Below are 57671 nucleotides of genomic sequence, written 5' to 3'. Positions count from 1 at the left end.
GCTGTCGATCGGCCGGAGCGACGGCGCCGGCAACATCTACCTGGAGGCCGCCGCCGGAGTCACCGCCTTCATCCTCGCCGGGCGCTGGTTCGAGGCCCGCTCCAAGCGGAAGGCGGGCGCAGCCCTGCGCACGCTGCTGGAGCTGGGCGCCAAGGAGGTCACCGTCCTGCGGAACGGGCGCGAGGTCCGCGTCCGCACAGAGGACCTCGCCGTCGGCGACCGGTTCGTCGTCCGGCCCGGCGAGAAGATCGCCACCGACGGCACCGTGGCAGAGGGCAGCTCCGCCGTGGACACCTCCATGCTCACCGGCGAGTCCGTACCCGTGGAGGTCGGTGCGGGCGACACCGTCACCGGTGCCACCCTCAACGCGGGCGGCCGGCTGGTGGTGGAGGCCACCCGCGTCGGCGGGGACACCCAGCTGGCCCGGATGGCGAAGCTGGTCGAGGACGCCCAGAACGGGAAGGCCGCGGCCCAGCGGCTCGCCGACCGCATCTCCGCCGTCTTCGTGCCCGTCGTCATCGTCCTCGCGCTGGCCACCCTCGGCCTCTGGCTGGCCGTCGGCGCCGGACTGACCGCGGCCTTCACCGCGGCCGTCGCCGTACTGATCATCGCCTGCCCCTGCGCGCTGGGGCTCGCCACCCCGACCGCGCTGATGGTGGGGACGGGACGCGGCGCGCAGCTCGGCATCCTGATCAAGGGCCCGGAGGTGCTGGAGACCACCCGCCGCGCCGACACCGTCGTCCTGGACAAGACCGGCACGGTCACCACGGGTGAGATGACTCTGCTGGCGGTGCACGTGGCCGAGGGGACGGACGAGAAGGAGACCCTGCGCCTGGCGGGCGCCCTGGAGAACGCCTCCGAGCACCCCCTCGCCCAGGCCGTCGCCAGGGGCGCGGAGCGCGAGACGGGCACGCTGCCGGTGCCCGAGGACTTCGCCAACGTCCCCGGGCTCGGTGTCCAGGGCGTCGTCGAGGGGCACGCGATGCTCGTCGGGCGGGCGCGGCTGCTCGCCGACTGGGCGATGGAGCTGCCCGCCGAGCTGGCGGCGGCCCGGGAGGAGGCCGAGCGGGCGGGACGCACCGCCATCGCGGTGGCCTGGGACGGCGAGGCGCGCGCCGTGCTGGAGGTGGCCGACGCGGTCAAGCCCACCAGCGCCGAGGCCATCGGGCGGCTGCGCGGCCTGGGGCTGCGGCCTGTGCTGCTGACGGGCGACAACCGGGCCGTCGCCGAGTCGGTGGCCGCCGAGATGGGCATCGCAGCCGAGGACGTGATCGCCGAGGTGATGCCCGAGGACAAGGTGGGCGTCGTCAAGCGGCTACAGGACGAGGGCCGTTCCGTCGCCATGGTCGGCGACGGTGTCAACGACGCGGCGGCGCTCGCCCAGGCGGACCTGGGACTGGCGATGGGCACCGGCACCGACGCAGCGATCGAGGCGGGCGACCTCACGCTGGTACGGGGCGACCTGCGGTCGGCGGCCGACGCCATCCGGCTCTCGCGCCGCACACTGGGCACCATCAAGTCCAACCTCTTCTGGGCCTTCGCCTACAACGTGGCGGCGCTGCCGCTGGCCGCGGCGGGCCTGCTCAACCCGATGATCGCCGGTGCGGCGATGGCCTTCTCCTCGGTCTTCGTGGTCGGCAACAGCCTGCGCCTGCGCCGCTTCCGCCCGACCGACCGGTGAAGACCCCCGCGCCCCGAAAGGGGCGCGGGGAACGGCGCGAACCACCACAACGCACCCGCTGACCGCCCACCACGAGCAGGGGCACCCCCGTACCGGAACAAGCGCCGCACGTACCGGAACAAGCGCCGCAGCAAAGCCACTAGGCGGCACGCGGCGGAGCCGAACCCGCCGGACGGGCCGCGGCCATGCCGAACCGGCGGCGGGCGCGATCGCCCGCCGCCTCCGCACGGCGGGCCTTCTCGTCGCGTACGTCGAAGGAGAGCTGCCGCGAGGCGAGTTCGGCGGCGGTCAGCTCCTCGGCGCGCAGGGCGATTCCGCGTACGCGGGCGCGTTGCAGGCCGAGCGCGTCGTGCAGGGCGTAGGCCGCCGCGGCGAGGGCCGGGGTGTGCGCGGTGGGTTCGGCCAGGGCGCGGGTGCGGGTGGTGGCGGAGCGGTCGGCGTAGCGGACGGTCAGGGACAGCGCCCGCGCCACCTGCTCCTCGGCACGCAGTCTGAACCCCAGGTCGTCGGCGAGGGTGAGCAGGGCGCTCCGGCGCCGTACCGGATCCAGCTCGTCCCGCTCGAAGCGGTGTTCCGCGCCGGCCGAGCGCGCGGGTGCGGTGGGGGTGACGGGGGTGGGGTCGACGCCCCGCGCCCGCTCGTGCAGCCGTCTCCCCTGGGCCGCGCCGAGGATGCGCTGGAGGGTGGCGGGGGGTGCGGCCGCCACCCGTCCGACGCTGTCGAGCCCGTACGCGCACAGCGTGCGGGCCGTCGCGGGGCCCACCCCGTGCAGGGCCGCGACCGGCCTGCGGTCGAGGAAGCCGGCGGTCTCCTCGGGGCGCACCTGGCGGATCCGTCCCGGCTCGCCCGCCTGCGCCGCCATCCGGGCCAGCAGCGGGCTCGCGGCGACGCCGACGGTGCAGTCGGTCCCGTGCAGGGCGAGCGCCCGCAGCCGCACGAGCTGCGCCAGTTCGGCCGCGCTCCGCCCGAAGTAGCGCAGCGCGCCCCGTACGTCGGCGAGCGCGGCGTCGGGCGGGAGTGCCTGGACGAGCGGGGTGATGTCGGTGAGCAGCGCCAGAAGTTCCTCGTAGCGGCCTTCGTGAGGTGCCGAGTGCGCGGGTCCCGGGTGGGGCGCCGCACCGAAGTGGACGTAGAGGACGTGGGGTTCGCCGGCCGTCTCCGCGGCCCGGACGGCGTCGGTCATCCCGCGCTCCCCGGGCTGGAGTGCCACAGCTTGCGCAGCGCCTTGGGCGAGTCGGCCGTCTCTCCGGCGGGGCGGAGGTCGGCCCAGGGGTGCATCCGGTAGCCGGGGGCGACCTCGAGGGTGCGGCCTGGGCCGCGGGTCTCTTCGGCCTCGGGGGCTTCTTCCGGGGCCGAGGAGGTGGTGCGGGGAGGCTCGGCGAGCCGTGCGGTGACGGCCTCCAGGCCGCCCTCGCGGCGCAGTTCGACCAGTTCGACCAGGTCCCAGGCGGCGGAGCCGACGACGCTGAGGCTGCGCGGGCCGCGCCGCTGGACCGTGCCGCGCACCAGCAGCAGCCAGGAGTGGAAGACGGTGTGCGCGCAGGCGGCGTGCGAGTCCTCGAAGAAGGCGAGGTCGGACAGGCCCGTGCCGTCGTCGAGGGTGGTGAAGATGACGCGTTTGCCGGAGGAGAGCGGCGGGGTCTGGGTCGCGGCCTTGGCGCCGGCGATCAGCACGGTCTCGCCGTGCCGTGCCGCGCGCAGGGTGCGGGCCGAGTGGGCGCCGAGTTCGCGGAGGAAGGCGAGGTGGTCGGCCATCAGGTGGCGGGAGGTGTCCATGCCGAGGACGTCGAGTTCGGCACCGAGGCGTTCCCCGCTGTCCAGGTCGGGCAGGTGGACGGGTTCCGCCTGGCGCGTCGTGTCGCCGGTGGCGCCGGGTTCCGGGGTCTCGCCCAGGGCGAGCTGGCCCTCGCGCGCTCCCCTGGCGCGCTGGGCGCGGTGCAGTTCGGCGAGGTGCAGCAGCAGGTCGCGGCGGTTGCCGCCGGGCGCGAAGGCGTCCAGCGCGCCGATCTGTGCGAGGCGTTCGGCGACCGGGCGGGAGGGGCGGGCGCGGCGCCAGAAGTCGCTGAGCGAGGCGTAGGGCGCGCCGGCCTCGATGCGGGCGGCGTCGGCCTCGCTGATGCCCTGCACCTCGGCGAGGGCGAGGCGCAGCCCCCACAGCCCGGATTCGGACTCCAGTTCGACTCGATAGGACACGGAGGACCGGTTCACGTCCAGCGGCAGCACCGGCACCCCGCGCCGCCTCGCGTCCGCCAGCAGCAGCCGCTTGGGGTACATGCCCGGGTCGTGCTCCAGGATCCCGGCGTAGAAGGCCGCGGGCCGGTGCGCCTTGAGCCACGCCGACTGGTACGTCGGCACGGCGAACGCCACCGCGTGCGCCTTGCAGAAACCGTACGAACCGAAGGACTCCACCAGCTTCCAGGCGTGCGCGATCACCTCGGGCGTGAACCCCTGCCCCGCGGCCGCGTGCGCGAACCAGGCCCGCGCGCCCTGCCGCTGCTCGTCGTCCTTGAGCACCCGCCTGACCTCGTCCGCACGCCCACGGTCGCAGCCCGTCAGCCGGGCCAGGATGCGGATGACCTGCTCGTGGAAGATCGCCACCCCGTACGTCTCGGCCAGCGGCTCGGCCAGCGCGGGGTCCGGATGGTCGATGCGGCGCCGCCCGTGCCTGGCCTCGATGAAGGGGTGGACCATGTCGGCGCCGACAGGACCTGGACGGAAGAGGGAGATGTCCACGACCAGGTCGTGGAAGTTCTCCGGCTGGAGCCGCCCGATCAGATCGCGCTGGCCCGGCGACTCGATCTGGAAGCAGCCCAGCGTCTCGGAGGCCCGGATCAGCTCGTACGTCGGCTGGTCGCCCTCCCCGAGCGCGTCCAGGTCGATCCGCTCCCCCGCCGCGCGCTCGACCTCGGCGACCGCGTGCGCCATCGCCGACTGGAGGCGCACCCCCAGCACGTCCAGCTTGAGCAGCCCCAGGTCCTCCACGTCGTCCTTGTCGAACTGCGCCATCGCGAAGCCCTCCCCGCTGGTGGGCACCACAGGCGTGCGGGAGCGCAGTGACGAGTCCGAGAGCAGCACCCCGCACGGGTGCATGGCCACGCCGCGCGGCAGCCCGTCCAGCGCCTCCACCAGGTCCCAGAAGTGCGCGCCGTGGTCCTCCCTCGCCACCTGGCCCAGCTCCGGCAGCTCGGCCAGCGCGGAGCGCGCGTCCCGCGCCCTGATGTGCGGGAACGCCTTGGCGAGCCGGTCGACCTCGGCCGGATCCATGGCCAGGGCCGCGCCCACGTCGCGGATGGCGTGCCGCACCCGGTAGGTCTCGGGCATGGCGACGGTGGCCACCCGCTCCTCGCCGAAGCGTTCGAAGATGGCGCGGTAGACCTCCAGCCTGCGGGCGGACTCGACGTCGATGTCGATGTCGGGCAGCTCGGCCCGGCGCGTCGAGAGGAATCGCTCCATCAGCAGCCCGTGCGCGACGGGATCGGCGTGCGCGATCCCCAGCAGGTGGTTGACGAACGACCCCGCGCCCGAGCCCCGCGCGGCGACCCGCACGCCCAGCTCGCGGACGTCCTCGACGATGCGCGCGACCGTCAGGAAGTACGAGGAGTAGCCCAGGGACTCGATGACGGCCAGCTCCTGCTCCAGCCGCCGCCAGCGCTCCGGCTCCCGGTCGTAGCGGCGGGTGACCATCGCGGCGGCGCAGCGGGAGCGCAGCGCGCGGGCCGCGGTGTGCCCTCCGGTGCCGGCCAGGTGGGGCTCGGGAAAGTGCACCCGGCCGATGCCCAGGTCCTCCTCGGGGTCGACCCGGCAGGCCGCCGCGGTCTCGGCGGTGAGTTCGAGGAGGCGGTGCGCGGTGGCGGCCCCGTATCCGGCGGCCTCGGCGATCCGCCCGGCCGCCTCGGCCATCAGGTCGGGCCCCTTCAGCCAGCGCTCACCGCCGTCGAGCCCGCGGCGCGGGTCGACGGGGACGAGGCGGCGGGCGGCGTCGAGGACGTCGGCGACGTTCACCTCGGTGCCCGGCGCCGGGTCGGCGTAGCGCACGGCGTTGGTCAGCACGGGCTTGACCCCTTCCCGCGCCGCCAGGTCCAGCGTCCTGGCGGCCTGGCGGAGGGGGCCCGAGGCGGTGACGGCCAGGCGGAGCGCGTCGCCGTGGACCTCGCGCCAACGGGCGAGGAGGGCGGCAGCCAGGTCGGGACGCCCGGCACCGAGCGCGTGGCCGACGTCCGAGTCGGCGCCCAGCAGCACGGTGACCGCCTCGCCCCCGAGAGCCGTGCGGGGCAGCAGGGGCTGCTCGTGGCCTGCTGCGTGCGCCTCGGTGACCAGCCGGCACAGCTCGGCCCAGCCGTGGGCGCCGTCCCGGGCGAGGAAGACCGCTCGCCGTGCCGACTCGTCGACGAAGCTGCCGCCTCTGACCGGTGTGCGGCGGGCGCTGCGGCCTTCCGGCGTGCCGTCCCCGCGGCCCCTTCCGTGCGCGGCCGCGCCCGCGTCACCGTCCGCGACCGCCAGGTCGACGCCGTACACGGGCCGCACCCCGGCGCGTGCGCACGCCCGTGCGAAGCGGACGGCGCCCGCGAGGGTGTCCCGGTCGGTCAGGGCGACTGCTTCCATGCCTCGCTCGGCGGCGCGCTCGGCGAGGGTCTCGGGGTGGGAGGCGCCGTAGCGCATGGAGAAGCCGGAGGCCGCATGGAGATGCGTGAAGGCCGGCATCGCGCGCACCTCCTTGCTTCAGCACCCCCTCGGTTCCGGTCACCACAATAAACCAGCCATCGAACCTTTATTCGAATACCGCCCCGCACCTCTCCCCTTCCGGAGGGACCGCAGGGACGGAACCCTCGCGCAGGGAGCTCCAGGGGCGGCTCACAACCGCTTGCGGAAGGTCACCCGGTCCAGCGACGGCCCGTCGTAGTCGGGCCGGGGCTCCGAGACCTCGAACCCCAGCGCCGCATGGAAGGCGATCGACCGTTCGTTCACCGGCGAGGTGATGGCCTTGACCACGCTGCGCCCGTCCTCCCGGGCCCGGGCGAAGAAGCGCTCGTACAGCTCACGGGCGAGCCCGGAGCGCCGCAGGTGCGGAGCGACACCCGCGAAGTGGACGTAGGCCTGGCTGGATTCCGACGGCGAGAGGAACCCGATCAGGAACCCGGCGAGCGCACCGCCGGGCTCTTCGGCGATCAGGCTCGTCCCGTAGAAGTGGTCCACGAACACGCGAGTGAGGTCGCGCGAGGCGGGGCGGCCCCACCAGTCGTCGACGACGGCGATGACGGCGTCGTAGTCCTCGGGGCGTGCGGTACGGACGGTGTACTCGGGGAGGCCGGCATTCATACCGGCCTCCCTACCCGCCCGTCGGCGGCAGGTCACATGTGGGTGCCGCCGTCGATGCGCAGTTCGGTGCCGGTGATGAAGGCGCCGTCGTCGCAGGCCAGCATGGCGATGGCGCCGGCGACGGTCTCCGGGCCCGCGAAGCCCTCACCGAGCGCGGGGGACAGCTTGGCCAGCAGGCTGTAGTCGGTGTCCTCGGGCAGCCCGGGGTTGTGGGTCATGCCGGAGGCGATGGATCCCGGCGCGACGCAGACGGCACGCAGCCCCCGCTTGCTGTACTCGGAGGCGATGGCGTGCGTGAAGGACTGGATGCCGCCCTTGGTCGCGGCGTAGGCCGCCATGTAGGGGTGCGCGAAGCTCGCCGAGGTGGAGCTGAAGTTGACGACGACGCCCTTGCCGCCGGCCAGCAGCGCGGGCAGCGCCTGCCGGGTCATCAGGAAGGTGCCGGTGAGGTTGACGCCGATGATCCGGTTCCAGAACTTCAGCGTCATCGTCTCGGTGTGCCGGGAGTCCAGGATGCCGGCGGCGTTGACCAGCACGTCCAGTCCGCCCAGGCCCTCGATGGCGCCGCCGATCCGCTGCCGCACGGACTCCTCGTCGGAGATGTCGGCGGTGACGAGGGCCAGGCGGGCGTCCGTGCCGTCCTCCGCGGCCAGGGCGCGGGTCTTCTCCAGCCCCTTCTCGGAGATGTCGGCGGCGACGACGTCGCCGCCCTCCCGCAGCAGGCGCACCACGGTGGCCTGGCCGATGCCGGAGCCCGCGCCGGTGATGAGGATCTTGCGCCCGTCGAAGCGGTTCATGGCTGCTCCTTCTTCCGCTGCTCTTCTGTTGTGAGTGGGTTCTCCGCCCCTCGCCTGCCACGGTACGCCTGGATGACACAACGTGCCATCCAGGCGCATCGTGTACCCGTTCTGCGCGCTGCCGTACGCTGCGAGCCATGACCACCCGCCCCGGGGCCGCCGCCCGCCCCTCCCTTACCGAGCGCCGCAAAGCCGAGACGGAGCGCGAGATCGCCCGGCACGCCGCCGAGCTGTTCTCCGCGCACGGCGCGGCGGGGGTCACGGCGGAGGGCATCGCCCAGGCGGCGGGGGTCTCGCTGCGCACCTTCTACCGCTACTTCCGCACCAAGGAGGAAGCGGTCACTCCCCTGCTGACCGGCGGGGTGCGCCAGTGGCTGGCAGAGCTGGCGGCCGCCCCCGCCGAGCTGTCCGTGGCCGAGGCGCTGGAGCGGGCCGTGCGCGGCGCCCTCACCCCGCAGGGACCGCACGCGGACCTCCAGGCCGAGGCGCTGGAGAGCACCCGCGGCCTGCTGCGCGCCGCCGGAGGCGACCCCGCGCTGCACTCGGTGTGGCTGCGGGTGCACGCGGAGACGGAGGAGGCGCTGGTGCCCGTGCTCGGGCAGCTCTCCCGCCAGGACACCGACCCGCTGGAGCTGCGGCTGGCGGCGGCCGCCGCCAATGCCGCCATGCGGATCGCCATGGAGACGTGGGCGGCCGGCGAGGCCGGGCCCGACGACCCCGCGCGAGGTCCGGCCTCACTCGCCGTACGCTGTCTGCGGGGGCTGACCGCAGGAGTGCGGACACCCCGCGCGTAGCCGTACCTGCTCACGCGCGCTGCGGGACGGCGCCGTGCTGTGACCGAGATCAAAGCACCGGCACCCCTACCCGGCGCCGTGCGGGGTAGGGGCACGCGGGATACGGACGTAAGCCAGCGCGGACACGCAGGGCCCCACCCGGGCCCACGGCCGCGCGATCAGCCGAAGGAGCCCCATGAAGGTCGGGATTGTCGGAGCCACCGGTCAGGTCGGCACAGTGATGCGCGAGATTCTGGCCGAGCGCAAAGTCCCGGTCGACGAACTGCGCCTGTTCGCCTCCGCCCGCTCCGCGGGCCGGACACTGCCCTGGAAGGGCGGCGAGGTGACCGTCGAGGACGCGTCGACGGCCGACTACGCGGGACTGGACATCGTCCTGTTCTCGGCAGGCGGCGCCACCTCCAGGGCGATCGCCGAGAAGGTCGCCTCCCAGGGCCCGGTCGTCATCGACAACTCCTCGGCCTGGCGGCTGGACCCCGAGGTGCCGCTGGTCGTTTCGGAGGTGAACCCGGACGCGGCCAAGCAGCGCCCCAAGGGCATCATCGCCAACCCGAACTGCACCACGATGGCCGCGATGCCGGTGCTGCGCCCGCTGCACGACGAGGCGGAGCTGACCGCGCTGGTCGTCTCGACCTACCAGGCGGTCTCCGGCAGCGGACTCGCGGGCGTCGCCGAACTGGAGGGGCAGGCCCGCAAGGCGGTGGAGAGCGACGCCGCGAAGCTGACCTTCGACGGCGAGGCGGTGGACTTCCCCGAGCCGGACAAGTTCAAGCGGCCGATCGCCTTCAACGTGCTGCCGCTGGCGGGCTCGATCGTCGACGACGGCCTGGCCGAGACGGACGAGGAGCACAAGCTCCGCAACGAGAGCCGCAAGATCCTCGACGTCCCCGGCCTGAAGGTCTCGGGCACCTGCGTGCGCGTCCCGGTCTTCACCGGCCACTCGCTCCAGGTCAACGCCCGCTTCGCGCGCCCGCTCAGCCCCGAGCGCGCCGCCGAACTGCTGGCCGCGGCACCGGGCGTGGAGCTGTCCGACATCCCCACCCCGCTCCAGGCGGCCGGCAAGGACGCCAGCTACGTGGGACGCATCCGCGCGGACGAGACGGCCGAGAACGGCCTGTCGCTGTTCCTCTCGAACGACAACCTGCGCAAGGGCGCCGCGCTCAACGCGGTGCAGATCGCGGAGTTGGTCGCGGCCGAGCTGAGCTGACGCCGCCGCGTGCACGTACGGAACCCCCCGGACCGTGTCCGGGGGGTTCCGCCGTGGGGGGAATGACCGAATCAGCCGATCTTGGCACCCAGCGCGTCGAGCGCGGCGGGCACCGGCTGGAAGTAGGTCTCGCCGCCGGCGGAGCAGTCACCGCTGCCGCCGGAGGTCAGACCCACCGCCTTGTCGCCCGCGAAGAGCGAACCGCCGCTGTCACCGGGCTCGGCGCAGACGTCGGTCTGGATCAGACCGTCGACGGTGCCCTCCGGGTAGGTGACGGAGGCGTCCACGGCCTTGACGGTGCCGTCGTGGACCTGGGTGGTGCTGCCGCTGCGGGTGACCTTCTGGCCGACCTCGGCCTCACCGGCGCCGGAGATGGCCTGCGTACCACCGTCGTAGAGGTTGACCTCGCTCGGGTGGTCGGTGTCGCCGGTGTAGGTGGCGATGCCGTAGTCGTTGCCCGGGAACTTGCCGTCACCGCTCTCGGCGATGGGCTGGCCGCCCTCGCTGTCGGACCAGGAGGAGATCGCGGTGGTGCAGTGGCCCGCGGTCAGGAAGCCGGGCTTGCCGTCGGCCGTGGTGACGTTGAAGCCGAGCGAGCAGCGGCCGCCGTCGCCCCAGATGGCGTCGCCACCGGCGATCTTGGTGGTGAACTTGCCCTCCGAGCGCTTGAGTTCGGCCTTGCCGTCCTGGGCCTTGACGGCCTTCTTCAGCTTGGCGAGATCGGCGCCCTTGACCGTCTTGTCCGCCGTGACGACGACCTTGTTGGTCTTCACGTCGACCGAACGGGCCGTGCCGGGGATGTTCTTCCCGGTCAGGGCGTCCTTGGCGGAGTCGAGCTGGGCCAGGGTGTGCGTGACGACCTTGGCCTGCGCCCCGGCCGCCTCGACCTTCTCCTTGGCCGCCTTGTCGGTGACGTTGACGACGAGCTTGTTCGCCTTGGCGTCGTAGTAGGAGCCGGCGTCACCCTTGATGTCCGAGGTCAGCTGGTCGGCCAGCTGGGCCGCCGACGTCGAGGAGAGGGACTTGAGCGTGGGGGCGTCCTGGGAGGCGTTGGCCGTGGTGGCCGTGAGCGTCCCGACGGCGAGGGCGGCGACCGCCGACCCGGCGAGGACTATGCGGCGCTTGGATACGCGTCGGTGCTGTGACAACGTGGAACCTCCAGTGGGGGGTTGGACCGCCCGGGGTGTGGGCGGGCCAGGAGGATGTATGGAGCGCGGACCTCCGACTCACAGGAAGTCGCGTCCATGCCAACTTGTGGGCCGAGTATTGCGAGCCCCGTCGCCCCCGCACAAGGTTCAGATCACGTCAGCCGACCGGAAGTTCGGTTTCCCTGTCAAGGTGCCGAACGTCCCTTCGTGTCCGCGACGTCCCGCCCGACAACAACCCGGGGCGATGCCATGTGTCCGCACGGTAAGGCGTAGACCTGACTGGATATCGACCCTGACCGCCGCCACACGCACGTGCCCGTGCACGCCTGAGGTGGCGCACACGGGCACACCAGCCACCCGCGCTCTCAGCGGGACGGGCGTCAGTACACGCTCACGCCGTACGCGTTGAGGGCCTCACGCACGGGCTGGAAGAAGGTGGTACCACCGCTGCCGCAGTCACCGCTGCCGCCGGAGGTGAGACCGAGCGCCGTACCTCCCGCGTAGAGAGGGCCGCCGCTGTCCCCCGGTTCCGCGCACACGGTGGTGCGGATCAGCCCCGAGACGATGTCGCCGCCCCCGTAGTTGACCGTGGCGTTGAGACCGGTGACCTGCCCGCTGTGGGTACCCGTGGTGCTCCCGCGCCGGGTCACGCTCTGGCCGACGCGCGCGTCTCCCGCACCGGTGATGTCGACGCTGCCGACGGTCCCCGGGTGGGAGAGAGCGGAGTTGCTGTACCGCACCAGCCCGTAGTCGTTACCGGGGAAGCTCGAACCCGCCGTGGGGCCGATGAGGGTGGAGTGGCCGGAGTCGGTGTACCAGTTGCCACCGCCCTCCGTGCAGTGCCCGGCGGTCAGGAAGTAGTACGTGCTGCCCTTGCGGACGTTGAACCCGAGCGAGCAGCGGTACTGGCCCGCGTAGACGGCGTCTCCGCCCGAAAGGTACCGCCGGTAGGTGCCGTCGACCCGCTCGATCTCGACAGCACCCGCGACCTCGCCCGCGGCCCGCCGGATCCGCGCCAGCTCGGCGCCCGAGACCCGGCTGTCGGCGGAGACGACGAGCTTGCCGCTCTCCTTGTCGACGTACCACGCCGTGCCGGCCACGTCGGCCGAACGCACGGCGTCGCTCGCCGTGTCCAGCGCGGAGGCCGACCAGGTGTGGGGGGCGGGAGCTTCGGCGGAGGCCGTGGCCGGCGCGACGAGCGCCCCGGCGGCCGCCATGCCCGACGCGACGGCGATCAGCCGGTTGCGTCTGCGGCGTGTCACACTGTCGCCCGATGTGGTGCGCTTGATCTTCACTTTTCCTCCCGATCACGGAAATCAAAGCGTGCTCCTGACAAACGCTGCATGGAGTATTCGCCGTGATTTTCCGGACCGGCAAGACCCTCTTTCGGACTCCCTCGGCGTTTGGGACGACGAAGAGCGGGGAGAAGCCAGACCTGGTCAACACCAGGTCAACCCGGGACGATGCGGAAGGTGTCGCTCACTCGGATGTCCTTGGCGGCCACCCATCCGGCGGGAACGGGACAATGCGGACCCTCTCGCGCTCCTTCACCTGCCTCTTAACACGAGATCCCTGATCGAGTGCCAGAAGTTCTGCACCAGAACCGTCACGAAACCCCGCCAGGATGGGTATCCGCTTGGCGCATCATCAGCATCATGGACGACCATAGGGGTTGCGGACCCGCGGCGGAGCGCTGAGAACAGTGGGACACCGCGCGAAGGAAAGGAGGCGTCCATGGGATCGGTGCGCAAGGCGAGTGCCTGGCTGGGCCTCGTCGACGACAGCGAGATGCGTTACTACGACTATGCCGACGGGACGGACGACGGCCCGGCCGGGGGGCCGGTACCCGCGGACGCCGCACGGGAGCCGTGGGTCACCGACCCCAGAGTCCGCGTCACGGCCGAGACCGCCCAGGACCAGGGCACCAAGATCGCTACCGTCAGCCCGGACTGCTTCCGCGACGCACGCGGCATCGGCGAGCTCTTCCGGGACGGGGTCCCGGTGATCGTGAACCTCACCGCCATGGACTCGGCCGACGCGAAGCGGGTGGTGGACTTCGCCGCGGGCCTGACCTTCGGCCTGCGGGGCTCCATCGAACGCGTCGCCAACCGCGTCTTCCTGCTGACCCCACCCGACTACAGCGTCGTCACCAACGAAGACCACCACGACCCCGGCGGCTTCTACAACCAGAGCTGACCCCTGGCCCCTCACAGGGCCAGGGGCCCAGCCCCATGCCGGGGGTCCAGGGGGCGGAGCCCCCGTAGCGGGGGGCAGTTGGGGGCAGCGCCGCCCCGAAGCCTCCCCGGCGAGGGGCCGGGGGCCTGGGGGCGGAGCCCCCAGCCAGAGGGCAACACCCTCGGAGGTGGGCGGCCTCCGTGAAAAGGGGAAGGCGTGGGGGTCCGCCCCACAAGAGGTCAGCCCCGGAGGCGACGTCAACCCCGAAACGCGTCGACCCCCGTAAGCGCCTTCCCCAACACAAGCTGATGCATCTCCACAGTCCCCTCATACGTCAGCACCGACTCCAAGTTGGTGCTGTGCCGCATGACCGGATACTCCATGGAGATCCCGTTCGCCCCCAGCAGCGTCCGTGCGACCCGGCAGATCTCGAGCGCTTCCCTGGTGTTGTTCAGCTTCCCGAAGCTGATCTGTTCGGGCCGCAGCCGCCCGGCGTCCATCCGCCGCCCCAGGTGGTGGGCGAGCAGCACGCCCTTGTGGAGTTCGACGGCCATGTCGGCGAGCTTGGCCTGGGTGAGCTGGAATCCCGCGAGCGGCTTTCCGAACTGCTCCCGCTCCCGCGTGTACGCGAGCGCCGCGTCGAAGCAGGCGCGGGCGGCGCCCATGGAGCCCCACACGATGCCGTACCGTGCGTGGCTCAGGCAGCTCAGCGGACCGCGCAGCCCGTGCGCCTCGGGCAACACGGCGTCGGCCGGCAGCCGCACGTCGTCCAGCACGAGCTCGCTGGTGACCGAGGCCCGCAGGGAGAGCTTGTGCTTGATCTCGGGCGCGGAGAAGCCGGGGGTGTCGGTCGGGACGACGAACCCGCGGATGCCCTCGTCGGTGCGGGCCCACACGACGGCGACCCCGGCGACCGAGCCGTTGGTGATCCACATCTTGCGCCCGTTCAGCACCCAGTCGGAGCCGTCGCGTTCGGCGCGGGTCCGCATGCCGGAGGGGTCGGAGCCGTGGTCGGGTTCGGTCAGCCCGAAGCAGCCGATCACCTCGCCCGAGGCCATGGACGGCAGCCAGTGCTGTTTCTGCTCCTCGCTGCCGAACCGGTGGAGGGCGTACATGGCGAGGGAGCCCTGGACGGAGACCAGGGAGCGGATGCCGGAGTCGGCGGCTTCCAGTTCCAGGCAGGCCAGCCCGTACTGCACGGCGCCGGCCCCCGCGCAGCCGTACCCGGTCAGTGACATGCCGAGGGCTCCGAGTGAGCCGAGTTCGCGCGCCAAGTCGCGGATGCCGGGGAGTTCGCCGCGCTCGTACCAGTCGGCGACGTACGGGGTGACGCGGTCGGCGGCCCAGGAGCGCACGGTGTCGCGCACGGCGCGGTCCTCGTCGCTGAGCAGGTCGTCGATTCCCAGCGGATCGTGCGCGTCGAACGCTGTCATGGGCGGGGCCTCCGGGGCGGAACGATCACGGATACCCGGCTGACGCTACGACCGGGTAACGCCTCGCGACAAGGGCCGCCCCGAACCGTCGCCCTCCCGGACACCCGACGCGCCGTTGTGCGCGGTATCCGACGCACCACCCTGCTCTGCGCCGTCCCGCCCGGCGGACGGCGCACCGTCCTTACCAGTACCCGAGGCATCGCCCTGCCCGGTACCGGGCGCACCGTTCCGCCCGGCACCCGACGCACCGTTCTCCCCCACCCCCGCCGCGCCCTCCATATGGCGCGGCAACCGCAGCGCTGCCAACGCCCCGAGGAGCAGCAGCGCCGCGCTGACCAGCAGCGTCACGTGCAATCCCGCCACGAACGAGGCGCGCGCCGCCTCCTTGAGCGCCGCTCCGGTGCCGCCGCCGATACGGTCGGCGACCCCGTACGCCTCGCCCAGGGAGTGGCTGGCGTCGGCTCCGTCGCCGCCGGAGATGCCGAAGCGGCCGGCCGCGTCGCGGACGCCCGGCCCGTAGGCGGCGTTCATGACGCTTCCGAGGAGGGCGATGCCGATGCCCGCGCCGAGTTGGTAGGCGGTCTCGCCGACGGCCGCCGCGCCGCCCGACTGCTCGGCGGGGGCCTCGCTGAGCATCGACTCGTAGCAGCCGAAGAGCGTCGTCTCCAGCCCGAAGCCGAGCAGTACGAAGCCGCCGACGAGGAGTCCTGGCCGGTCGTGCTGGCCCACTCCCAGCAGGCAGAGTACGGCGACGGCCGTGGCCACGAAGCCGAGCGCGACCATCGTGCGCGGTCCCAGCAGTGCGAGCAGCCGCGAGCCGAGGAGCCCGGCGGCGATGGCGGCGACGGACAGCGGCAGCAGCCGCAGGCCGGTCTCCAGCGGGGAGAGGCCGAGGACGAGCTGGAGGTACTGGGCGGCTATCAGGGCGAGGCCGACGAGCGCCAGCACGGTCAGCACGATGCAGCCGACGGAGGTGCCGAAGGCGGCGCGGGTGAGGGTGCCGAAGTCGATGAGCGGCTGGGTGCGCCGGCGCTGGCGGCGGACGAACAGGGCCATCAGCGCGGCTCCGACGGCGAGGGGCAGCCAGCACAGGGGGGAGAGCGGTTCGCCGCCGCCGGCTTGTTTGACGCCGAGTATCACGCCGAAGAGCCCCGCGGCCGCCATCAGGGCGCCGAGGACGTCCCACGGCCCCTCGCTGCCGGTGACGGACTCGGGCAGCAGCCAGCGTCCCAGCGGCAGGCCCGCCGCCATCAGGGGAAGGTTGATCAGGAAGACCGAGCCCCACCAGAAGTGTTCCAGGAGCGCGCCGCCCACCAGGGGGCCGACGGCGGCGCCGACGGCGGCGACGGCGCTCCAGATGCCGACGGCCAGGGCGCGCTCACGGCGGTCGGGGAAGACCTGGCGGAGTATCGAGAGGGTGGCGGGCATGATCATGGCGCCGCCGACGCCGAGGAGGGCGCGGGCGCCGATCAGGACGCCGGCGGTGTGCGCGTACGCGGCCAGGGCCGAGGCGACGGCGAAGAACGTGTAGCCGAACAGCAGCACTCTGCGGGTGCCGATCTTGTCACCGAGCGTGCCGAAGAGGATCAGCAGCGACGCGCAGACCAGGGGGTAGGCGTCGACGATCCACAGCAGCTCGATGGAGCCGGGGCGCAGGTCCTCGGAGACGGCGGGGACGGCGACGTGCAGCACGGTGGCGTCGACGGCCACCACGAGCAGGCTCGCGCACAGGACGACGAGCACGACCCATCGGTTGGCCTGTCCGACGGGCCCGCGGCTGTCCGCTCCGCCTTCGGGGACGTCCGCCGCCTGCCGCGCTGTGGCCGTGGTCGTCCCGGACATGTACAGCACCTCCTGTTGCTCTCGCACCCGTGGGCCGGCCGTCTGGGGGGGTGGGACGGTTGCCGGGGGCGGCGTGCTGCCTGCGTGGCCCGCTCGGCGTCGGTCCCGGCCCGGTGTGGAGGGGCGAGTGCCGGTCAGCGTACGCGAGTCGTAGCGGGCGTCCACCGCTCCCCCATTCAACGGGTGTATCGGCGACAGTGCATCTGCCCGGGATACGGGCGTGCATGACGGCCGTTTTCCAGCGATTCTTGCGGTCCGCCCGGTCCGCCCGGTGAGCGGGGGCGTCGCTCCCGCCGCCCGGGGCCCGCGAGCGGTGACCAATAATCGTCCGGATGACTGAACTCGCCGATGCCGGCCACCCCAGCAGCCGTACGGACGTTCCCCGGGATGTCCGTACGACGGGGCGTCGCCGGGTCGTCACCGCCGTGCTGGCGTACGCGGGTGTGCGCGCACTGGGGCTGGCCGTGCTGGCGGTGTGGAGCGCGACGCGGGGCACCAGCCCGCACACGCTGCTCGCGGCCCGCTGGGACTCGCTCTGGTACACCCGGGTCGCCGAGGGCTGGTACGGCTACCAGGTGCGGCTGCCCGAGGGCGGCGTCCACTCGGACCTGGCGTTCTTTCCGCTGCTTCCGGCGCTCGAGCGCGGCTTGGCGCAGCTCTCACCGCTCTCGGCCCCCGACGCGGGCCTGCTGGTGAGCGCGGTCGCCTCGCCGGCCACGGCGTGGGCGCTCTACCTGATCGGCGAGCGGCTGCACGGCCCTCGTGCCGGGGTCTGCCTGGCGGTGCTGTGGGGAGCGGTACCGGTCGGCGTGGTGCAGTCGATGGCCTACAGCGAGTCACTGTTCACCGCGCTGGCGGCCTGGGCGCTGTGGGCGGCGCTGACGGGCCGCTGGGTGTGGGCCGGGACGCTGGCCGCGCTGTCGGGGCTGACCCGCCCGGTGGGCGCCGCGGTCGTGGCGGCGTTGTGGTGCGCGGCCCTCCGCGAGCTGTGGCGCCGGCGGCGGGGGCCCGGGGCGCGCATGGCGCTGGGGCTGCTGCTCGCTCCGGCGGGCTGGTTCGGGTTCGTGGCCTGGGTGGGTGTCCGCACCGGAAGCGTCACCGGATACCTGGACGTCCAGGGCCAGTGGGGCAACGGGTTCGACGGCGGCTGGGCGTTCGCCTGCTTCGTCTGGGAGAACCTGACGGGCACGTTCGTCGGCGGCCTGGCGCTGCTGGCGGGCGTCGCCCTGGTCCTGTGGCTGTACGCGCTGTGCGTGCGGCAGCGGCAGCCTGACGCCCTGCTGGTGTACGCGGGGATCGTGGTGGCGCTCGCCCTGTGCGCCAAGGGCTACTTCGGGTCCAAGCCGCGGCTGCTGCTGCCCGCCTTCCCCCTGCTGCTGCCGCTCGCTGCGGCGCTGTCCCGTTGCAGGACCGGCCGCGCGGCGCTCGCCCTCGGCGCGCTCGCGGCGGCCTCGGCCGTCTACGGCGCCTGGTGGCTGAACGGCTCGGGACCACCCTGAGCCCGGGCACCTCCGACACCATGGAGCACGCCCGGCGCACCGCCGGGGGCCGCCGCGTCGAAGGCCACACGCCCGGCGGCCCGCCTCCTGGCACCCGGCCGCGACGGAAAGCCGTACCGGGTCAGGGGAATGGCGGGAATTGCTGTCAACCGGCCTGTGACTCACGTCGCTTCACGGCTGCCTCAGCACAATCAATCGGCCCGGGAATCGACCGAGATAAACAGAACCTAAGCCTGCGCGGGGCGCTTTTGCACATCACATCGGCATCACGAAGGGCCCGCCCTCGCCGAAGGCACTCTTCACGCGCGGTAATCTCGATTAGGTGCGTACCGACCGAATCTTCTCCCGGCTGGAGCAGGAGCCTCACCGCCCCTGCGGCCCGTCCCCGCGGATGAGCCGCGTCCGGCTGGGTCTGTTCAGCGTCACGGTCGCCTTCTACCTGGCGATCGTGGTCGCCGTCCTGGGCACGACATGGCTCGTCCAGCTCGACTGGCAGGTCATGCTCTTCCGCCCGTACAAGCAGTGGCCCGGCATCCACAGCTTCCTGGACGCCTTCGTGGTGCTGGGGCAGCGCGGACCGACGGCGGTTCTGGTGGCCGCCTGGCTGGGCTGGCGCTCCTGGCGGCAGCGCACACTGCGGCCGCTGCTGGCGCTGGCCTTCGCGCTGTTGCTGCTCAACGTCTCGGTCGGCGCCGTCAAGATCGGCCTGGGCCGGCTGGGACCGCACTACGCCACGGAGATCGGCTCGGCCGAGCTGCTCAAGGGCGGCGATATATTTCCTTCGGGCCACACCGCCAACGCCGTCGTGACCTGGGGCATTCTCGCCTACCTCGCCACCACGCCGCTCGCGAGGCGCTGGCTGTCCGTCGTCGCGGCGGTCTTCGCCCTCGGCGTGGGCGCCACCACCGTCTACCTCGGTACGCACTGGGTGAGCGACGTGTTGCTGGGCTGGGCCGCGGGGCTGGTGATCCTGCTGGGGCTGCCCTGGTGCGAGCCGGCGATCCTGCGGGCCGAGGCGTTCGTCTACGCGCTGCGTGAACGGTTCACCACGGCAGGGTCACGGCTGGCGCCCGCGCCCGCCTCCTCCCCCACGGGGCAGCCGGTCTCCGCGCGCGGGAAGCTGGTCGGCCCCCGGGTGCCCGCGCAGGACTCCGGCTCCGGCAACCGCAGCGCCGCGATGCCCCGCGCGACCGACGAGGCCCACGCGCCCGCGTCGCGCTACTGAGCCCGGCACGGGTCCTTCCGCCGCTGGTCAGCCCTGCCAGCAGCGCACCACCTGGCCGTCCTTGACCGCCTGGTTGAGCCGTCCGGCGACGTACTCCATGGTGATGATCGCGTCGGGTTCCAGCTGCCGCACGCTGGTCCAGCCGCGTTCGCGGGCGCGGCGCTCCGCCTCCTGCGCGGCCAGGCCCACGTAGGTCTCCGGGTCGTCGTCGGGGCGTTGCGGGTTCACGGGTTCCGGTGCCATGGGGTCACCGTATGCGCAGGGTGCGCACACCCGGCAAGTACGGGCCGCATCCCGGCGCCGTCACGCTTGTGTCACAACGCACCGTGCACGGTCGGCGGTTGCCGGTGTCACTCGTACGTGCCTTCCGCGCGGCCTCAATTCGACGGGTTCCGCATTCCGTTCAGGCGTGCGGAAATAGCGGCGCCGGAGCCATTCTCATGAATTCCGGAACGGCAGGCGAAGGGTTCCTTGAGACAGTCTGAAGAGATACGGAAGTCGACCGGTCCTGTTATATACGCGGTGTCGTCCGGCCTTCCGGAGAGCGGGACGGCCGGTCGCGCGACGTGCCGATGTACGCTCTCGGCTCCCGCGGCTCGCGCACCCGCACTCGAAGCCGGGCATCAGGATGTGCACGACTGCCACCCTCCGGCGCGGGGCGCGGTGCGGGCCGGTGTCTTCGCTGAGCGCCCGCACTCCGCGGCGGAGCGCAGCCGGCGGGCGTGCGGACCTCTGCGGCATGGGCGCGGCCTCGCACCGCTCGCGGACAGGTGGTGCCCGCGAGCGGCCTCGAAGCGGCTTCGCACCCGGTCCGGCCGGGAACCGGTCGTTTCACAGGGCGGTGCGGTCGATGCGCACGGCCAGGTCGTTGTTGAGCGTGTAGTAAGGCTTCGCGGTGAGCGCCGGTTCTCCGCCGGCAGCGGCCGTGACCTCCACGGCCTGCGCCGGGTAGGTGAAGATCCGCTTCTTGTCGGCGACGTCGTCGAGGATGCGGGCGACACGCACCGCCTCGGCGCCGTCGTCGGGACGCAGCCACAGGTCCCACAGCCGGTGTTCGGCCAGCGCCGGGTACGCCAGTGTGGCGGTGAACTCCTGCGGGTCGGCGGCCGAAGGGGCCACCTCGAACAGCACCGGAGCGGTGGCCTCCCCCCGGCGGGGCCGGGCCTCCAGGCGGGCGGTCGGCTTCACCTCGGCGCCGTAGAGCCGCCCCGCCAGTTCCAGTCCGCCGTCGTGGACGCACAGCGCCCCGGCTTCCGCGTGCGGCCAGCGCATCCACGAACGGACGCTGAGGTTGCCGTGCTTGGTGGCGTACGGGATGCGCACGCCCAGCCAGGTGCGGCTCTCGTGGGGGGCGCGGTCCACCAGGGAGCGCAGGTCGTTGATGCCGGGTGCCAGCCGGCGCGGCTGCTGCCCCGCCGGCAGGAGGAAGACGTTCCAGCGGCCCTCGCTGAGCCGGACGGTGCTGGGCAGCGCCGCGCGCAGCGTGCCGTCCGCGGCCTCCTGCACGGGCGCCAGCGGGAGCCTGACTTCCTCGGTCTCACCTGAGGGTCCCGGGCGGCGGCGCAGCAGCAGCCCGGCGTCCGCGCCGTGCGAGGCGCCCGCCGGGAGCCGTACGTCGAAGGTGAGGCCGCCTGCGCTGTCGGCGGTGCAGTCGGCCGTCGGGCCGCGCTCGGCGGGCTGTGCGCGCACGGGTTCTCCAGCGTTCTGATGGTGCTGCTCCCCCGCGGCGGTGGGGAGGGGCGCAGGGGGCGAGGCCGGGGTGGTGGTCTCCGCCGCGTTCGTCGGTGTCTCGGTGGTGGTGCCGCTCATGCTGTGCGTCCCGTCTGGAGCGCGGTGTACGCCGTCCCCCGAAGGGCGTCCTTGACCGCGTAGGCCCCGCCCAGCAGCGAGGCGCGGGTGCGGTGCAGCCCGCGGCTGCCCTTGCCGGCGAGGTCCCGCATGAGCGACTCGTAGCGGGCCCCGATCCGGGCGGGGTCGAAGCGCGCGGAGTCGGCGAGTGCGGCCTGGCCCATGCGGCGGCGCAGTTCGTCGTCGTTGATGAGGCCGAGCAGCGCTGAGGCGACGGCGCTCTCGTCTCCCATCGGGACGAGTCGGCCGTCGACGCCGGGCCGGATGATCTCGGCGGGGCCGTGCGGGCAGTCCGTGGCGACGACGGGGAGGCCGCAGCGCATGGCCTCGACGATGGTCATACCGAACGACTCCAGAGAAGAGGTCACGGCGGCGATCGACCCCTTGGCCCACTCGGGTTCGATGGGGTGGATGGCGCCCATGAGGTAGACGTGGTTGTAGAGGTCGAGTTCGTCTATCAGGGCTCGCAGCCCAGGTCTCTCGCGCCCACCGCCGTATATCCGCAGGCGCCAGTCGGGGCGCTCGGCCACGACCTTGGCGAACGCCCTGATCAGCAGGTCGTACCGCTTGGCGGGAGCGAGCCGGCCCGCGGCGACGACCCACTTGCTGCTGCCGTCGGCCGGGGTGACCCCCGGCGCCGGCACGCTGTTGGGCACGGCCTCTATCCGGACGCCGGGCAGGCGCAGTGTGCGGCGGTAGTCGGCGGCGTCGGCCTCGGTGACGGTGGTCAGCGCGTCGAGCCGGGGGTAGACGCTGCGCAGCACGAGCTTCAGGTTGCGCGAGTGGGTCGCGAGGGTGAGGTGTTCCTGGCCGAGGCGCACCGGGCCTCGCCTGGTCTGGCGCGCGAGGTGGGTGTTGAGGCCCGGCCTGGTGCCGATGACGACATCGGCTTCGGTGCCGGCCAGGTGTTCCCCGATGAGGCGGTCGGTCAGGCCGCTGTACATCGGGTACTTGCCGTCGGCCCGCGGAAAGACCTGGGCGGGCCGCGCGTGTTCGGCACCCAGGTCGGCGGGCGTGCGCATCCCGCGGGTGTCGACGAGGTGCCGGAGTCTGACCCCGGGGCCGGGGTCGAATACCGGCCGATCGCGCGTGCGGAAGACCGACACGACCTCCACATCGTGCTGTTCGGCGAGGCAGCGGGCCAGGTTGTAGGTGGTACGGACGGTTCCCCCGATGGCGTACCCGTTGTGGAGCAAAAAGGAGATGTGCATTTTACCCGAGTCCATCGCGTCCTTGCGGTCAGTCCCCCTCTGTCCGCACTGTCACCAAGCTAGACCGTTAAGTACCTGGGAGGGTTGGGTGCGCTGAGCAGGTTGTTTCAGAAGAGTTCTGAACGGTTTCACTTTTGTGACCTTGCGAGGGGAACTTCACCTGCCCTCCGAGCGTTCCTCCGCGACGCCGGGGCGAACACGAGCGCGGCCCCGCCGGGTACCTGACCCGGCGGGGCCGCTCCCCTCGGTGAGGGGTCAGCCGATGAGCGGCTCCACGCCTCAGACGTCGAGCTTCTGGCCGATGACGATGACGTCGGGATCGGAGCCGATGACGTCCTTGTTGGCGGCGTAGAGGTCCTTCCAGCCCTTCCCGTGCGCTGCCGCGATGGAGCCGAGGGTGTCACCGGACTTCACGGTGTAGTCACCCGGACCACCGCGCACCGCACTGCGGTCGGGGTGCGTGGAGGGCCGCTCCTGCGACGGCTGCCCGCTCCGGTCCTGGCCCTGGTTCTGGTCCGGCGCCGGGGCCGACTGCGGCGGCGTGCCGGAGGCCCCCGCCTGCTGGGAGCAGTTGGGCCAGGCTCCCCAGCCCTGGGCCTGCTGCACCTTGGTGGCAACGGCGATCTGCTGCGACCTGCCGGCCTTGTCGGCGGTGGAGGCGTAGGAGCCGCCACCGTAGGCCCGCCATGTGCTGTTCGAGAACTGAAGACCGCCGTAGTACCCGTTGCCGGTGTTGGTCTGCCAGTTCCCACCGCTCTCGCACTGGGCGATGCGGTCCCACACTCCGTCGTTCGACGCCGCCGAGGCCGTCGGAGCCATCGCGGCGAGCAGGGCGAGCGGGGCGGCGATACCGGCACCCGTGAGCACCGCTGCTGTACGACGCTTGAACAAATCAAACCCTCTCCACGAACCCGGGGTCCCCCTCGTTCCCCCCGAACGGACGAGCGGCGGGGCGCACCTGACGCCCGCTCTCGTTCCGCCTGTCCCGGGTGGTGCGCGTTGCACCGTCGTGAAATGTATGGGGTACCTCGCCCGAATTGAAACCAGATCCTCATCTGACCAGGTCAGATGCTGGTTACTCGGTATAACAACGATTTTCGGACACCCCCAAAAGCCCGCAATCCGGGCAGTAGTTGACAGGGCGGGGTGCGCGCTGTGAGTCACTTCACGAGTCGAACTCCCGTTCCGCGCCGATCTGTTGACGGTGCGTGAGCCCGTGCCCCGCGTACGTGACCGGATACCGGCGGGTGCGGACGGCCGTCACGCGCCCGCGCGTGACCGTTACCACAGGCCGCCCGTTGTCCAGGCGAACGCCGAACCGAAAGCCAGGAGCCCCCGTGTCCCCCATGCTCGATGTCAGCGACGCCGTACGCGCCGAGATCGGCGAAGCAGAAGCCGACAGGCTGCTCGCCGGAGAGAACACCCCGGCGGAGTACGACTGCACCTCGTGCCGCACCCGTGGCAACCCCCGCCACGAGCGCACCAGTACCGTGCTGTTCGTCGGTGAGGAGACGGCCGTCCTCGCCTTCGCCCACGCCGCGTGCATCCCCTCCCAGGTGGTCACCGTCTCCGAGGACCAGCTCCAGGGCGCCGTACGCACACTGGCCGCCGGCCAGACCGGAGCCGAACCGGCCAGCGGTCCGGGCCGGGAAGCGCCGGCGGCGGCCCCCGCCGCGCCGCCCGCCGGTGCGGGCCCCCAGCCGAACGCCAGGCAGGCCGTGCTCGGCGTGACGTGCGGGCAGGTCCTCCTCGACGACACGCTGCATCCGGCCATCGTCGTCGAGCCGACAGGACCCATCGCACGCCCCGGCTCCGAGGGACCGGGCGACGACTTCCTGCCGCTGCTGATCGAACACGGCTTCCTGCCCGTCCACGACGTGGCCCGGCAGCCCGCGCCCGTCGCCGGATGGTCGGTGCTGCTGGCCATGGGCCAGCTGCACGCCATCCTGCAACCCCCCACCTCGCCCGGCACCCAGCCGGTCGCCTGGTGGCAGGCGCACCAGCCGCTCGCCGTCACCGACGGCTGGCGCACGGCGGCCGCCAAGAACCACACCGTGCTGGTCTACGCGGCACCCGCCGGATCCATCGGCCAGCAGCCCCGCGAAGACCTGCTGCGGGAGGCGCTGGAGAAGGCGGCCGCCGGCGGCCTGCTGGTCGCCGGAACGATGCCGCTGGCGGGCACATGAGCCGCCGCACCGCACCGGGGGCCGCGGCGTGAACGGCGCGCGGCCGCCCCTGCGATCAGGTCATTCGCGGCCCCGGCCCGCATCCGGCACGCCGCACGGTCGTTGGGCAGACGTGCAGCCATACGAGCCTCTCCGAGCCCACCCCGCCCACCACGGCAGCAGCCGGGTGCCCGCCCCTTCGGGGACCTTCGTCGTCCCGAGGATGCGGTCGCCGCACAGCACGTCACCGGAAGGGTCGACACCCATCTACGACTCGCTGTACGCGGAGTACCGCAGACTCTTCCGCGCGCTGCCGGGCGACCGCACGGGCGAGGAGGAGCTGCGGTTCGTGGGGTTCGGCACGGTACACGGCACGGGCACAGGGTCCTGGCGCGACGAGGACGGGCCGACCGCCTCCTGGCACACGCCCGCCTGGCATCTGCCCGCGCTGCCCCCGGCGCCCCGCCACGGTCACCACCACTGAGGTGGCCGGGCGGGGCCCACCCCGCGCACCGTCACTTCTTGCGGCCGCGCTTCTCCCGCACCCGCACCGAGATCTGCAACGGCGTCCCCTCGAAACCGAACTCCTCGCGCAGCCGCCGCTCCACGAAACGGCGGTAGCCCGCCTCCAGGAAACCGGAGGCGAACAGCACGAAGCGCGGCGGCTTGGTGCCCGCCTGGGTGCCGAAGAGGACGCGGGGCTGCTTGCCGCCCCGCACCGGGTGCGGGTGCGAGGCCACGATCTCGCCGAGGAACGCGTTCAGCTTCCCGGTCGGCACCCGCGTCTCCCAGCCGGCCAGCGCCGTCTCGATCGCGGGCACCAGCTTCTCCACGTGCCGCCCGGTACGCGCCGAGACGTTGACGCGCGGCGCCCACTGCACCTGCACCAGGTCCCGCTCGATCTCCCGCTCCAGGTAGAAGCGGCGCTCCTCGTCCAGCGTGTCCCACTTGTTGTAGGCCAGCACGACGGCGCGGCCCGACTCGACGGCCATGGTGATGATGCGCAGGTCCTGCACGCTGATCGACTCGCTGACATCGATCAGGACGACCGCGACCTCGGCCTTCTCCAAAGCCGCCGCGGTGCGCAGCGACGCGTAGTAGTCGGCGCCCTCGGTCAGATGGACCCGGCGCCTGATGCCTGCGGTGTCCACCAGCTTCCACGTCTTGCCGCCGAGTTCGATCAGCTCGTCCACCGGGTCGCGAGTGGTGCCGGCCAACTCGTTGACGACGACGCGCTCCTCGCCGGCCACCTTGTTCAGCAGGGAGGACTTGCCGACGTTGGGGCGGCCGATCAGAGCCACCCGGCGCGGCCCGCCCAGCGCCACCCCGCCGAACGTCTCGCGGGGCGCCTCAGGCAGCGCCTTGAGCACCTCGTCCAGCATGTCGCCCGTGCCGCGCCCGTGCAGCGCCGAGACGGGGTGCGGCTCGCCCAGACCCAGCGACCACAGGTAGGCGGCGTCCGCCTCGCCCGAGGGCCCGTCGACCTTGTTGGCACACAGCACCACCGGCTTGCCCGCGCGGCGCAGCAGCTTGACGACGGCCTCGTCGGTGTCGGTGGCGCCCACCACGGCGTCCACCACGAACACCACAGCGTCGGCGGCCTCCACCGCGAACTCGGCCTGCGCGGCGACGGAGGCGTCGATGCCCAGGACGTCCTGCTCCCAGCCGCCGGTGTCGACCACCTTGAACCGGCGGCCCGCCCACTCGGCCTCGTAGGTCACCCGGTCACGGGTGACGCCGGGGCGGTCCTCGACGACCGCCTCGCGACGGCCGATGATCCGGTTCACCAGCGTCGACTTCCCGACGTTGGGGCGGCCGACGACCGCCAGCACCGGCAGCGGCCCGTGCCCGGCCTCACCGAGCGCGCCCTCGACCTCCTCCTGGTCGAAACCCTCCTCGGCGGCCAGCTCAAGGAACTCGGCGAACTCGGCGTCACCCAGCTCACCGTGCCCCTGCTCGGTGCCGTCGTCGGCGGGCTGCATCTGGTCGTTCATGACGTCTCGTCCTCGTCGTTCAGCGATCCCGTCCAGGGACCGGGGGCCGGGCTCACCGGCGGCGGCCGCGGGTCGGCGGCCGGCTCGTCGGTACAAATCAGCGGCCGGTCAGCCGCCTGGCGTCTTTCAGATGTGCGGTCAGCCGCTCCTGGAGCTGAACGGTGGCCAGATCCAGCGCCTTGCGCGTCCGGCGCCCCGAGCCGTCGCCCACGGTGAAAGGATCACCGAAGACCACGTCCACCCGGCTGCGCAGCGGCGGAAGCGCCCGTATCAGCCGCCCGGGGCGGTCGGCGCTGCCGAGCACCACGACCGGGACGACCTGCGCGCCGGAGCGCAGCGCGAAGTAGGCGAGCCCTGAGCGCAGCGAGGCGAAGTCGCCCTCGCCGCGGGTGCCCTCGGGGAAGATCCCCAGCACCCCGCCGCGCTCCAGTACGCCCAGTGCGCTGGTGACGGCGTTCCGGTCGGCGGACCTGCGGTCCACCTTCAGCTGGCCGATACCGCGCAGGAACGCGTCGAGCGGGCCGACGAACGCTTCCTTCTTGATCAGGAAGTGCACGGGGCGCGGCGCCGTCCCCATCAGCATCGGGCCGTCGACGTTGTGCGCGTGGTTGACCGCCATGATCACCGGGCCTCCCGGCGGCACCCGCCAGGCGCCCAGCACCCGGGGCCGCCACAGCGAGTACATCAGCCCCAGGCCGATCCGGCGGCCGACGGCGGCGCCCCGCTCGCCGGGGACGCCGGGGAAGGAGTCCGTCCCGGCCGGGACGGCGCGAGCGGAATCCGTCTTGCCGGGGACGCCGCGAGCGGAGTCCTTCGGCGTCACCGCGCCGCCTCCTCCACCGGCTCCGCCTCCGCCTTCCGCGCCGCGGCCTTCTCCACCAGGGTGACCACGCACTCGATGACCTGCTCCAAGGTCAACTCGGTGGTGTCCACCTCGACGGCGTCGTCCGCCTTCTTCAGCGGAGAGGTCTTGCGGCTGGAGTCCGCCTTGTCACGGGCGGTCAGCGCCTGCTGGGTGGCGGCCAGATCCGTCACCGGCCTGCCTGCGGTGGTCTTCAGCTCGCCGCTGCGGCGAGCCGCCCTGGCCTCGGGCGAAGCCGTGAGGAAGACCTTCAGGTCGGCCCCCGGCAGCACCGTGGTGCCGATGTCCCGGCCCTCGACGACGATGCCGCCGCCCGCCTCGGCGGCGATCATCCGCTGCAACTCGGTGATCCGGGCACGCACCTCGGGCACGGCGCTGACCGCGCTGACCGCGGCCGTCACCTCCTGCGTCCGGATCGGGCCCGAGGCGTCGAGCCCGTCGGCCGAGATGGCCGGCTGCCGGGGGTCGGTGCCCGAGACGATGCTCGGCTTGTCCGCCGCGGCCGCGATCGCCTCCTGGTCCGCGACGTCCACACCATTGCTGAGCATCCACCAGGTGATCGCCCGGTACTGCGCGCCGGTGTCCAGGTAGCTCAGCCCCAGCTGGGCCGCGACGGCCTTGGAGGTGCTCGACTTGCCCGTGCCGGAGGGGCCGTCGATGGCGACAATCACTGCTGCGGGGGTCGCGGACACGGTGGTGGGCACCTTTCGTGGGTCTACGGGCTCTCGGCGCGCGCGGCGCGTGGGGCGGCGGGTGGGCGCCTGATTCCCCCGCACAAGGCTACCGGCTGTCGTGGGTGGGCCATGCCGCGCGTCCCGGACCGTCTCGGGACGGTCCGGGTGACGGGGCGCGCCCCCTCCCGGGGCGGCCGCCGGCGGCCCGGTGACGGTGGTCCGCCGGCCCCTGGGCACGCGGGCCCCCGCCCAGGGTGGACCCCGCTCCGGGGGGCCCGCTCTGGGGTGGTGGGCCCCGCTCTGGGTGGTCCCGGAACCCGGGACGACCCCGGGTGGAACCAGGACCGGGATGAGCCCCCCCGGGTGGTCCCGGATCCGGCATGGGCCCCGCCCCAGTCCGGTCCCAAGGCCGGGGCGGTCCCAAGGCCGCCGGGGCAGTCCCGGGAGCCGGGGCGGCCCCGGCCCCCGGTCGCTTCGGGGCTACTGGCGTAGGGACCAGCCTCGGTCTCGTAGTTCCTGTTCCAGTACCGGCACCGCGCCCGGCTCGACCATCAGCTGCATGTAGCCGGCCTGCTGCCCCGTCGCGTGCTCGATGCGGACGTCCTCGATGTTGACCCCCACCGAGTCGGCGTCCGCGAAGATCCTCGCCAGCTGTCCGGGGCGGTCGCTGATGAGCACGGTCACCGTCTCGTAGGCGGCCGGCGCCTGCCCGTGCTTGCCCGGAACCCTGGCCCGGCCCGCGTTGCCGCTGCGCAGCAGCATCTCGACGCCCTCGGCGCCGCTGGCCCGCTCCTTCTCGTCCGCCGAGCCCAGCTCCCGCAGGGATCTGACCACCGCCTGTAGGTCGCCGGCGACCTCGGCGAGGACGTCGGCGACCGGGCCGGGGTTGGCCGACAGGATGTCCACCCACATCCCCGGATCGGAGCCCGCGATCCGGGTCACGTCACGAATGCCCTGGCCGCACAGGCGCACATCCGTCTCTGCCGCCTCCACCAGCCGCGCCGCCACCAGGCTGGACAGCAGCTGGGGGGTGTGCGAGACGAGAGCGACGGCCCGGTCGTGCGCGTCCGCCTCCATCACCACCGGCACCGCCCCGCACAGCGCGATCAGCTCCAGTGCGAGGTTCAGCACCTCCGTGTCCGTGCCGGGCGTCGGCGTCAGCACCCAGGGCCGCCCCTCGAACAGGTCGGCCGTCGCCGCCAGCGGGCCCGACTGCTCCCGGCCCGACATCGGATGGCTGCCCAGGTACGTCGTCAGATCGCCGCCCAGTTCGGTCAGCTCCCGGCGCGGCCCGCCCTTGACGCTGCCCACGTCGATCACACCGCGCGCCAGCCCGCGGCGCTGCACGTGGGCGACGGTCTCCGCGATGTGCGCGGGCGGCACCGCGACGACGGCCAGGTCGACAGGGGAGCCCGGCTCCGGCTCCCCCTCCGTGCCCGCGCCCAGCGCGGCGGCCGTGCGGGCCCGCTCCGGATCACGGTCGCTGAGATGCACCCGCACCCCGCGCGCGGCGAGGGCGAGTGCGGCCGAGGTACCGATGAGGCCCGTGCCGAGCACGAGAGCTGTACGCATGACTCTGCGGTGTCCTTGCGGGGTGGGGTGTTCCGGGGCTCAGGGTGTTGCCGGCCAGGATACGGACCGGCGGTACGGGGCCACCCGCGGGCCGAGTGGGGAGTACTGCGCACGCGTGCATGTGCGAGCCGCTCGGCCGGTGAGGCGGTACAAGTGAAGGCATGATCTTCCACGTGGTCCCGCTGGACGACTGGCTGCTGGCCCCGGACCGTCCCTACTCCCCGCGCGTGCTCGCCGAGGACGGCTTCATCCCCTGCACCGCCGACGAGCAGCACGCGCTGGCCGTCGCCGACACGCGGTTCCGCGCGGCGGTCGGGCCCGTCATGGCGCTCATGATCGACGAACAGCGGCTGGACGCGCGAGTGCGGTGGGAGCCCGCTCCGCTGATCTACGGGCGGGTCAATCGGTCGGCGGTGGCGGGGATGCTGGAGGTTCGGCGCGATGCGGAGGGGAGAGCTCTCGCTCTGGCCCTCTGGTCTTGATCGGGGCTCCGCCCCGTTGGCCCCTCCTGTGGGGCGGGCCCCCATGTCCTTCTCGTTCCATGGAGGCCGCCCACCCCCGGGTGTGCTGATCTCTGTCTGGGGCCCCGCCCCCCCTGGGAATCCCCGAAGGCATGTGCGGGTTCTCTCTGGGGTGAGAGGGCTCGGACCGGGCTTTTAGAGGTCTACCTCGTTCATGAGCATGCCTACTTCCGTGTTGGTCATGCGGCGGAGCCACCCGGACTTCTGATCGCCCAGGGCGATGGGGCCGAAGCGGGTGCGGACGAGTTTTTCGACGGGGAAGCCGGCTTCGGCGAGCATGCGCCGCACGATGTGCTTGCGGCCCTCGTGGAGGGCGACCTCCACGAGGTAGTTCTTGCCGTGGTTCTCGACCACGCGGAAGTGGTCGGCGCGCGCGAAGCCGTCGTCCAGCCGGATGCCGTCCTTGAGCTGCTTGCCCAGTTCCCGCGGCAGCGGACCCTGGATGGCGGCCAGGTAGGTCTTCGTCACGCCGTAGCGCGGGTGGGTGAGGCGGTGGGCCAGCTCACCGTGGTTGGTGAGCAGGATCAGCCCCTCGGTCTCGGTGTCGAGCCTGCCGACGTGGAAGAGCCGGGTTTCGCGGTTTTGGACGTAGTCGCCCAGGCACTGGCGGCCCTCGGGGTCCTCCATCGAGGCGACGACGCCGGCCGGCTTGTTGAGGGCGAAGAAGACGTAGGACTGGGTGGCGATGGTCAGCCCGTCGACCTTGATCTCGTCCTTCTCCGGATCGACCCGCAGCCCCTGCTCGCGGATGATCTCGCCGTTGACCTCGACCCTGGCCTGTTCGACCAGCTCCTCGCAGGCCCGCCGGGAGCCCATACCGGCCCGGGCCAGCACCTTTTGCAGACGCTCGCCTTCCTGCTCGCCGAAGGTCTTGGGCAGCTTGGCTGCGGGCTTGCTGTGCCGGGCGCGGTTGCGCTCCTCGATCTGGGCCTCGTACTCGCGGGGACGCGCGGGGGCCGAGGCCCTGCGGTCGCGTGCCTTGGGTGCGCCGCTCTTGGTGACGTTCTTGCGGGTGTTGCCACCGCCTTGGCCGCCTCGGCCGCCCTGGCCGCCCTGGCCGCCTCGGCCGCCCTGGCCGCCTCGGCCGCCCTGGCCGCTTTGGGGTTTCCGGGCGCCGCCCTGGGGCTTCTGACCGCTTCGGCCGCCCTTGTCGCCCGGTCGGCCGTCGCCACCCGGTCGGCCGTCGCCGTCGGGCCGGCCGCCGGCCTGGGTGTAGCGGCGCTCCTCGGGCCGGGGCTGGCGGGGGGTGCGGGACTGCTGGTCCCGGCTCCGCTGCCCGCCGCCCTGGCCACGTGGGGTGCCGCCGCGGGGGGCGCTCTGGCCGCCGCGGCCCGCGCCGCCCTGTTTGCCGCCTCGGTTACCGCCGGTGTTCCTGCCGCTGCTTCGCATCAATGTTCCGTCTGGGACTCGGGGGAAGGATCGTCTACGTCGAACGACGGCATGCCTTCTGGGGTCTCCCCCTCCACGGCCTCCGCCTCCGGAAGGAAGGGCGCCAGTTCCGGAAGCTCGTCCAGGCCGCGCAGGCCCATCCGCTCCAGAAAGTAATGCGTCGTCCTGTAAAGGATCGCACCTGTCTCGGGTTCCGTGCCCGCCTCCTCCACGAGACCGCGCTGGAGCAGCGTACGCATGACGCCGTCGCAGTTCACACCGCGTACGGCCGAGACGCGGGAGCGGCTGACCGGCTGCCGGTAGGCGACGACGGCGAGGGTTTCGAGCGCGGCCTGGGTCAGCCGCGCCTGCTGGCCGTCGAGCACGAAGCGCTCGACCGCGTCCGCGTAGTCACCGCGCGTGGAGAAGCGCCAGCCGCCGGCGACCAGCCGCAGCTCGAAGCCGCGCCCCTGCACGGTGTACTCGTCGGCCAGCTCGCGCAGGGCGTCGGAGACCTCGCGGGGCCGCCGCTGGAGCACCTTGGCCAGGTGCTCGGCTGTGGCGGGTTCGTCCACGACCATGAGGACCGCCTCCAGGGCGGGCTTCAGCTCCAGCTGAGCGACCTCGAAGCCGCCGGCGGGCGGTTCGGTGCCCTCGCCGACGGCCTCCTGGACCTCGTAGGTCTCCTCGGCCGTGCCGGCCGCTGTGTCACTCATCCCTGTGCTCCCCTGGCTCCTGCTTGCCCGCTCCCGGCTCCTGGTCGAACTCGTCGGTCACCACGGGTGCGGTCTCGGCCGTGCCACTCCACCGTACGAGCAGCGCGCCCAGCGCCTCGTCCTGGTGCAGCTCGACGGCCCGCTCACGGTAGAGCTCCAGCAGCGCGAGGAAGCGGGCGACGACGGTGAGGGTGTCGGTGGTGTCCTCGGTCAGCTCCTGGAAGCTGGCCTCGCCCCGCTCCCGCAGCCGCGCGACGACCACCTCGGCCTGCTCGCGGACGCTGACGAGGGGCGCGTGGATGTGCTCGACGTACACCTGCGGTTTCGGCTTGGGCCGCATCGCCTTGACCGCCAGCCTGGCGAAGCCCTCGGGGCCGACGCTGAGCGCCACTTCGGGCAGCAGCTCGGCGTGGTGCGGCTCCAGCCCCACGGTGCGGGGGAAGCGCCGGGCCTCCGTCTCCAGGCGGCCCGCGAAGATCGCGGCGATCTCCTTGTAGGCGCGGTACTGGAGCAGCCGCGCAAAGAGCAGGTCGCGGGCCTCCAGCAGGGCGAGGTCCGCCTCGTCCTCCACTTCAGCCTGTGGCAGCAGCCGTGCGGCCTTCAGGTCGAGCAGGGTGGCGGCGACGACGAGGAACTCGGTGGTCTGGTCGAGGTCCCACGCGGGGCCCATGGCGCGGATGTGCGCCATGAACTCGTCGGTGACCTTGGAGAGGGCGACTTCGGTGACGTCCAGCTTGTGCTTGGAGATGAGTTGGAGGAGGAGGTCGAAGGGGCCCTCGAAGTTGTCCAGGACGACGCGGAATCGTCCGTCGTCGGCCTCCCCCTCGGATTCCGGCTCCGCTTCGGCCTCCGGGTCCCCGTTGGCCTCCGGTTCCTCGGCGGGCTCCGGCTCCGCGTCCGTCGGCGGGTTGCCGGCGGTGTCCGGTTCGTCTGCGGGGCCGATCTGCCGCGCGCCCCGGGTCTGTTCGGGCGGGCGGGGCTCGACCGGGGGCCGCGGAGCGGGCGGTTCGGCGGGCTGCGGCTCCGGCGGCTCGTGCGCCACCGCGGGCCCCCGCCCCAGCGGTCGGCGGGAGCCCCGGTGGTGGAGCGCGTCGTCTGGAGTCGGTGGGGGCATCGCAGGCAGCGTACTGGCAAGCAGGTCAGCGCCCGCGCAACCGCCGTACGAGAATGCTCGCGTCTCCGCGGGATTCGAGGTCGGCGAGGACCACGGCGACCGCTTCGCGGACGATACGGCCGCGGTCGACGGCGAGCCCGTGTTCGCCGCGCAGCACCAAGCGCGCGTGTTCGAGGTCCATCAGCTCTTCGGCCGAGACGTAGACGGTGATCTTCTCGTCGTGGCGCTCACGCCCGCTGGGCCTGCGGGCCGCGCGTCCGCGTCGTGGGGCCGCCGAAGACGCCTGGGCCTGGCGGTTCTTGGTGCCGCCGCCCCGCCGTGCGGGACGCTCGCCCTGTGCGGGGGCCGCCTGTTGGGGCGGGGTGGTGGCGCGCTGGGCCTCCGGCTTGCCGGTGCCGCGGCCCTGGCGGCCCGCGTGCTCGGCCGGACCGGGGGCGGTGTGGCTGCCGGACTCGTCGGCCGCGGTGTCCTCGCCGCCGCCGGACTCGGCCGCGGGTTCGGGGGACGGCGCGGGTACCTTCGGCGCGGTGGACGACGAGGCGCCGCCTGTGGCCCCCTGCGGGGGCGGCGCCGTCTCGCCGTTCACCTGGCCGACCTGTGCGGGCGGCCCCTGTTGCGGCGCCGACGACTGGACCGCGGCGCCACCGGTCGTACGGAACAATTCGTCGGCTGCCGGGAGACTCACTCGGCGTGGCACCGGGCGAGCACCTCCCTGGCGAGCTGGCGGTAGGCGGCGGCGCCGACGGAGTTGGAGGCGTACGTCGTGATCGGCTCGCCCGCGACGGTCGTCTCGGGGAACCGGACGGTGCGCCCGATGACCGTGTGGTAGACGTTGTTGTCGAACGCCTCGACGACGCGGGCGAGCACCTCACGGCTGTGCACGGTGCGCGAGTCGTACATCGTCGCCAGGATCCCGTCGAGCTCCAGCTCCGGGTTGAGCCTCTCCTGGACCTTCTCGATCGTCTCGGTCAGCAGCGCGACACCGCGGAGCGCGAAGAACTCGCACTCCAGGGGGACGATCACCTTGTGCGCCGCGGTCAGCGCGTTGACGGTGAGCAGGCCGAGCGAGGGCTGGCAGTCGATGACGATGAAGTCGTAGTCGCTCATCAGCGGGCCGAGGGCGCGCTGGAGGGTGGACTCGCGGGCCACCTCGCTGACGAGCTGGACCTCGGCCGCCGACAGGTCGATGTTGCTGGGCAGCAGGTCCATGCCCGCGACCGCGGTCTTCAGCAGCACCTCGTCGGGGGCCAGGCCGCGTTCCATCAGGAGGTTGTAGACCGTCAGGTCCAGCTCCATCGGGTTGACGCCGAGGCCGACGGAGAGGGCGCCCTGCGGGTCGAAGTCGACCAGCAGCACGCGCCGCCCGTACTCCGCGAGTGCGGCGCCCAGGTTGATGGTGGAGGTCGTCTTGCCGACCCCGCCCTTCTGGTTGCACATCGCGATGATCTTGGCCGGACCGTGCTCGTTGACCGGTCCGGGGATCGGGAAGTACGGCAGCGGGCGCCCGGTCGGGCCGATGCGTTCACGCCGCTGGCGCGCCGCGTCGGGGGCGAGCGTGGCCGCGTACTCCGGATCGGGCTCGTACTCCGCGTCCGGGTCGTAGAAGTGCCCCTCGGGCAGTTCGCCGTAGTTGGGGTCGTAGTGCGGATCGGTGTAGTCGGCGAAACGCCCGGCGGACTGACCGTTCGTAGCGTCGCCGGCCGTGGCGTTCACGTGTTGGCCGTCCGTGCTCTGGTTGGCTGTCATGGTGTGCGTCGGGTTGTGGTGGGCTGCGAAGGTGCGGACAGCGACGGAGCCGACACCCTCGGGCCCTGTGGGGCCCGAGGGCCCCTGGCCGAGTGCAGGCGCTCCTGGTTGACCACCCCCGGGAGAAAATGTCGACTCGTTCACAAGTCGTCTTACCTCCTAAGGTGACCAGGAAATTTCTCGACTAGTCAGCGTGACACCATGCCGACGGTTGGCGACTCTATGGCGTGTCGGCGGTCCGCAGCAACACAATCCGCCGGAGACGGCACGATGTGTCGGTATGCGAGCCCCCTTGTGTCAAGAGGCCCCCGGGTGACACCCGGGCCGATTCACCGGTGGGCAAATCGGTGAGACAGTTACTTTTGCCGCGAATTGGCGTTGCCGTACGGGCTCATGACGACGTCACCGTCCGGACCCTGGCGGCAAGGTGCGGACGGTGACGTGATGTTGCCGACGTTGACTTGAGGGGTTGACCGGGCGGCGTCGCGGCCCGGCATCCCACCCGGGGGCCTCCTCCCCGGGCCCCCTGACCTCGACGGGCGCGCGCCTCAGCCGAGCAGCGAGGCGGTGTCCCGCACCGGCAGGCCGTGCGCCTCGCCGACGGAGCCGTAAGTGACCTCGCCGCCGTGGGTGTTGAGACCCTTGGCGAGCGCCGGGTCGCGGCGCAGCGCCTCGCGCCAGCCGCGGCCCGCGACCTCCACGATGTAGGGCAGCGTCGCGTTGGTCAGCGCGTACGTGGAGGTGTTCGGCACCGCGCCCGGCATGTTGGCGACGCAGTAGAAGACCGAGTCGTGCACCGGGAAGGTCGGCTCGGCGTGCGTGGTCGGCGTCGAGTCCTCGAAGCAGCCGCCCTGGTCGATCGCGATGTCGACAAGAACACTTCCGGGCTTCATCCGGGACACCAGGTCGTTGGTGACCAGCTTCGGGGCCTTGGCCCCCGGAATGAGCACGGCGCCGACGACCAGGTCGGCCTCCAGCACGGCACGCTCCAGCTCGAAGGCGTTGGAGGCGATGGTGCGCACCCGGGTGCCGAAGATCCTGTCCGCCTCGCGGAGCTTGTTGACGTCCTTGTCGAGCAGCGTGACGTGGAAGCCGAGGCCGACGGCGATCTGGGTGGCGTTCCAGCCGGAGACACCGCCGCCGATGACGACCGCACGTCCCGGCTCGACGCCGGGCACCCCGCCGGGCAGCACGCCGCGGCCGCCCGCCGAGGCCATCAGGTGATAGGCGCCGACCTGCGGGGCGATGCGCCCGGCGACCTCGGACATCGGGGCGAGCAGCGGCAGCGTGCGGTTCGGCAGCTCGACCGTCTCGTAGGCGATGGCCGTGGTGCCGGCCTTGAGCAGCGCGTCCGTGCACTGACGGGAGGCGGCCAGGTGCAGGTAGGTGAAGAGCGTCTGGTCCTCGCGGAGCCTGTGGTACTCCTCGGCGACCGGCTCCTTGACCTTGAGCAGCAGGTCCCCGGTGGCCCACACCTCGTCGGCGGTCTCCAGGACGGCGGCGCCTGCCGCGGCGTACTCGCCGTCGGGGATGGAGGAGCCCGCTCCGGCGTTCTTCTCGACGAACACCTGGTGGCCGTTCCGGACCAGTTCCATCACCCCGGCAGGGGTGATGGCGACGCGGAACTCGTTGTTCTTGACCTCGCGGGGGATACCGACCTTCACGTCGATCACGGTCCTTCACTCAAGGGTGCAGAAGGCAGTAGAGACGCCGGGTCGCGCATGCTCGGAGACACCCGGGGGGACCGCGGCTCGACCAGTCTAATTAAGGAGGCTGAGCTGTCTAGCCTTACAAACGGTCGATCTTTTTCGTTATCGCTATACGTTTCGCAGGTTGCGGGGTGTCCGGCCCGAGCCCACGCGCACCCGAAGCGCGCTCAGTGAGCCCCCTCACGGCCCTACGCGCCCCCTGCACCCGGTTCCGCCGGTCCCCGCTCGCCCTCCGCCGCGGCCGTCTGGGCCCCACCACCGTCCCGGCCGGCCCCGCCGGCCGCCGCGCCCTCGGAGCGGGGCGGCGGCAACGTGCTGAGCAGCCGCTCCGCCGCCGCGCGGTGCCGCCGGGCCGCACCCGGGTGGCCGGCCCGCTCACACACTCCGGCCGCGCGCAGCTCAAGCGCCGCCTCGAGCCGCCCGTCGGCCGCGCCGCGCGCCGCCGCCAGCGCCTGGTCGCCCGAGCGCAGCGCCTCGTGCGGGCGCCCCGCGCACTCCTGGACGCGGGCGACCTCCGCCAGCGCACGCGCCTGCGCCGCCGGCTCACGGAGCCTGCGGAACGCCGCGGCCGAGGCGCGCCAGGCACGCAGTGCCTCGTCCCAGCGCTCGGCGTAGGTGTGGACCGCGCCGATCCGGCCGTGGAGCCGTGCCGCGGCCTCACGGTCGGCGCGCTCCCCCCGGGTCAGCCGCAGCGCGAGCGCCCTGCCGTACCAGTCGGCGGCCCGCTCCCAGTCCTCCAGTTCGGCGTAGCAGCCGGCCAGCGACTCCATGGCGCGGCCCGCCGCCCACTCGTCCCCGCACTTACGCGCGGCGTCCAGGGCCGCGCGGTAGCGCACCAGCGCGTCCTCGAAACGGCCCGTGTCCGCGTCGAGATCCCCCAGGTTGAACAGCGCCGCCGCCCGCTCCCGGTGCCTGCGGCCCCGCTCGGCCACCCGGAGCACCAACTCGTGCAGCCGGTAGAGCTCGGGCGCGGCCTCCTCCGGGTCCCGGTGCGCGTCGAAGGCGCGGGCCAGCGCGGAGACCAGCCGCCGGGCCAGCGTGTCCAGCTCGCCACCGCCCTCCGCGACGGCCATCCGCGCCGCCGCGAGCAGCGCGGGACGCCGCGCCTGGAGCCAGGAGCGGGCCTCGGCACGGTGGGCGAAGCGCAGCCCGCGCTCCATCCCGGCCATCCGTTCACGCCCCGGCGAACCGGCGGGCTCGCACACCGCGCGGCAGGCCTGGAGCTGACGTACCAGCCGCTCCAGCATCCGGGCCCGCGCCAGCATCGTCTCGGCGGGGCGCTCGTGCGCCGCGAGCTCGGCGCGCAGCAGCGGATCCAGACAGCCCGGCACCTGGTAGCGGTCCCCGCCCAGCGCGCGCAGCAGTCCGAGCCGTACGAACTCATCCAGTGCCAGGCACGCCCAGCTCACCGAGCAGCCGCCGAGCGACGACGCCGTCTGCGGGTCCAGGCATCCGGCCGGCGCGAGCGCCAGCAGCCGCAACAGCCGCGCGGAGGAGCGTGGCAGTGAGCCGTGCACCAGTTGGAAAGCCCGCACGAGCGGCTCGGGGGTTCCCTGCGCCGTCGTCCGTTCGGCGCCGGCCGTCTCCCCGGCCGCGGACGGGCCGCGGGGCTCGGCGTCCTCCTCCGGCTCCGCGCCGGGGCCGGCCCGGGGCCCGGCGGCGGCACCCGCCCCGTCCGCCTCCTGGCCTTCACAGCCGCCGCCGTCCTCCGGCTCGGCTTCCCCGGGCCCGGCGGCCGCCTCGGAGAGGGCCCGGGCGCCTTGCAGGACGGAGAGCATGGGGCGGGAGGCCAGCCAGCCCCCCATCAGCGTCAGCGCCGCGGGCAGGTCGCCGCACCGCTCGGCGAGCGTCTCCGCGCTGCGCGGGTCCACCGTGAAGCGGGGTGAGGAGCCCGCGTGCCGGGCCAGCAGCGCCACGGAAGCGGCTCGCTCCAGGCCCCCCAGGGTGCAGGGCCGTACGTCGGGTACGTCGGTCAGCGGGCCGGTGGCGACGGCGACGACGAGACAGTCGCGGCTTGCCGGGACCAGGTCGAGAAGTTGCTCGGAGTCCGCCACGTCGTCCAGCAGCAGCACGGTGCGGCCCCGGCGGGTGAGGGCGGAGCGGAAGGCCTCGGCGACGGTCGCCTCGTCGGCACCGGGAGCGGGAGCGGGCGCCGCGTCCTGGCGCGGCCGGGAAGCGGCCTGCCCGGACGTGCCGGTCCCGGCCAGCGCGGCCAGCAGGTCGCGCGCGGTGCGTTCGGTCGGCACGGGGACGCCGCCCGGATCGGTGAGGCGGGCCCGCAGCACTCCGCCCGGGTAGCGGTCGGCGACCCGCCGCACGAACTCCTCCGCCAGGGCGGTACGGCCGGATCCCGGCGCACCGGCGATCAGCAGGATGCGGCAGTGCGGCGGGGGCCGCCCGGACAGTGTGTGCAGCCCGACGCGCTCGATGTCCTGGCGCAGTGCGCTCAGTTCGCGGCCGCGGCCCGTGAACGGGTGGGGGCTCGGCCCCTTCGCTGCGGGCTCCACCGCCTGGTCTGTCACGGGCTACGCTCCCGTTCGCTGTTCACCTGGTGTGCGCGAGACGCATCACTGGCGAGCGTAGTTCACCGCGTACCGCGGGCAGGGGCCGACAACCGCCCCCACCGCCTCGAAAATCACCACACCGGCTCACGGCCGCCCGCCTCCGGGCGGGAGAGCACGCGGTGCCCCTGCGCCCGCCGACGCGCGAGGGGGCGGGCACGCGGCCCCCGAGGGGGCCACCGCCGGGGCGGAGCCCCCGCGTGGGGGACGACGCGTGGGGTTACCGCGCCTCGAACGGCCGGGCCGGCCACGGCGCCTGCGCCGCTCGCAGCGCTCCGGGACCGCCCCCGCTCGCCAGCGCGGCGCTCAACGCGAGGCACCCCACCACGAGACAGTTGTTGTGCAGCTCACCGGCGAGAGCGCCGCGCACCAGCTCTTCCAGCGGAACGCGCGCGACCTCCATGTCGGCCTCCTCCTCGGAGACCTCGAAGCGCTCGCCCTCGACCTCGGACAGCTGCCGGGCGAGGAAGATCCGCACGGCCTCGTCGCTGCCGCCGGGGGTGGTGTAGACGTCCACGAGGACCCGCCAGTCCTCGGCCTTCGTGTGCGCCTCCTCGTACAGCTCGCGCTCCGCCGCGGCGAGCGGGTTCTCGCCGGGTACGTCGAGGAGCCCGGCGGGGATCTCCCACAGCTTCTCGCGCACGGGGTGCCGGTACTGGTTGACGACCAGGACGCGGTCCTGCTCGTCGAGGGCGAGGATGGCCACGGACCCGGGGTGGGTCTGGTAGTCGCGGCCGACGACGGAGCCGTCGGGCATGACGACCTGATCGGTGCGCACGCCGGTCTTGTGGCCCTGGAACGGGGTGGAGGTCGCGGTGACCTCCCACTCCTCGGGCGTGTCGGAGATGCGGTTGGCCATGGTGCTCACTCTCCCTGCTGACGCGCGACGGCGGCCTTGACCAGCCCGGCGAACAGCGGGTGCGGGCGGGTGGGGCGGGAGCGCAGCTCCGGGTGGGCCTGGGTGGCCACCAGGTAGGGGTGGACCTCGCGCGGGTACTCGACGTACTCGACCAGCTTGTTGTCGGGCGAGGTGCCGGAGAAGACGAGCCCCGCCGTCTTCTCCAGCTCGGTGCGGTAGTGGTTGTTGACCTCGTACCTGTGGCGGTGGCGCTCCTCGACGTAGGGCTCGCCGTCGTAGGCCTCGCGGACGAGGGAGCCCTCGGCGAGCTTGGCCGGGTACATGCCCAGCCGCATGGTGCCGCCCATGTCGCCCTCGCCGGCGACGATGTCGAGCTGCTCCTCCATGGTGGAGATGACCGGGTGCGCGGTGGACCGGTCGAACTCGGTGGAGTTGGCGTCGGCGATACCGGCCAGGTTGCGGGCGCCCTCGATGACGATGCACTGGAGGCCCAGGCACAGGCCGAGGAGGGGGACACGGTTCTCGCGGGCGTAGGTGATGGCGCCGACCTTGCCGTCCACACCGCGCTCGCCGAAGCCGCCGGGGATGCAGACCGCGTCGCAGTCGCCGAGCTGGCGCCTGGCGCCCTCGGGGGTGCGGCAGTCGTCGGAGGTGACCCATTTGATCTTGACGCGGGCCCGGTTGGCGAAGCCGCCGGCGCGCAGCGCCTCGGTGACCGAGAGGTAGGCGTCGGGCAGGTCGATGTACTTGCCGACCAGCGCCACGGTGACCTCGTGGTCCGGCTCGTGGACGCGGCGCAGCAGGTCCTCCCACTGGGTCCAGTCCACGTCGCGGAAGGGCAGGTCGAGCTTGCGCACGACGTAGGCGTCCAGGCCCTCGGAGTGGATGACCTTGGGAATGTCGTAGATGGAGCGGGCGTCCTTGCAGGCGACGACGGCCGCGTCGTCCACGTCGCACATCAGCCCGATCTTCCGCTTGATGGAGACGGGCACGTCCCGGTCGGCCCGCAGCACGATCGCATCGGGCTGGATGCCGATGTTGCGCAGCGCTGCGACGGAGTGCTGGGTGGGCTTGGTCTTCAGCTCGCCGGAGGGGCCGATGTAGGGCAGCAGCGAGATGTGGACGACGAAGACGTTGTCGCGGCCTACCTCGTGGCGGACCTGGCGGACGGCCTCCAGGAACGGCAGCGACTCGATGTCGCCGACGGTGCCGCCGACCTCGGTGATGACGACGTCCACGTCGTCGGTGGCCATGCGGCGGATGCGGCTCTTGATCTCGTTGGTGATGTGCGGGATGACCTGCACGGTGTCGCCCAGGTACTCGCCGCGCCGCTCCTTGGCGATGACGGTGGAGTAGACCTGGCCCGTGGTGACGTTGGCGGTGCCGTCGAGGTCGACGTCGAGGAACCGCTCGTAGTGGCCGATGTCCAGGTCGGTCTCGGCGCCGTCGTTGGTGACGAACACCTCTCCGTGCTGGAAGGGGTTCATCGTGCCCGGGTCGACGTTCAGGTAGGGGTCGAGCTTTTGCATGGTGACCCGCAGGCCCCGGGCCTTGAGCAGGGCGCCCAGGCTGGAGGCGGTGAGCCCCTTGCCGAGCGAGGAGGCGACCCCCCCGGTGACGAAGAGGTGCTTGGTCGTCATGGACGTAGGCGGCATGGCCAAGAGGGGGCTCCCGTGGTCGCTTGGTGGGGTGCGGAGGCTGCATCCTGGAGGGGTGTCCGGGTGGGGCCTCGCTGCGGTTCGGGGGGCTGCCGTCTCGAACAGATCGCGTTCGCGGCCCACCGCTCCACGGGCTACCAGCGTAACAGTGCCGCGGGGCCGGTGCCGCTGCCGAGGTCGGCGGGGCCGCCGGGGAAGCCGTCACACGCCCCCCAGGGTGACGGTGGAGTCGCAGCAGGTGAACGCGGTAGCGAAGGTCACCCCATCGGCGCAGCCGGACTCAGCCGACCGTCGGGCGGAAGGGATCCCAGCGTCGTATCCTGCACGGACACTTGCCAAGGACAGGCAGAAACACACAGGTCAACCAGCACGTCCCACGGGGGCGTCGCCGTTCGTTTTCGTTCGACTGGAGATGCACGTGGCTGGGCGCATCGAGGATTACGCACTCATCGGGGATATGCAGACGGCTGCCCTTGTGGGCAGAGACGGAGCGGTGGACTGGCTCTGCCTGCCCCGCTTCGACTCCCATGCCGTCTTCGCGGGCCTCCTCGGCACCGAGGAGCACGGCTTCTGGCGAGTGGGCCCGGCCCACCCCGCGGGCGGCGACCCGCCACGGGCCGACCGCCGCCGCTACCGGGGGGACTCCCTCGTACTGGAGTCGGAATGGGACACCCCCAGGGGGACCGTCCGCATCATCGATTTCATGCCTCCGCGCGAGAACCACCCGCCCAAGCTGGTGCGGATCGTGGAGGGGGTCAGCGGGCGGGTGCGGATGCACTCGGCGCTGCGGATGCGGTTCTCCTACGGCTGGGTCGTGCCGTGGGTGCACAAGCTCGACGATCGCACCGCCGCCGTCGCCGGACCCGACTCCGTGTGGCTGGACACCGAGGTCGACAGCTACGGCGAGGACCTGACGACCTACTCCGACTTCACCGTCGGCCCCGGCGACCGGGTGGCGCTGACGATCAGCTGGGAGGCGTCGCACCGCGAGCCGCCGCCGCTCCCCGAGCCGGAGGAGGCGCTGCACGTCGCCGAGGAGTTCTGGCGCGACTGGGTCGAGACGTGCACCTACCACGGGCCCTACCGGGAGGCCGTGGTCCGTTCGCTGATCACCTTGAAGGCGCTCACCTACGCGCCGACCGGCGGGATCGTCGCCGCACCGACCACCTCGCTGCCCGAGGCGATCGGCGGGGAGCGGAACTGGGACTACCGCTTCACCTGGCTGCGCGACGCGGCCATCACCCTCTCCTCCCTGCTGCGGACCGGATACCGCGAGGAGGCGCGGGCCTGGCGCGAGTGGCTGCTGCGCGCGGTGGCGGGCGACCCGGAGAACCTCCAGATCATGTACGGCATCGCGGGCGAACGCGAGCTGTCCGAGGCCGAGCTGACGTGGCTTCCCGGCTACGAGGACTCCAAGCCGGTACGCGTCGGCAACGGCGCGGCGGGCCAGCTCCAGCTCGATGTGTACGGCGAGGTCGTCGAGGCCCTGCACCTGGGCCACATGACGGGTCTGGCCCGCAACGACTACGCGCAGCTCCTCCAGCTGAAGCTCATCGGCTATCTGGAGGACCACTGGGACGAGCCCGACGAGGGCATCTGGGAGGTGCGCGGGCCCCGCCGGCACTTCGTCCACTCGAAGGTGATGGCCTGGGTGGCCGTCGACCGTACGGTCAAGATGATCGAGGCGGGCGACGTGGACGGCCCGGTCGAGCGCTGGCGCACCCTGCGCGACGAGATCCACCGCGAGGTGTGCGAGAAGGGCTACGACAAGGAACGCAACACGTTCACGCAGTCCTACGGCTCCCGGGAGCTGGACGCCTCGCTGCTGCTGATCCCGCAGATGGGCTTCCTGCCGCCGGACGACAAGCGGGTCATCGGCACCATCGAGGCCATCCAGCGCGAGCTGTCGACCGAGGACGGTTTCGTGCTGCGCTACCCGACCAGCGCGGAGGCAGGACCCGACGGCGAGCCGTGCGAGAACGTGGACGGCCTCGCGGGCGAGGAGGGAGCCTTCCTGGCCTGCTCGTTCTGGCTCGCCGACGACCTGGCCATGATCGGCCGGGTCGACGAGGCGCGGAAGCTGTTCGAGAAGCTGCTGGCCCTGCGCAACGACGTGGGCCTGCTGGCCGAGGAGTGGGACTCCGCGAACCAACGGCAGGTGGGCAACTTCCCGCAGGCCTTCAGCCACGTCCCGCTGATCGACACGGCCCTGCGGCTGACCGCCTCGGGGGCCTACGGGGTCTGAGACGCCGGGGCCTTGGATCCACAGGTCCGGGGCCCGGCGGAGATCCGGAGTGAGAGCGCCCGGGCGCGCACAGGCGGACCGGGCGCACTGCTGTGTCCGCGGGGGCCACGGCCCCCGCGGACGGGCGAGCCGGTAGGCGCCGGCGTTCGGGGTCAGCGTCCGGCGGCGGCCTGGGTGAGCTCGTCGTAGAGGCTGAGGACCTGGGCCGCGGCGTCGTCCTCGTCCGGCCACGTACGGGCGCGGGCGCGGCCCGCCCTGGACAGCTCCGCACGGCGGTCGTGATCGGTCAGCAGGGTCAGGACCGCGGCCGCCAGCGAGTCGGCGTCACCCCAGGGCACCAGCACGGCGGCGTCCGAGACGAGTTCGGGGACGCCGCCGCCGTCGGCCGCCACCAGCGGCACGCCGGAGCGCAGGGCCTCCTGGGCGACCAGCGAGCGGCCCTGGCAGCGGCCCGGCACCAGCGCCACGTCGGCGCCCGCCAGCAGCCGCAGCGCGTCGTCGCGCCGGCCCAGCAGCCGGACGGGCAGCGCCTCGCGGTCGATACGGCCCTGCAACGCGGCCCGCTGCGGCCCCTCCCCCGCCAGGGCGAGCAGCGGCGGCGGGTCGAGCCCGCGCCAGGCGCGGGAGGCGGTCAGCGCCGTGTCGTGCCCGCGCCGGCCGTCCAGGCGCCCGACGGCCATGACCAGCGGCCGGTCGAGCGCGCCGATGCCCGCGCGCACCTTGTGGAGCAGCGCCTCCGCGCCGTCCGCCGCCTCGTCCGCCGAGCCGTCGGGCGGACCCGCGTGCGGTCCGTCGAAGGGGATGGGCGCGGGGGCCAGCCGCGCGTCGCGGGCGCCGCTGCGGCGCGCCGCGTCGACCAGCGCCGTGGTGGCGCCGAGCACGACGGTCGCCGTGCGGGCGACGCGCCGGGCCAGCAGCCTGACCACCAGCTCGCGGGCCGCGTCGGCGCGGGTGGCACGGGCTGGTCCTGGGCCGGGGCCCGGCGGGGCGTGCCAGGTGACGACGAGGGGGGTGCACCGGCGACCGGGGGCGAGCGCGAGAGCGGCCAGGAGCCCGGCGTGCGGCCCGTGTGCGTGCACGAGGTCGGCGTCCTGGCACACGGCGCGCAGCGAGACGGCCGTCTCCGCCTCCGTGCGGCCCCGCAGCACCCGCACGTCCGCTCCGGTTCCGGTGAAGGCGTGCCGCAGCGTGGGGTCGTGCCGGGAGCAGACCGTGATCCGTGCGCCGCGGGCGGTCAGCCCCTGGGCGAGGGAGCGCGCGTAGGCCGTCGTGTCCGCCGAGGGGCCCTCCTCGCCGCCGGGGCCCTCGGTGCCGCCCAGCACGTGCACGGCGTGCGTCGACCGTGCGCCGACCGGTGACCGGCGCGGGGCGGGGGTGCGGCTCGGGCTCACGGCATGCGGGCTTTCTCCGGTGGCGGGTGGGGAGGTCTGCCCAGGATGCCAGGTGACGCCGGCGGGGCACGCCGCGGTGCGGGCCCGGTCGGCGCCACAGCACGGCGGCGCTCACCCACTCTCACTCACACGGGGGACGGCGCGCACGCCGTGCCGCGCGCCGGTGCCGGCTTCGAGGCGCCGCCCGCCCGCGCCGCCGCACGCCCTCCCGTGGGCCCCCGGCTCGGGCCCAGCCCGGCCGGCCCGGCCCGGTGTGCGCCACCCGCGTGTTCCCTCGCGGGCGGCGCGGCCCAGCGCCCGGCTCAGCCTCCCGCGCGGGCCGCCTCCAGCAGCTCCTCGGCGTGCGCGCGGGCGAGTTCGGAGTCCTCCTGGCCCGCGAGCATCCGGGAGAGCTCACGGACCCTGTCCTCGCCCTCCATCGCCCGCACGCCGCTGCGGGTCACAGAACCGTCGTCGGTCTTGTGCACCACCAGGTGCCGGTCGGCGAACGCGGCGACCTGGGGCAGGTGCGTGACGACCACCACCTGCGCCGACCTGGCCAGCCGCGCGAGTCTGCGGCCCACCTCGACGGCCGCCTTGCCGCCGACGCCCGCGTCCACCTCGTCGAACAGGTAGGTCGGTACGGGATCGGAGTCGGCGAAGACCACCTCGACCGCGAGCATCACGCGGGAGAGCTCACCCCCGGACGCGCCCTTGGCCACGGGCCGGGGCGGAGCGCCCGGGTGCGGCGCGAGCAGCAGTTCGACCTCGTCGGTGCCGTGCGGGCCGAACGCGAGAGTGCGTCCCTCCACCTCGAGCCCGTCGGGGTCCTCGGTGTGCTTGAGGTCGAAGGAGACCCGCGCGTGCGGCATCGCCAGCTCGGCCAGCTCCTCCGTGACGGCGTCGGCGAACCGCTTGGCGGCGTCCGTGCGGGCCTCGGTGAGCGTACGGGCGAGCTCGGCCAGTTCGGTGCGCAGCGCGTCGCGCTCCGCGCCCAGCTCGCCGATCCGGTCGTCGTCCCCCTCCAGTTCGGCCAGCCGCTCGGCGCTCTGCCCGGCCCACGCGAGCACGGCGGTGAGGTCCTCGCCGTACTTGCGGGTGAGCTGCGCCAGGGCCGCGCGGCGCTCCTCGACGGCGGCCAGCCGCAGCGGGTCGGCGTCCAGGTCGTCGGCGTAGCCGGCCAGTTCGCCGGCGATGTCGGAGATGAGGATGTGCACCTCGCCCAGCCGGTCGGCGAGCGTGGCGAGCGCGGGGTCGTGGGCCCTTACGGCCTCCAGCGCGCGGTGGGCCCCCGCCACGAGGGTGGCGGCCTCCACGCCCTCCGGGTCGGCGGGGTCGCCCGCCAGGGCGCCGTGCGCGGTGGTGGCGGCGGAGGCCAGGGCCTCGGCGTGCCCGAGGCGTTCCGCCTCGGCCGCCAGGTCGGTGTCCTCACCCGGCTGCGGCTCGGCGGCCTCGATCTCCTGGATGCCGAAGCGCAGCAGGTCGGCCTCCTGAGCGCGCTCGCGGGCGAGGGTGGTCAGCTCGGTCAGCTCGGCGGCGACGGTGCGCAGCCTGCGGTAGGCGTCGCGGTAGGCGGTCAGCGGCCCGGCCACGGCCGCCCCCGCGTAGCGGTCGAGCGCCTCGCGCTGCCGGGCGGCGCGCAGCAGGCCCTGCTGGTCGGTCTGGCCGTGCACGGCCACCAGGTCGTCGCTCAGCTCCGCCAGCAGCCCGACCGGCACCGAGCGCCCGCCCACGTGCGCGCGTGAGCGGCCCTCGGCCGAGACGGTGCGGCTGAGCAGCAGGGCGCCCTCGTCCAGCTCGGCGCCCGCCTCCTCGGCGCGGCGGGCGGCCGGCGCCTCCGGCTCCACAGCGATCCGCCCCTCGACGACGGCCGCCTTGGCACCGACCCGCACCAAAGCGGCGTCGGCGCGTCCGCCCAGCAGCAGTCCCAGGCTGGTGACGACCATGGTTTTGCCCGCGCCGGTCTCACCTGTCACCGCGGTGAAGCCGGGCGACAGCTCGACAACGGCGTCGTCGATCACGCCCAGGGCTTTGATCCGCATCTCCTCCAACACGGATACGACCATACGAGGTTCCCTCGTGGTGGCCACACCTGTGGTCGGGGTGGTAGCCGGATCGTGGGAGGGCACCGGCTCCGGCAGGCTGCCGGACAGCACCTCCGCGGGGGTTCGCACAGCCCGCGGCGTCCCAGTTTCCGCACGTATGCACGGGGTCCTTCATGAGGTTTCAGGACGTTTCACAAGGTTCACGCCGCTTCCCAGGGCATCGCCGTATCAGGCCGTACTTGCGCCGATTGATCACGGTTGGACCGCACTTGTCCGGGACGCGCCGGGTAGCCGCCCGGGTCGGTGTGCCGGCGGTCGTCGGCGTGCTGGTCGTCGCCGGCTGCGGGCCGTCGCGGCCCGCCACGTCGTCCGCTCCGGCGCATGCGGCCTCACACACGGCGGGCCGAGTGGCGGGGCTGTGGCGGATGGACGGCTACGGGCTCCTCGTCACGGTCGGCAAGGGCAAGCTGCGCACGTACGAGACGACGCGGACGAGCTGCCTGCCGGGCACCCTGCGGGGCACCGAGCGGACGCCGGGCCGCCGAGCGGGTGCGGCCGCGGTGAGCGGCACAAGGACGTACGACGTCGCGGACGCAGCACCCGTCACCCTCGAACCCCGAGGGGCCGGAGAGGCCCGGCTCCGGTTCGCCGACGGTGTGGGGTGGCGGACCCTGCACCGGATCACGGAGCTGCCGCGGCGGTGCGCACAAAAGCCCGAGGACGACCCGCGGGCCGTCTTCGACGTCTTCTGGCGCACTTACGCGGAGAACTACCCGTTCTTCGCACGGCGGGGCGTCGACTGGCAGGCCGCACGCGCGCGCTGGCGGCCGAAGGTCACCCGGGACACCTCCGACGCCCGGCTCTTCGCGATTCTGCGGGCGATGATCGCGCCGCTGCACGACGCGCACACGGCGCTGATCGCGGGCGAGCGCCGCTACGCGGGCAGGCGGCAGGGCACCCCCGCCCCGACGCCGCAGTCGATCGCCCGCATCGACAAAGCGACCTCCCGGGCGGTGGGGGTTCCCCTGCACACCTGGGGCCAGGGGGCGGTCTCCTTCGCGGACCTTCCCGACGGCACCGGCTACCTGCGGCTCACCCGCTTGCAGGACCTCACCGACAAGGGCGACTTCGCCGGGGACACGCGGACGATGGACAAGGCGCTCGACAAGGTGTTCACCGCACACCGGGTACGGCGCATGAAGGGGCTGATCGTCGACGTCCGCTTCCACGCCGGGGGCTCGGACCGGCTCGGACTGCGCGTCGCCGCCCGGCTGACCGACCGGGCCTACCGTGCCTACGCGAAGCGCGCCCGCAACGATCCGGCGGACCCCCGCGGCTTCACCGCGGAGCAGCCGGTGACCGTGCGCCCGCACCACGGCCCCGTCTTCACCGGTCCGGTGGCGGTGCTGACCGGCCGGCTGACCGTCAGCGCGGGTGAGACCTTCACCCAGGCGCTGCTCGACCGCCGCTCCGCGCCCGTGCTGATCGGTGAGAACACCCAGGGGGTGTTCTCCGACACGATGGAACGCTCGCTGCCGGGCGGTTGGAGCTTCGTACTGCCGAACGAGGAGTTCCGTACCCGCGGTGGCCGCACGTTCGACGTCACGGGCATCCCGCCCCGTCACCGCACCCCGGTCTTCACCGAGGAGGAGTTCGCCCACCACCGGGACTCCGCCCTCGGCCTGGCCCGCCACCTGCTGGGCGGGCGTCGGCCCGAAGGATGACAGGAGGCCGGCGGAAGCCACGGCGCGCTTGGCCGCTGTCGGCGAAGGTGGCCCCGCCGGTCAGCGCGGGGCGCCTCGCCAGCCGGTGACGGGCAGGGCGAACTTGGCGACGAGGCGGTCGGTGAACGAGGCGTGGTGCAGCCGCGCGAGCCGCACCGGGACGGCACCGCGCCGCACCTCCACCCGCGCCCCGGGCGGCAGTTCGACGCTGCGGCGCCCATCGGCCCACAGCACTCCGTGCGGCGTCTGCGGCTGCACCTCGACGGCCAGCACCGAATCCGGCGCGGTCACCAGCGGCTTGGCGAACAGGGCGTGGGCGCTGATGGGCACCATCAGCAGCGCCTCCACCTCGGGCCACACCACGGGCCCACCCGCGGAGAAGGCGTAGGCGGTGGAGCCGGTGGGGCTGGCGCACACCACGCCGTCCCCGCCGAAGCTGGAGACGGGGCGGCCGTCGACCTCGATGACGACCTCCAGCATCCGCTCCCGTGCGGCCTTTTCGACGGAGACCTCGTTGAGCGCCCAGTCGGCGTGCACGACGTGCCCGCCGCTGCGGCCCTGCGCGGTGACGCCCCCGTTGCGTACCAGGACGTCGAGGGTCATCCGCTCCTCCACCTCGTAGGCGCGGGAGACGACGCGGTCGACGACCTTGTCGAGGTCGTCCCGTTCGGCCTCGGCGAGGAAGCCGACGCGGCCGAGGTTGACGCCGAGCATGGGCACGCCGGAGGCGCGGGCGAACTCGGCGCCGCGCAGCAGCGTCCCGTCGCCCCCGAGCACCACCAGCAGCTCGCAGCCCTCGGCGGCGCCGGGCTTGGCGGCGACTGCCTCGACCGAGTCGGGCAGCGGCAGGTCGGCGGCCTCGTCGTCCAGCACCCGCACGCCGATGCCGCAGCGCAACAGCCCCTGGACGACCAGCTCGGCGCTGCGGACGGCAGCCGGTCTGCCGGTGTGGGCGAGAAGGAAGACCGTACGGTCGTCGGCCGCCGCGGCGGGGGGCACCGGTCCCGCGCCGGTGCTGCCGGAGGGCGTCGTCGTTCGGCTGTCCTCGGTCACTTGGGCCCCTCCGCCACCGCTCGCTCGACTTCGGCCGGGTCGAGGTCGTCGGCCCCGGCGCGCAGCCACAGAAAGTATTCGACGTTTCCCGAGGGCCCCGGCAGCGGGCTCCAGGTGACACCCAGCGCGCCCAGACCCAGGGCGGCCGCGTGCCCGGCGACCGTTCGGACCGCCTCGGCACGCAGCGACGGGCTGCGGACGACACCGCCGCTGCCCAGCCTTTCCCTGCCCACTTCGAACTGCGGTTTCACCATGAGCACGAGATCGGCTTCCGGCACGGCGCAGCGGACGAGCGCGGGCAGCACCAGCCCCAGGGGGATGAACGACAGATCCCCCACCACGAGTTCCGCGGGCTTCTCGTCGAGGTCCCGGAGCGTCAGCTCCCGGACATTGGTGCGGTCCTTGACGGTGACCCGCGGGTCGCTGCGCAAGGACCAGGCCAACTGCCCGTAGCCGACGTCCACGGCGACCACGTGGCCGGCGCCGGCGCGCAGCAGCACGTCGGTGAAACCGCCGGTGGAGGCGCCCGCGTCCAGCGCCCTGCGGCCCTCCACCCGCAGCCCGCGGGGGACGAACGCCTCCAGGGCGCCTGCGAGCTTGTGGCCGCCCCGGGAGACGTAGTCCGGGTCGCTCGCGTCCTCCCGCACGACCAGGGCGGCGCTGGTCTCGACCTGGGTGGCCGGTTTGGCCGCGACGTTGCCGCCGACCGTGACACGGCCGGCGGCGATCAACTGGCCGGCGTGCTCCCGCGAACGAGCGAGGTTTCGGCGCACCAGCTCCGCGTCGAGTCGGCGTCGTGCCACGGGTCAGCTCCGGGGGGTGTGGGGGCGGTCCAGCGCGGCCAGCGTCTCCCGCAGGCCACGGTGGACATCTTCGTACACCCCCTGGTGGCCGGAGACGGCGAGGTGGTCGGCGTCCTCCAGCCGCTTCATCCGCCCGTCGACGGGGCCGTACCCGGTGGGGCGCCGGGGAACGCCCAGCGGCCGAGGACCGTCGTCCTCCGCCGCGCCGGGGTCGGCCTCCGGGTCGCCGGAGCCGGTCTCCGGCCCTTCGGAAGGGTACTCGGAGGCGGCCGCACCCGCACCGGCCGTCGGCTCGTCGGACGTTCCCGCACCGGCCTCCGGGGTTCCCGTTTGCGCCGCACCGGCCGCGGCGGCGGTTTCCGGGTCCGCGGGGTCCTCTCCAGCGTCGGGCCCGGCGCCGGCAGCGGCGGCGGAGGGGGCAGCGGGCCCGGCCGCGGGAGCGGCCTCCCGCGGCTCGGACGCTTCGTACGCTCCGCGGCGCTCCGGCGGGCGGTGCCGCTCGCTGCCGTCCTCGAACCGGTGCTGGTCGGGGGCGTGCCGGGGCCCGGCCTCCTGCGCGAACTCGCTCATGCCCCGACGCTACCTCCCGGGTCCGACATCGGGGGCGACCGCGATCCGCGGCACCCGGAATCCCTCGTACCGGACTCCGGGCGGCGGTCTCAGCGCCGCGCGGCGGGCACCACCAGCGGGGTGCCGGTCTCCGGGTCGTCGATGACCCGGCACGGCATGCCGAAGACCTCCTCGACCAGCTCCGCGGTGACGACCTCGCGCGGCTCGCCCCGGGCGACGATCCGGCCGTCGCGCATCGCGATCAGGTGGGTGGCGTAGCGGGCCGCGTGGTTGAGGTCGTGCAGCACGGCGACCAGCGTGCGCCCCTCCTCCTCGTGCAGCCGGGCGCACAGGTCGAGAATCTCGATCTGGTGGGCGATGTCCAGGTAGGTGGTGGGCTCGTCCAGCAGGAGCAGGGGCGTCTGCTGAGCGAGGGCCATGGCGATCCACACGCGCTGCCGCTGGCCGCCGGACAGCTCGTCCACGAAGCGGTCGCCGAGGTCGTCGACGCCGGTGGCCGCCATCGACTCGGCGACCACGCTCTCGTCGTCCCGCGACCACTGGCGCAGCAGTCCCTGGTGCGGGTAGCGGCCGCGGGCGACCAGGTCGCTGACGGTGATGCCGTCGGGCGCGATGGAGGACTGGGGCAGCAGGCCGAGGGTGCGGGCGAGCGCCTTGGCCTGCATGCCGGCGATGTCCTCGCCGTCCAGCAGCACCTGTCCCCTGGTGGGCTTGAGCATCCGGGAGAGGGCCCGCAGCAGCGTGGACTTGCCGCAGGCGTTGGGGCCGACGACCACCGTGAAGGACTGGTGGGGCACCGCCACGTCCAGTTCGCTGGCTATGGTGCGCTGGTCGTAGGCGAGGGTGAGGTTCCGGCCCGTGAGCCGGGCAGCCGTGGTGTCCTGCTGCGCGGCGCCGTCGCCTGCGACCCGGTCCTTCGCGTCTGTCGCGGTCGTCATTACCGTGCCCGCCTCCGTCGTGTCCGTTCGTGCGTCGGTGTCCGTACGGCCGCGCGCGCCCGGGAGACCGTTCGCGCCGGTGCGGCCGCTCATATCCGTCCCGCCTTGCGTTCGGTGGCCAGCAGCCACACCAGGTAGCCGCCTCCCACCACGCCGGTGACCACGCCGACCGGCAGCTGATGGCCGCCGAAGGCGCGCTGCGCGACCAGGTCGGCGCAGATCAGCAAAGCCGCGCCCATGCACAGCGAGGGCAGCAGGTTGGGTCCTGGCGACTTGGTGAGCCGCCGGACGACCTGCGGGGCCACCAGGGCGACGAAGGCGACGGGGCCTGCCGCCGCGGCCGAGAGCGCCACCAGCAGGACCGCGGCGCCCAGCAGCGCGAGCCGGGTGCGCTCGACGCGGACACCGAGCGCGGCGGCGGCGTCGTCGCCCATCTCCATCATCCGCAGCGCTCGCGCGCAGCCGAGCAGTACCACCGGGACGAGGACCGCCATGCCGATGGCGAGCGGCAGTACGTCGTCCCAGCCGCGCCCGTCCAGGGTGCCGGTCATCCACAGCACCGCGCGCGAGGCGTCGGTGATGTCGGCGCGGGTGATCAGGTAGCTGTTGACGCCGGTCAGGATGGCGGTCATGCCGACGCCGACGAGGACCAGCCGGAAGCCGTGCAGCCCGCCCTTCCAGGCGAGGGCGTAGATCAGTACGCCGGTGACCAGCGCACCGACGACGGCGCCGCCCGCGAGGAACGCGCTGCCGCCACCCGCCAGCACGATGACCACCAGCGCCCCGGCGGACGCCCCGGTGGTGAAGCCGAGGATGTCGGGGCTGCCGAGCGGGTTGCGCACGACGGCCTGGAAGACGGCTCCGCACAGGCCGAGACCCGCGCCGACGAGCAGCGCGGTGACGGTACGCGGCAGCCGCAGCTCGTTGACGATGAAGGCGTCCGCCGGGTCGCCCTGGCCGATCAGGGTGCGGACCACCTCGTCCGGCGCCATCGGGTACTCGCCGCTGCCGATCGCCAGGACGGCGGCGACCACCGCGAGCACCACGCAGCCCGCGCCGACGAGCAGCGCGCGCGGCCGGTAGCTGACGGACAGGCCGCCGGGGGTGCGTATGACGCTCATGCCTGTGCCACCCTCCGCCTGCGCACGAAGTAGAGGAAGAAGGGGCCGCCCAGCACGACGGTCACGATGCCGACCTGGAGTTCGCTGGGCCGTCCCAGCACGCGCCCGAGGATGTCGGCGGCCAGCAGCAGCACAGGGGACAGTACGGCGCAGTACGGCAGCATCCAGCGCTGGTCGGGTCCGGTCAGCGCGCGCACCATGTGCGGCACCATCAGCCCCACGAACACGATGGGCCCGCACGCGGCGGTGGCCGCTCCGCACAGCAGGGTGATGGCCACGATGGCGGCGACACGGGTGCGGTTGGGCCGGGAGCCGAGGGCGCGGGCCGCGTCGTCGCCGAGGGCGAGCGCGTTGAGCGGCCGGGCCAGCGCCAGGGCGACGACGGCGCCGACGGCGATGAAGGGCAGCGCCGAGGTGACCGTCGCGTCCTGGGCGCGGGCCAGCGAGCCGACCTGCCAGAACCGCATCCGGTCCAGCGAGGCGGTGTCCATGAGCTGGACGGCGCTCACGTAGGAGACCAGCGCGGCGTTGAGCGCCGTACCCGCGAGCGCGAGCCGGGCCGGGGTGGCGCCCCGGCCGCCGCCGACGGCGTAGACGAGCACGGAGACGGCGGCCGCCCCCAGGAAGGCGAACCCGATGTAGCCGGTGTAGCCGGCGACCCCGAAGAAGGAGATCGCGGTGACGACGGCCGCGGCGGCGCCCGCGTTGATGCCCAGCAGCCCGGGGTCGGCCAGGGGGTTGCGGGTGAGCGCCTGCATCACGCCGCCCGCCAGGCCGAGCGCGATACCGGCCAGCAGGCCGAGGAGGGTGCGGGGCAGCCGCATCTCGTGGACGACGGTCCAGCTCGCCGAGCCGCTGTCGACCAGCCCCGACCAGGCCTCGCCCAGGGAGAGCGGGCGGGCGCCGAAGGCGAGGCTGAGCAGCAGGACGGCCAGCAGGAGAAGCAGCGAAGCCAGCAGTCCGGCGGCGCGCGCGAGGGGCGCCCGTGCGCGCTCGGGCCGATCCGGTTCGGCGTCCGGCGGCTGACCGGCCGCCGAACCCCCGCGAACCTTCGGGGACTTGGTGAGAGTCACGTACGCGCTCCGGTCGGGGCCAGGAGAGGGGACCGCCCGGCCACTGGACAACAACGACTTTGGTTAGGTTAGCCTAACTGCGAACGCGGTCCCATGGCCGCCCCGCAGTCACGCACCGCGGCATGCCCGCGGTGTGTCCTCAGCAACGTGGAAGAAGGCCCGTGACGATGCCCAGCTCCTCCTCCCTCCCCCACCTTTCGCGCCGCGGCCTGCTGGCCGCGGGTGGCGTCACCGGTCTCGGGGCACTGCTGGCCGCCTGCGGCGGCGAGGGGTCGGGCTCGGGTTCGGGTTCGGGCGGCGGCTCGAAGGGCGACGGCTGGACCTTCACCGACGGCCGGGGCAAGAAGGTCAGCCTCGACGCGGTTCCCGAGCGCATCGTGGCCTACGTCGGCACGGCGGCCGCGCTGTGGGACTTCGGCGTCCGGGACAAGGTCGTCGGCGTCTTCGGGCCGACCAAACAGAAGAACGGCGAGCCCGACGTCCTCGCGGGCGACATGGACATCTCCAAACTGTCGATCATCGGCAACGCCTTCGGCGAGTTCGACCTGGAGAAGTACGCCAAGACCCGCCCCGAGCTGCTGATCAGCAACATGTACGTCAAGGGCGAGTTCTTCTACGTCCCCGCCGAGAGCAAGGACAAGATCTTCAAGCTGGCGCCGCAGGTGGCCATGAACGCGGCGCACGTGTCGATGGTCGAGGTCATCCGGCAGTTCGGCAAGCTCGCCGAGTCGCTCGGCGCGGATTTGAAGTCGAAGTCCAACGCGGAGGCCAAGACCCGCTTCGAGAAGGCCGCCGAGCGGCTGCGCAAGGCCGCCAAGAGCGGCATCCGCGTGATGGCGGCCGCCGGCGCCGCCGACCTGTTCTACGTCTCGCACCCGGCCGCCAACTCCGACCTGACGTACTTCAAGGAGCTCGGCGTCGACCTCGTCACCCCCAAGAAGCTCAACAAGCAGGGCTTCTTCGAGGAGCTGAGCTGGGAGAACGCCGACAAGTACGACGCCGACCTGATCATCCTGGACAACCGCACCCAGTCCCTCCAGCCCAAGGCGCTCACGTCGAAGCCGTCCTGGAACGACCTTCCCGCCGTCAAGGCCGGACAGGTCGCACAGTGGGCGGCCGAGCCCCGCTTCTCCTACGCGGGTGCCGCGCCGCTGCTGGAGGACCTCGCAGAGGCGATCGAGAAGGCCAAGAAGCTCCGCTGACCGGCCGCCGGAGGCCCCGCGACGGAACGGGGCCGCCGCCACACCGCTGAACGGCGGCGGGCAGGCCGCCCGCACGCCCTTCGGCCCGCACACCCTCACGGGAGGAGCAGAGACGATGAGCCAGGTCTCCCAGGCGCGGCCCGCGCCCGCCGCCGCACCGTTCCAGTTCTTCGACCTGCACGTCGTACGGACCCGAGCGCTGGGCCCGACCATGCTGCGGGTCACCTTCGGCGGCGAGGGTCTTGACTGCTTCGCCTCCGGCGGGCGTGACCAGCGCTTCAAACTGTTCCTGCCCCAGCCGGGCCAGACCGCGCCGGTGGTGCCCACCGAGGCGGGAGAGTCCTGGTTCCCGGCCTGGCGCGCGATGGACGAGAACATCCGCGGCATCATGCGCAGCTACACGGTGCGGGCCCTGCGGCGAGGCAGCGAGTACGGTGCCGCCGACGAGCTCGACGTCGACTTCGCGCTGCACGGCGAGAGCGGCCCCGCCTCCCGCTGGGCGCTGCGCGCCGCCCCCGGTGACCGGGTCACGCTGCTCGGCCCCGTCGTCGAGGACAACGGCGGCGTCGACTTCCGCCCGCCCGCCGGCACCGACTGGGTGCTGCTGAGCGGCGACGAGACGGCGCTGCCCGCCCTCGGCGCCATCCTGGAGTGGCTGCCGGCCGGCATGCCCGTGCGGGTGTTCGCCGAGGTGCCGCACCTCCATGACGTCCAGGACCTGCCGACCGTCTCCGACGCGCGGATCACCTGGCTGGTGCGCGACGAGGCGCCCGGCGCGCCGCGGACGGAGCGCATGGTGGAGTCGGTCCGCTCCGCGCGGCTGCCCGGCGGGACGCCGTACGCCTGGCTCGCGGGCGAGTCAGGCACCGTCAAGACGCTGCGGCGCCACCTGGTGCGCGAGCGCGGATTCGACCGCAGGGCCGTCAAGTTCACCGGCTACTGGCGGCTCGGTGCGACGGAGGAGCAGCTGGTGGCCGAGGCGCTGGCGACCACCGCCGCCTGATCCTCCCCCACGGGGGCCGCGGCCCTTCGCGGCCCCTCCCGCCCCGTGCGGCTCACAGCCCCAGCCGGGCCAGGGGCTCCTCCGCGTCGAGCCGGCACGGCGCCTCGCCCGCCGCCGACCAGGCGGCCGCGCACAGGGCCCGCAGCCCGTCCGCCGGACCGCCCTCGCCCTCCAGCCGCAACCGGCTCGCCTCCGCGCGCGCCGTCCAGCCGCCGCAGGTGAAGCCCGCGCCGGCGGCACCGCTCACCGCAGGATGCGGCTCCAGCAGGCCGCGCAGATCGCGGGCCACGTAGGTGGGGCGGTGCACGGGCCCCGCGGCCAGCAGCGCTCCCGCGTCGGTGACGCCGGTGAGGACGAGCAGCGAGTCCACGCGCCCCGCGTGTGCCCCCTCGATGTCGGTGTCGAGCCGGTCGCCGACGACCAGGGGCCGCTTCGCCCCGGTACGGATGATGGACTCCCGGTGCATCGGGGGCAGCGGCTTGCCCGCGACCTGCGGCTCGGGCGGGCGCCGCATCCAGCGGGTGGCGAGCCGTACGACCTCCACGGCCGAGCCGTTGCCCGGGGCGATGCCGCGCCCGCTGGGAATGGTCAGATCGGTGTTGGAGGCGAACCACGGCACGCCGCGCTGCACCGCCAGCGCGGCCTCCACCAGCCGCCCCCACTCCATGCCGGGCCCGCCGTAGCCCTGCGCCACGGCGGCGGGCTCGTCGTCGGCCGACTCGACGACGGTCAGGCCGCGCTCTCGAAGGGCGACCCGCAGCCCCTCGGCGCCGACGGCGAGCACGCGCGCGCCCTCGGGCAGCTGTTCGGCGACGAGCGCGACCGCCTGGGC

Annotated in this window: 47 protein-coding genes (1 of these 47 running past the window's edge); 13 read left to right on the top strand and 34 right to left on the bottom strand. The window is 73.3% G+C overall.

Annotated features, from left to right (window positions below):
- A protein-coding gene (locus tag DQ392_RS01065; protein ID WP_114013532.1) for a heavy metal translocating P-type ATPase crosses the window boundary here: on the top strand, positions 1-1681 show its 3' portion. Its footprint begins 641 nt before the window's first position; 1681 of the gene's 2322 nt are visible here — the last part of the coding sequence; the start codon falls outside the window, past its left edge; it ends in the stop codon at positions 1679-1681.
- Positions 1682-1820: 139 nt separating this feature from the next.
- On the opposite strand, the gene DQ392_RS01060 is transcribed toward DQ392_RS01065, so the two are convergent.
- The 4 genes from DQ392_RS01060 to DQ392_RS01045 all read right to left on the bottom strand — a co-directional run bounded on the left by DQ392_RS01060 (position 1821) and on the right by DQ392_RS01045 (position 7794).
- Entirely contained in the window at positions 1821-2864 is a 1044-nt protein-coding gene (locus DQ392_RS01060; protein WP_114013685.1) for a DNA polymerase Y family protein, read from the bottom strand.
- The gene (locus tag DQ392_RS01055) at positions 2861-6382 is read right to left on the bottom strand and encodes a DNA polymerase III subunit alpha (RefSeq protein WP_114013531.1); all 3522 of its coding nucleotides are present in this window, start codon (positions 6380-6382) and stop codon (positions 2861-2863) included. Before DQ392_RS01055 ends, DQ392_RS01060 begins: the two co-directional genes overlap by 4 nt.
- 150 nt (positions 6383-6532) lie before the next feature.
- Complete coding sequence (locus DQ392_RS01050) at positions 6533-6997, bottom strand: GNAT family N-acetyltransferase (RefSeq protein ID WP_114013530.1); 465 nt, start codon at positions 6995-6997, stop codon at positions 6533-6535.
- Between the two features lie 32 nt (positions 6998-7029).
- Positions 7030-7794, bottom strand: coding sequence for an SDR family NAD(P)-dependent oxidoreductase (locus tag DQ392_RS01045; protein WP_114013529.1), 765 nt, complete (start codon positions 7792-7794; stop codon positions 7030-7032).
- A gap of 137 nt (positions 7795-7931) precedes the next feature.
- Between DQ392_RS01045 and DQ392_RS01040 the strand changes: the two genes are divergently transcribed.
- Together DQ392_RS01040 and DQ392_RS01035 are read left to right on the top strand one after the other, a co-directional pair.
- On the top strand, positions 7932-8588 hold the full coding sequence (locus DQ392_RS01040; protein WP_114013528.1) for a TetR/AcrR family transcriptional regulator: 657 nt from the start codon (positions 7932-7934) through the stop codon (positions 8586-8588).
- 175 nt (positions 8589-8763) lie between these two features.
- Positions 8764-9792 carry an aspartate-semialdehyde dehydrogenase gene (locus DQ392_RS01035; RefSeq protein ID WP_114013527.1) on the top strand — a complete coding sequence of 343 codons (1029 nt, stop codon included), beginning with the start codon at positions 8764-8766 and terminating at the stop codon, positions 9790-9792.
- Between the two features lie 71 nt (positions 9793-9863).
- On the opposite strand, the gene DQ392_RS01030 is transcribed toward DQ392_RS01035, so the two are convergent.
- The gene (locus DQ392_RS01030; RefSeq protein ID WP_114013526.1) at positions 9864-10940 is read right to left on the bottom strand and encodes a S1 family peptidase; all 1077 of its coding nucleotides are present in this window, start codon (positions 10938-10940) and stop codon (positions 9864-9866) included.
- A gap of 380 nt (positions 10941-11320) precedes the next feature.
- Positions 11321-12235 carry a S1 family peptidase gene (locus DQ392_RS01025; protein ID WP_114013525.1) on the bottom strand — a complete coding sequence of 305 codons (915 nt, stop codon included), beginning with the start codon at positions 12233-12235 and terminating at the stop codon, positions 11321-11323.
- A 439-nt stretch (positions 12236-12674) separates the two neighbouring features.
- Here DQ392_RS01025 and DQ392_RS01020 point away from each other — a divergent pair, with 439 nt between their 5' ends.
- The gene (locus DQ392_RS01020) at positions 12675-13136 is read left to right on the top strand and encodes a cell division protein SepF (protein ID WP_114013524.1); all 462 of its coding nucleotides are present in this window, start codon (positions 12675-12677) and stop codon (positions 13134-13136) included.
- A gap of 236 nt (positions 13137-13372) precedes the next feature.
- Here the strand turns inward: DQ392_RS01020 and DQ392_RS01015 are convergent, their stop codons facing one another.
- Positions 13373-14548, bottom strand: a complete 1176-nt coding sequence (locus DQ392_RS01015) for an acyl-CoA dehydrogenase family protein (RefSeq protein WP_114013523.1) — start codon at positions 14546-14548, stop codon at positions 13373-13375.
- A 45-nt stretch (positions 14549-14593) separates the two neighbouring features.
- Positions 14594-16390 carry an MFS transporter gene (locus DQ392_RS01010; protein ID WP_114013684.1) on the bottom strand — a complete coding sequence of 599 codons (1797 nt, stop codon included), beginning with the start codon at positions 16388-16390 and terminating at the stop codon, positions 14594-14596.
- Positions 16391-16722: 332 nt separating this feature from the next.
- Between DQ392_RS01010 and DQ392_RS01005 the strand changes: the two genes are divergently transcribed.
- Both DQ392_RS01005 and DQ392_RS01000 read left to right on the top strand, forming a co-directional pair.
- Entirely contained in the window at positions 16723-17889 is a 1167-nt protein-coding gene (locus DQ392_RS01005) for a glycosyltransferase family 39 protein (RefSeq protein WP_114013522.1), read from the top strand.
- A 322-nt stretch (positions 17890-18211) separates the two neighbouring features.
- On the top strand, positions 18212-19114 hold the full coding sequence (locus DQ392_RS01000) for a phosphatase PAP2 family protein (RefSeq protein WP_114013521.1): 903 nt from the start codon (positions 18212-18214) through the stop codon (positions 19112-19114).
- A gap of 27 nt (positions 19115-19141) precedes the next feature.
- On the opposite strand, the gene DQ392_RS00995 is transcribed toward DQ392_RS01000, so the two are convergent.
- The 4 genes from DQ392_RS00995 to DQ392_RS00980 all read right to left on the bottom strand — a co-directional run bounded on the left by DQ392_RS00995 (position 19142) and on the right by DQ392_RS00980 (position 23064).
- Positions 19142-19357 (bottom strand): I78 family peptidase inhibitor, encoded by a 216-nt coding sequence (locus DQ392_RS00995; protein WP_114013520.1) that lies wholly within the window; start codon positions 19355-19357, stop codon positions 19142-19144.
- A gap of 588 nt (positions 19358-19945) precedes the next feature.
- On the bottom strand, positions 19946-20923 hold the full coding sequence (locus DQ392_RS00990) for a hypothetical protein (RefSeq protein ID WP_114013519.1): 978 nt from the start codon (positions 20921-20923) through the stop codon (positions 19946-19948).
- A complete protein-coding gene (locus DQ392_RS00985) occupies positions 20920-22173 on the bottom strand; it encodes a glycosyltransferase family 4 protein (protein WP_114013518.1) in 1254 nt (417 codons plus the stop codon). The genes DQ392_RS00990 and DQ392_RS00985 overlap by 4 nt, the downstream gene beginning before the upstream one ends.
- 279 nt (positions 22174-22452) lie before the next feature.
- Positions 22453-23064: a transglycosylase family protein gene (locus DQ392_RS00980; protein WP_245981021.1), complete on the bottom strand. Its 612-nt coding sequence runs from the start codon at positions 23062-23064 to the stop codon at positions 22453-22455.
- A 455-nt stretch (positions 23065-23519) separates the two neighbouring features.
- On the opposite strand from DQ392_RS00980, the gene DQ392_RS00970 reads away from it, so the two are divergent.
- Positions 23520-24359: a hypothetical protein gene (locus tag DQ392_RS00970; protein WP_114013515.1), complete on the top strand. Its 840-nt coding sequence runs from the start codon at positions 23520-23522 to the stop codon at positions 24357-24359.
- Between the two features lie 202 nt (positions 24360-24561).
- On the top strand, positions 24562-24822 hold the full coding sequence (locus DQ392_RS00965; protein ID WP_114013514.1) for a hypothetical protein: 261 nt from the start codon (positions 24562-24564) through the stop codon (positions 24820-24822).
- 31 nt (positions 24823-24853) lie between these two features.
- On the opposite strand, the gene der is transcribed toward DQ392_RS00965, so the two are convergent.
- The 4 genes from der to DQ392_RS00945 form a co-directional block, all read right to left on the bottom strand.
- A complete protein-coding gene (gene der, locus DQ392_RS00960; RefSeq protein ID WP_114013513.1) occupies positions 24854-26332 on the bottom strand; it encodes a ribosome biogenesis GTPase Der in 1479 nt (492 codons plus the stop codon).
- A gap of 97 nt (positions 26333-26429) precedes the next feature.
- Positions 26430-27017, bottom strand: a complete 588-nt coding sequence (locus DQ392_RS00955) for a lysophospholipid acyltransferase family protein (protein ID WP_114013683.1) — start codon at positions 27015-27017, stop codon at positions 26430-26432.
- Between the two features lie 134 nt (positions 27018-27151).
- On the bottom strand, positions 27152-27886 hold the full coding sequence (cmk, locus tag DQ392_RS00950) for a (d)CMP kinase (protein ID WP_245981019.1): 735 nt from the start codon (positions 27884-27886) through the stop codon (positions 27152-27154).
- Between the two features lie 462 nt (positions 27887-28348).
- Entirely contained in the window at positions 28349-29440 is a 1092-nt protein-coding gene (locus DQ392_RS00945; protein ID WP_114013511.1) for a prephenate dehydrogenase, read from the bottom strand.
- A 161-nt stretch (positions 29441-29601) separates the two neighbouring features.
- Between DQ392_RS00945 and DQ392_RS00940 the strand changes: the two genes are divergently transcribed.
- Entirely contained in the window at positions 29602-29922 is a 321-nt protein-coding gene (locus tag DQ392_RS00940) for a DUF952 domain-containing protein (protein WP_114013510.1), read from the top strand.
- Positions 29923-30096: 174 nt separating this feature from the next.
- On the opposite strand, the gene DQ392_RS00935 is transcribed toward DQ392_RS00940, so the two are convergent.
- The 9 genes from DQ392_RS00935 to DQ392_RS00895 all read right to left on the bottom strand — a co-directional run bounded on the left by DQ392_RS00935 (position 30097) and on the right by DQ392_RS00895 (position 41689).
- The gene (locus DQ392_RS00935) at positions 30097-31350 is read right to left on the bottom strand and encodes a pseudouridine synthase (RefSeq protein WP_114013509.1); all 1254 of its coding nucleotides are present in this window, start codon (positions 31348-31350) and stop codon (positions 30097-30099) included.
- Positions 31350-32045 carry an SMC-Scp complex subunit ScpB gene (gene scpB, locus DQ392_RS00930; RefSeq protein ID WP_114013508.1) on the bottom strand — a complete coding sequence of 232 codons (696 nt, stop codon included), beginning with the start codon at positions 32043-32045 and terminating at the stop codon, positions 31350-31352. Before scpB ends, DQ392_RS00935 begins: the two co-directional genes overlap by 1 nt.
- Positions 32038-33159 (bottom strand): segregation and condensation protein A, encoded by a 1122-nt coding sequence (locus DQ392_RS00925; RefSeq protein WP_181856221.1) that lies wholly within the window; start codon positions 33157-33159, stop codon positions 32038-32040. Before DQ392_RS00925 ends, scpB begins: the two co-directional genes overlap by 8 nt.
- 25 nt (positions 33160-33184) lie before the next feature.
- Complete coding sequence (locus DQ392_RS00920; RefSeq protein ID WP_114013506.1) at positions 33185-33844, bottom strand: hypothetical protein; 660 nt, start codon at positions 33842-33844, stop codon at positions 33185-33187.
- Positions 33841-34905, bottom strand: coding sequence for a ParA family protein (locus DQ392_RS00915; RefSeq protein WP_425470451.1), 1065 nt, complete (start codon positions 34903-34905; stop codon positions 33841-33843). The genes DQ392_RS00920 and DQ392_RS00915 overlap by 4 nt, the downstream gene beginning before the upstream one ends.
- A 548-nt stretch (positions 34906-35453) precedes the next feature.
- Positions 35454-36578, bottom strand: coding sequence for an alanine dehydrogenase (gene ald / locus DQ392_RS00910; RefSeq protein ID WP_181856219.1), 1125 nt, complete (start codon positions 36576-36578; stop codon positions 35454-35456).
- Positions 36579-36802: 224 nt separating this feature from the next.
- Complete coding sequence (locus tag DQ392_RS00905) at positions 36803-39136, bottom strand: tetratricopeptide repeat protein (protein ID WP_114013504.1); 2334 nt, start codon at positions 39134-39136, stop codon at positions 36803-36805.
- A 259-nt stretch (positions 39137-39395) separates the two neighbouring features.
- Complete coding sequence (locus tag DQ392_RS00900) at positions 39396-40034, bottom strand: NUDIX domain-containing protein (RefSeq protein ID WP_114013681.1); 639 nt, start codon at positions 40032-40034, stop codon at positions 39396-39398.
- Positions 40035-40039: 5 nt separating this feature from the next.
- On the bottom strand, positions 40040-41689 hold the full coding sequence (locus DQ392_RS00895) for a CTP synthase (RefSeq protein ID WP_114013503.1): 1650 nt from the start codon (positions 41687-41689) through the stop codon (positions 40040-40042).
- Positions 41690-42104: 415 nt separating this feature from the next.
- Here DQ392_RS00895 and DQ392_RS00890 point away from each other — a divergent pair, with 415 nt between their 5' ends.
- Positions 42105-43937: a glycoside hydrolase family 15 protein gene (locus DQ392_RS00890; protein WP_114013502.1), complete on the top strand. Its 1833-nt coding sequence runs from the start codon at positions 42105-42107 to the stop codon at positions 43935-43937.
- Between the two features lie 152 nt (positions 43938-44089).
- Here the strand turns inward: DQ392_RS00890 and DQ392_RS00885 are convergent, their stop codons facing one another.
- Complete coding sequence (locus DQ392_RS00885) at positions 44090-45328, bottom strand: glycosyltransferase family 4 protein (protein ID WP_114013501.1); 1239 nt, start codon at positions 45326-45328, stop codon at positions 44090-44092.
- 302 nt (positions 45329-45630) lie between these two features.
- A complete protein-coding gene (recN, locus tag DQ392_RS00880) occupies positions 45631-47373 on the bottom strand; it encodes a DNA repair protein RecN (RefSeq protein WP_114013500.1) in 1743 nt (580 codons plus the stop codon).
- Between the two features lie 248 nt (positions 47374-47621).
- On the opposite strand from recN, the gene DQ392_RS00875 reads away from it, so the two are divergent.
- Positions 47622-49076, top strand: coding sequence for a S41 family peptidase (locus DQ392_RS00875; protein ID WP_245981017.1), 1455 nt, complete (start codon positions 47622-47624; stop codon positions 49074-49076).
- A 60-nt stretch (positions 49077-49136) separates the two neighbouring features.
- On the opposite strand, the gene DQ392_RS00870 is transcribed toward DQ392_RS00875, so the two are convergent.
- The 6 genes from DQ392_RS00870 to DQ392_RS00845 all read right to left on the bottom strand — a co-directional run bounded on the left by DQ392_RS00870 (position 49137) and on the right by DQ392_RS00845 (position 54634).
- A complete protein-coding gene (locus DQ392_RS00870; RefSeq protein ID WP_114013680.1) occupies positions 49137-50075 on the bottom strand; it encodes an NAD kinase in 939 nt (312 codons plus the stop codon).
- Between the two features lie 50 nt (positions 50076-50125).
- Positions 50126-50932, bottom strand: a complete 807-nt coding sequence (locus tag DQ392_RS00865; protein ID WP_114013498.1) for a TlyA family RNA methyltransferase — start codon at positions 50930-50932, stop codon at positions 50126-50128.
- A 3-nt stretch (positions 50933-50935) separates the two neighbouring features.
- On the bottom strand, positions 50936-51502 hold the full coding sequence (locus DQ392_RS36105) for a hypothetical protein (protein ID WP_425470450.1): 567 nt from the start codon (positions 51500-51502) through the stop codon (positions 50936-50938).
- A gap of 89 nt (positions 51503-51591) precedes the next feature.
- Positions 51592-52440, bottom strand: a complete 849-nt coding sequence (locus DQ392_RS00855; protein WP_245981015.1) for an ABC transporter ATP-binding protein — start codon at positions 52438-52440, stop codon at positions 51592-51594.
- An 89-nt stretch (positions 52441-52529) separates the two neighbouring features.
- Positions 52530-53561: a FecCD family ABC transporter permease gene (locus tag DQ392_RS00850; protein WP_114013497.1), complete on the bottom strand. Its 1032-nt coding sequence runs from the start codon at positions 53559-53561 to the stop codon at positions 52530-52532.
- Positions 53558-54634, bottom strand: a complete 1077-nt coding sequence (locus DQ392_RS00845; RefSeq protein WP_114013496.1) for a FecCD family ABC transporter permease — start codon at positions 54632-54634, stop codon at positions 53558-53560. The genes DQ392_RS00850 and DQ392_RS00845 overlap by 4 nt, the downstream gene beginning before the upstream one ends.
- Before the next feature lie 167 nt (positions 54635-54801).
- Here DQ392_RS00845 and DQ392_RS00840 point away from each other — a divergent pair, with 167 nt between their 5' ends.
- Together DQ392_RS00840 and DQ392_RS00835 are read left to right on the top strand one after the other, a co-directional pair.
- Positions 54802-55836, top strand: coding sequence for an ABC transporter substrate-binding protein (locus DQ392_RS00840; RefSeq protein WP_114013678.1), 1035 nt, complete (start codon positions 54802-54804; stop codon positions 55834-55836).
- A 115-nt stretch (positions 55837-55951) separates the two neighbouring features.
- The gene (locus DQ392_RS00835; protein WP_114013495.1) at positions 55952-56839 is read left to right on the top strand and encodes a siderophore-interacting protein; all 888 of its coding nucleotides are present in this window, start codon (positions 55952-55954) and stop codon (positions 56837-56839) included.
- A 52-nt stretch (positions 56840-56891) separates the two neighbouring features.
- Here DQ392_RS00835 and DQ392_RS00830 read toward each other — a convergent pair.
- The coding region (locus tag DQ392_RS00830; protein ID WP_114013494.1) for an HAD hydrolase-like protein at positions 56892-57671 on the bottom strand (780 nt) is incomplete at its 5' end.

It is taken from the genome of Streptomyces reniochalinae, from assembly GCF_003323735.1.
GTDB classification, from domain to species: domain Bacteria; phylum Actinomycetota; class Actinomycetes; order Streptomycetales; family Streptomycetaceae; genus Streptomyces; species Streptomyces reniochalinae.
This window is presented reverse-complemented; position numbering and strand designations above follow the sequence as displayed.

Excerpts from the sequence above, each read along its gene's own strand:
- DQ392_RS01060 (WP_114013685.1), bottom strand. The coding sequence starts at position 2,864 with ATGACCGACGCCGTCCGGGCCGCGGAGACGGCCGGCGAACCCCACGTC.
- DQ392_RS01055 (WP_114013531.1), bottom strand. The coding sequence starts at position 6,382 with ATGCCGGCCTTCACGCATCTCCATGCGGCCTCCGGCTTCTCCATGCGC.
- DQ392_RS01050 (WP_114013530.1), bottom strand. The coding sequence starts at position 6,997 with ATGAATGCCGGCCTCCCCGAGTACACCGTCCGTACCGCACGCCCCGAG.
- DQ392_RS01045 (WP_114013529.1), bottom strand. The coding sequence starts at position 7,794 with ATGAACCGCTTCGACGGGCGCAAGATCCTCATCACCGGCGCGGGCTCC.
- DQ392_RS01040 (WP_114013528.1), top strand. The coding sequence starts at position 7,932 with ATGACCACCCGCCCCGGGGCCGCCGCCCGCCCCTCCCTTACCGAGCGC.
- DQ392_RS01035 (WP_114013527.1), top strand. The coding sequence starts at position 8,764 with ATGAAGGTCGGGATTGTCGGAGCCACCGGTCAGGTCGGCACAGTGATG.
- DQ392_RS01020 (WP_114013524.1), top strand. The coding sequence starts at position 12,675 with ATGGGATCGGTGCGCAAGGCGAGTGCCTGGCTGGGCCTCGTCGACGAC.
- DQ392_RS01015 (WP_114013523.1), bottom strand. The coding sequence starts at position 14,548 with ATGACAGCGTTCGACGCGCACGATCCGCTGGGAATCGACGACCTGCTC.
- DQ392_RS01010 (WP_114013684.1), bottom strand. The coding sequence starts at position 16,390 with ATGTCCGGGACGACCACGGCCACAGCGCGGCAGGCGGCGGACGTCCCC.
- DQ392_RS01005 (WP_114013522.1), top strand. The coding sequence starts at position 16,723 with ATGACTGAACTCGCCGATGCCGGCCACCCCAGCAGCCGTACGGACGTT.
- DQ392_RS00995 (WP_114013520.1), bottom strand. The coding sequence starts at position 19,357 with ATGGCACCGGAACCCGTGAACCCGCAACGCCCCGACGACGACCCGGAG.
- DQ392_RS00990 (WP_114013519.1), bottom strand. The coding sequence starts at position 20,923 with ATGAGCGGCACCACCACCGAGACACCGACGAACGCGGCGGAGACCACC.
- DQ392_RS00985 (WP_114013518.1), bottom strand. The coding sequence starts at position 22,173 with ATGCACATCTCCTTTTTGCTCCACAACGGGTACGCCATCGGGGGAACC.
- DQ392_RS00970 (WP_114013515.1), top strand. The coding sequence starts at position 23,520 with ATGCTCGATGTCAGCGACGCCGTACGCGCCGAGATCGGCGAAGCAGAA.
- DQ392_RS00965 (WP_114013514.1), top strand. The coding sequence starts at position 24,562 with ATGCGGTCGCCGCACAGCACGTCACCGGAAGGGTCGACACCCATCTAC.
- der (WP_114013513.1), bottom strand. The coding sequence starts at position 26,332 with ATGAACGACCAGATGCAGCCCGCCGACGACGGCACCGAGCAGGGGCAC.
- DQ392_RS00955 (WP_114013683.1), bottom strand. The coding sequence starts at position 27,017 with ATGTACTCGCTGTGGCGGCCCCGGGTGCTGGGCGCCTGGCGGGTGCCG.
- DQ392_RS00945 (WP_114013511.1), bottom strand. The coding sequence starts at position 29,440 with ATGCGTACAGCTCTCGTGCTCGGCACGGGCCTCATCGGTACCTCGGCC.
- DQ392_RS00940 (WP_114013510.1), top strand. The coding sequence starts at position 29,602 with ATGATCTTCCACGTGGTCCCGCTGGACGACTGGCTGCTGGCCCCGGAC.
- DQ392_RS00935 (WP_114013509.1), bottom strand. The coding sequence starts at position 31,350 with ATGCGAAGCAGCGGCAGGAACACCGGCGGTAACCGAGGCGGCAAACAG.
- scpB (WP_114013508.1), bottom strand. The coding sequence starts at position 32,045 with ATGAGTGACACAGCGGCCGGCACGGCCGAGGAGACCTACGAGGTCCAG.
- DQ392_RS00925 (WP_181856221.1), bottom strand. The coding sequence starts at position 33,159 with ATGCCCCCACCGACTCCAGACGACGCGCTCCACCACCGGGGCTCCCGC.
- DQ392_RS00915 (WP_425470451.1), bottom strand. The coding sequence starts at position 34,905 with ATGACAGCCAACCAGAGCACGGACGGCCAACACGTGAACGCCACGGCC.
- DQ392_RS00900 (WP_114013681.1), bottom strand. The coding sequence starts at position 40,034 with ATGGCCAACCGCATCTCCGACACGCCCGAGGAGTGGGAGGTCACCGCG.
- DQ392_RS00895 (WP_114013503.1), bottom strand. The coding sequence starts at position 41,689 with ATGCCGCCTACGTCCATGACGACCAAGCACCTCTTCGTCACCGGGGGG.
- DQ392_RS00890 (WP_114013502.1), top strand. The coding sequence starts at position 42,105 with ATGCACGTGGCTGGGCGCATCGAGGATTACGCACTCATCGGGGATATG.
- recN (WP_114013500.1), bottom strand. The coding sequence starts at position 47,373 with ATGGTCGTATCCGTGTTGGAGGAGATGCGGATCAAAGCCCTGGGCGTG.
- DQ392_RS36105 (WP_425470450.1), bottom strand. The coding sequence starts at position 51,502 with ATGAGCGAGTTCGCGCAGGAGGCCGGGCCCCGGCACGCCCCCGACCAG.
- DQ392_RS00855 (WP_245981015.1), bottom strand. The coding sequence starts at position 52,440 with ATGACGACCGCGACAGACGCGAAGGACCGGGTCGCAGGCGACGGCGCC.
- DQ392_RS00850 (WP_114013497.1), bottom strand. The coding sequence starts at position 53,561 with ATGAGCGTCATACGCACCCCCGGCGGCCTGTCCGTCAGCTACCGGCCG.
- DQ392_RS00840 (WP_114013678.1), top strand. The coding sequence starts at position 54,802 with ATGCCCAGCTCCTCCTCCCTCCCCCACCTTTCGCGCCGCGGCCTGCTG.
- DQ392_RS00835 (WP_114013495.1), top strand. The coding sequence starts at position 55,952 with ATGAGCCAGGTCTCCCAGGCGCGGCCCGCGCCCGCCGCCGCACCGTTC.